At 70.1% G+C, this 54,199-nt stretch carries 53 protein-coding genes, 1 pseudogene and 1 riboswitch (1 of these 55 cut by a window edge); of the genes and pseudogenes, 33 read left to right on the top strand and 21 right to left on the bottom strand.

What is annotated here, in order from left to right; all coding sequences use genetic code 11:
• Window positions 1-286 carry the beginning of an MFS transporter gene (locus AC1DXV_RS00270; protein WP_477865206.1) on the bottom strand. 893 nt of this gene lie to the left of the window's left edge, so the window shows 286 of its 1,179 coding nt (coding positions 1-286); the start codon lies at window positions 284-286; its stop codon lies off the left edge, out of view.
• 98 nt (window positions 287-384) lie between these two features.
• Between AC1DXV_RS00270 and AC1DXV_RS00265 the strand changes: the two genes are divergently transcribed.
• Complete coding sequence (locus AC1DXV_RS00265) at window positions 385-1,155, top strand: DeoR/GlpR family DNA-binding transcription regulator (RefSeq protein WP_477932052.1); 771 nt, start codon at window positions 385-387, stop codon at window positions 1,153-1,155.
• 11 nt (window positions 1,156-1,166) lie between these two features.
• On the opposite strand, the gene AC1DXV_RS00260 is transcribed toward AC1DXV_RS00265, so the two are convergent.
• Window positions 1,167-2,132, bottom strand: coding sequence for an MBL fold metallo-hydrolase (locus AC1DXV_RS00260; protein WP_477865208.1), 966 nt, complete (start codon window positions 2,130-2,132; stop codon window positions 1,167-1,169).
• A gap of 81 nt (window positions 2,133-2,213) precedes the next feature.
• The gene (locus AC1DXV_RS00255; protein ID WP_477865209.1) at window positions 2,214-2,819 is read right to left on the bottom strand and encodes a helix-turn-helix domain-containing protein; all 606 of its coding nucleotides are present in this window, start codon (window positions 2,817-2,819) and stop codon (window positions 2,214-2,216) included.
• 110 nt (window positions 2,820-2,929) lie between these two features.
• On the opposite strand from AC1DXV_RS00255, the gene AC1DXV_RS00250 reads away from it, so the two are divergent.
• Genes AC1DXV_RS00250 through AC1DXV_RS00240 form a run of 3 tightly spaced genes read left to right on the top strand, consistent with a single transcriptional unit; the run spans window position 2,930 to window position 5,398 of the window.
• Window positions 2,930-3,643 (top strand): SDR family NAD(P)-dependent oxidoreductase, encoded by a 714-nt coding sequence (locus AC1DXV_RS00250; protein WP_477865210.1) that lies wholly within the window; start codon window positions 2,930-2,932, stop codon window positions 3,641-3,643.
• Window positions 3,640-4,761, top strand: coding sequence for an S-adenosylmethionine:tRNA ribosyltransferase-isomerase (locus AC1DXV_RS00245; RefSeq protein ID WP_477932050.1), 1,122 nt, complete (start codon window positions 3,640-3,642; stop codon window positions 4,759-4,761). The genes AC1DXV_RS00250 and AC1DXV_RS00245 overlap by 4 nt, the downstream gene beginning before the upstream one ends.
• 49 nt (window positions 4,762-4,810) lie before the next feature.
• The gene (locus AC1DXV_RS00240) at window positions 4,811-5,398 is read left to right on the top strand and encodes a chalcone isomerase family protein (protein WP_477865212.1); all 588 of its coding nucleotides are present in this window, start codon (window positions 4,811-4,813) and stop codon (window positions 5,396-5,398) included.
• A gap of 12 nt (window positions 5,399-5,410) precedes the next feature.
• Here the strand turns inward: AC1DXV_RS00240 and metW are convergent, their stop codons facing one another.
• Together metW and metX are read right to left on the bottom strand one after the other, a co-directional pair.
• Window positions 5,411-5,995: a methionine biosynthesis protein MetW gene (gene metW / locus AC1DXV_RS00235; protein ID WP_465111383.1), complete on the bottom strand. Its 585-nt coding sequence runs from the start codon at window positions 5,993-5,995 to the stop codon at window positions 5,411-5,413.
• Entirely contained in the window at window positions 5,992-7,140 is a 1,149-nt protein-coding gene (metX, locus tag AC1DXV_RS00230; RefSeq protein ID WP_477865213.1) for a homoserine O-succinyltransferase MetX, read from the bottom strand. Before metX ends, metW begins: the two co-directional genes overlap by 4 nt.
• 53 nt (window positions 7,141-7,193) lie before the next feature.
• Window positions 7,194-7,265: riboswitch (SAM riboswitch) on the bottom strand.
• A 205-nt stretch (window positions 7,266-7,470) separates the two neighbouring features.
• On the opposite strand from metX, the gene AC1DXV_RS00225 reads away from it, so the two are divergent.
• Window positions 7,471-9,255, top strand: a complete 1,785-nt coding sequence (locus tag AC1DXV_RS00225) for a pectate lyase (RefSeq protein ID WP_477865214.1) — start codon at window positions 7,471-7,473, stop codon at window positions 9,253-9,255.
• A 39-nt stretch (window positions 9,256-9,294) separates the two neighbouring features.
• On the opposite strand, the gene AC1DXV_RS00220 is transcribed toward AC1DXV_RS00225, so the two are convergent.
• Window positions 9,295-9,501: a hypothetical protein gene (locus tag AC1DXV_RS00220; RefSeq protein WP_169670350.1), complete on the bottom strand. Its 207-nt coding sequence runs from the start codon at window positions 9,499-9,501 to the stop codon at window positions 9,295-9,297.
• 104 nt (window positions 9,502-9,605) lie between these two features.
• Between AC1DXV_RS00220 and AC1DXV_RS00215 the strand changes: the two genes are divergently transcribed.
• Window positions 9,606-9,956, top strand: coding sequence for a hypothetical protein (locus AC1DXV_RS00215; protein WP_477865216.1), 351 nt, complete (start codon window positions 9,606-9,608; stop codon window positions 9,954-9,956).
• 28 nt (window positions 9,957-9,984) lie between these two features.
• Here AC1DXV_RS00215 and AC1DXV_RS00210 read toward each other — a convergent pair whose 3' ends face one another.
• Complete coding sequence (locus tag AC1DXV_RS00210; protein ID WP_082004143.1) at window positions 9,985-10,140, bottom strand: DUF3096 domain-containing protein; 156 nt, start codon at window positions 10,138-10,140, stop codon at window positions 9,985-9,987.
• A gap of 116 nt (window positions 10,141-10,256) precedes the next feature.
• Here AC1DXV_RS00210 and AC1DXV_RS00205 point away from each other — a divergent pair, with 116 nt between their 5' ends.
• The 8 genes from AC1DXV_RS00205 to AC1DXV_RS00170 all read left to right on the top strand — a co-directional run bounded on the left by AC1DXV_RS00205 (window position 10,257) and on the right by AC1DXV_RS00170 (window position 19,030).
• A complete protein-coding gene (locus AC1DXV_RS00205; RefSeq protein WP_047501946.1) occupies window positions 10,257-10,562 on the top strand; it encodes a hypothetical protein in 306 nt (101 codons plus the stop codon).
• Window positions 10,563-10,614: 52 nt separating this feature from the next.
• A complete protein-coding gene (locus AC1DXV_RS00200) occupies window positions 10,615-11,847 on the top strand; it encodes a 6-phosphofructokinase (RefSeq protein ID WP_477865217.1) in 1,233 nt (410 codons plus the stop codon).
• 105 nt (window positions 11,848-11,952) lie between these two features.
• Window positions 11,953-12,369 carry a DUF4148 domain-containing protein gene (locus AC1DXV_RS00195; protein ID WP_477871160.1) on the top strand — a complete coding sequence of 139 codons (417 nt, stop codon included), beginning with the start codon at window positions 11,953-11,955 and terminating at the stop codon, window positions 12,367-12,369.
• Between the two features lie 129 nt (window positions 12,370-12,498).
• Window positions 12,499-14,133 (top strand): FMN-binding glutamate synthase family protein, encoded by a 1,635-nt coding sequence (locus AC1DXV_RS00190; protein WP_477871162.1) that lies wholly within the window; start codon window positions 12,499-12,501, stop codon window positions 14,131-14,133.
• Between the two features lie 81 nt (window positions 14,134-14,214).
• On the top strand, window positions 14,215-14,862 hold the full coding sequence (locus AC1DXV_RS00185; protein WP_477932047.1) for a LuxR C-terminal-related transcriptional regulator: 648 nt from the start codon (window positions 14,215-14,217) through the stop codon (window positions 14,860-14,862).
• 108 nt (window positions 14,863-14,970) lie between these two features.
• Window positions 14,971-16,134 carry a benzoate/H(+) symporter BenE family transporter gene (locus tag AC1DXV_RS00180; protein WP_477932045.1) on the top strand — a complete coding sequence of 388 codons (1,164 nt, stop codon included), beginning with the start codon at window positions 14,971-14,973 and terminating at the stop codon, window positions 16,132-16,134.
• A gap of 20 nt (window positions 16,135-16,154) precedes the next feature.
• On the top strand, window positions 16,155-17,099 hold the full coding sequence (gshB, locus tag AC1DXV_RS00175) for a glutathione synthase (protein WP_477932043.1): 945 nt from the start codon (window positions 16,155-16,157) through the stop codon (window positions 17,097-17,099).
• Between the two features lie 44 nt (window positions 17,100-17,143).
• A complete protein-coding gene (locus AC1DXV_RS00170; RefSeq protein WP_477932041.1) occupies window positions 17,144-19,030 on the top strand; it encodes an ATP-binding cassette domain-containing protein in 1,887 nt (628 codons plus the stop codon).
• A 99-nt stretch (window positions 19,031-19,129) separates the two neighbouring features.
• Here the strand turns inward: AC1DXV_RS00170 and AC1DXV_RS00165 are convergent, their stop codons facing one another.
• A complete protein-coding gene (locus tag AC1DXV_RS00165) occupies window positions 19,130-19,888 on the bottom strand; it encodes a hypothetical protein (protein ID WP_477873567.1) in 759 nt (252 codons plus the stop codon).
• 34 nt (window positions 19,889-19,922) lie between these two features.
• Window positions 19,923-21,443, bottom strand: a complete 1,521-nt coding sequence (locus tag AC1DXV_RS00160; protein ID WP_477932039.1) for an aminotransferase-like domain-containing protein — start codon at window positions 21,441-21,443, stop codon at window positions 19,923-19,925.
• Window positions 21,444-21,529: 86 nt separating this feature from the next.
• On the opposite strand from AC1DXV_RS00160, the gene AC1DXV_RS00155 reads away from it, so the two are divergent.
• From AC1DXV_RS00155 to AC1DXV_RS00145, 3 genes are read left to right on the top strand one after another with little or no spacing between them, the layout of a single operon-like run.
• Complete coding sequence (locus AC1DXV_RS00155) at window positions 21,530-22,462, top strand: DMT family transporter (RefSeq protein WP_477932037.1); 933 nt, start codon at window positions 21,530-21,532, stop codon at window positions 22,460-22,462.
• Complete coding sequence (locus AC1DXV_RS00150; RefSeq protein ID WP_477932035.1) at window positions 22,459-23,637, top strand: aminotransferase-like domain-containing protein; 1,179 nt, start codon at window positions 22,459-22,461, stop codon at window positions 23,635-23,637. Before AC1DXV_RS00155 ends, AC1DXV_RS00150 begins: the two co-directional genes overlap by 4 nt.
• Complete coding sequence (locus AC1DXV_RS00145) at window positions 23,634-24,470, top strand: PhzF family phenazine biosynthesis protein (protein WP_477932033.1); 837 nt, start codon at window positions 23,634-23,636, stop codon at window positions 24,468-24,470. Before AC1DXV_RS00150 ends, AC1DXV_RS00145 begins: the two co-directional genes overlap by 4 nt.
• A 9-nt stretch (window positions 24,471-24,479) precedes the next feature.
• Here AC1DXV_RS00145 and AC1DXV_RS00140 read toward each other — a convergent pair whose 3' ends face one another.
• The 3 genes from AC1DXV_RS00140 to AC1DXV_RS00130 form a co-directional block, all read right to left on the bottom strand.
• The gene (locus AC1DXV_RS00140) at window positions 24,480-25,718 is read right to left on the bottom strand and encodes a Wzz/FepE/Etk N-terminal domain-containing protein (protein WP_477866689.1); all 1,239 of its coding nucleotides are present in this window, start codon (window positions 25,716-25,718) and stop codon (window positions 24,480-24,482) included.
• A gap of 3 nt (window positions 25,719-25,721) precedes the next feature.
• The gene (locus tag AC1DXV_RS00135; RefSeq protein WP_477866691.1) at window positions 25,722-28,235 is read right to left on the bottom strand and encodes a polysaccharide biosynthesis/export family protein; all 2,514 of its coding nucleotides are present in this window, start codon (window positions 28,233-28,235) and stop codon (window positions 25,722-25,724) included.
• Between the two features lie 91 nt (window positions 28,236-28,326).
• The gene (locus AC1DXV_RS00130) at window positions 28,327-28,779 is read right to left on the bottom strand and encodes a c-type cytochrome (protein WP_465111405.1); all 453 of its coding nucleotides are present in this window, start codon (window positions 28,777-28,779) and stop codon (window positions 28,327-28,329) included.
• Between the two features lie 148 nt (window positions 28,780-28,927).
• Here AC1DXV_RS00130 and AC1DXV_RS00125 point away from each other — a divergent pair, with 148 nt between their 5' ends.
• A complete protein-coding gene (locus AC1DXV_RS00125; protein ID WP_477866693.1) occupies window positions 28,928-29,740 on the top strand; it encodes a response regulator in 813 nt (270 codons plus the stop codon).
• 74 nt (window positions 29,741-29,814) lie between these two features.
• A complete protein-coding gene (locus AC1DXV_RS00120) occupies window positions 29,815-30,153 on the top strand; it encodes a hypothetical protein (protein ID WP_477932031.1) in 339 nt (112 codons plus the stop codon).
• On the opposite strand, the gene AC1DXV_RS00115 is transcribed toward AC1DXV_RS00120, so the two are convergent.
• The 3 genes from AC1DXV_RS00115 to AC1DXV_RS00105 form a co-directional block, all read right to left on the bottom strand.
• Window positions 30,154-31,056, bottom strand: a complete 903-nt coding sequence (locus AC1DXV_RS00115) for a DMT family transporter (RefSeq protein WP_477932029.1) — start codon at window positions 31,054-31,056, stop codon at window positions 30,154-30,156.
• Between the two features lie 4 nt (window positions 31,057-31,060).
• Complete coding sequence (gene lplT / locus AC1DXV_RS00110) at window positions 31,061-32,338, bottom strand: lysophospholipid transporter LplT (RefSeq protein ID WP_477932027.1); 1,278 nt, start codon at window positions 32,336-32,338, stop codon at window positions 31,061-31,063.
• Between the two features lie 136 nt (window positions 32,339-32,474).
• Window positions 32,475-32,891, bottom strand: a complete 417-nt coding sequence (locus tag AC1DXV_RS00105) for an LIC_13387 family protein (RefSeq protein ID WP_477871023.1) — start codon at window positions 32,889-32,891, stop codon at window positions 32,475-32,477.
• Between the two features lie 113 nt (window positions 32,892-33,004).
• Here AC1DXV_RS00105 and AC1DXV_RS00100 point away from each other — a divergent pair, with 113 nt between their 5' ends.
• Both AC1DXV_RS00100 and AC1DXV_RS00095 read left to right on the top strand, forming a co-directional pair.
• A complete protein-coding gene (locus tag AC1DXV_RS00100; RefSeq protein WP_477871025.1) occupies window positions 33,005-33,235 on the top strand; it encodes an addiction module protein in 231 nt (76 codons plus the stop codon).
• Window positions 33,232-33,528: a type II toxin-antitoxin system RelE/ParE family toxin gene (locus AC1DXV_RS00095; protein WP_477871027.1), complete on the top strand. Its 297-nt coding sequence runs from the start codon at window positions 33,232-33,234 to the stop codon at window positions 33,526-33,528. Before AC1DXV_RS00100 ends, AC1DXV_RS00095 begins: the two co-directional genes overlap by 4 nt.
• Before the next feature lie 11 nt (window positions 33,529-33,539).
• Here the strand turns inward: AC1DXV_RS00095 and AC1DXV_RS00090 are convergent, their stop codons facing one another.
• The 3 genes from AC1DXV_RS00090 to AC1DXV_RS00080 are packed head-to-tail and all read right to left on the bottom strand — an operon-like array spanning window position 33,540 to window position 37,380.
• Window positions 33,540-35,009, bottom strand: a complete 1,470-nt coding sequence (locus tag AC1DXV_RS00090) for a sensor domain-containing diguanylate cyclase (protein WP_477871029.1) — start codon at window positions 35,007-35,009, stop codon at window positions 33,540-33,542.
• Window positions 35,010-35,026: 17 nt separating this feature from the next.
• Complete coding sequence (locus AC1DXV_RS00085) at window positions 35,027-36,415, bottom strand: aminopeptidase P N-terminal domain-containing protein (RefSeq protein ID WP_477932025.1); 1,389 nt, start codon at window positions 36,413-36,415, stop codon at window positions 35,027-35,029.
• Window positions 36,416-36,441: 26 nt separating this feature from the next.
• Window positions 36,442-37,380 (bottom strand): hypothetical protein, encoded by a 939-nt coding sequence (locus tag AC1DXV_RS00080; protein WP_477932023.1) that lies wholly within the window; start codon window positions 37,378-37,380, stop codon window positions 36,442-36,444.
• Window positions 37,381-37,523: 143 nt separating this feature from the next.
• Between AC1DXV_RS00080 and AC1DXV_RS00075 the strand changes: the two genes are divergently transcribed.
• From AC1DXV_RS00075 to AC1DXV_RS00050, 6 genes are all read left to right on the top strand, one after another.
• Complete coding sequence (locus tag AC1DXV_RS00075; protein WP_477932021.1) at window positions 37,524-38,504, top strand: potassium channel beta subunit family protein; 981 nt, start codon at window positions 37,524-37,526, stop codon at window positions 38,502-38,504.
• Window positions 38,505-38,600: 96 nt separating this feature from the next.
• A complete protein-coding gene (locus AC1DXV_RS00070) occupies window positions 38,601-39,239 on the top strand; it encodes a TetR/AcrR family transcriptional regulator (RefSeq protein WP_477870003.1) in 639 nt (212 codons plus the stop codon).
• Complete coding sequence (locus AC1DXV_RS00065) at window positions 39,236-40,192, top strand: HlyD family secretion protein (protein ID WP_477870005.1); 957 nt, start codon at window positions 39,236-39,238, stop codon at window positions 40,190-40,192. Before AC1DXV_RS00070 ends, AC1DXV_RS00065 begins: the two co-directional genes overlap by 4 nt.
• A complete protein-coding gene (locus tag AC1DXV_RS00060; RefSeq protein WP_477870007.1) occupies window positions 40,189-41,121 on the top strand; it encodes an ABC transporter ATP-binding protein in 933 nt (310 codons plus the stop codon). Before AC1DXV_RS00065 ends, AC1DXV_RS00060 begins: the two co-directional genes overlap by 4 nt.
• Complete coding sequence (locus tag AC1DXV_RS00055; protein ID WP_477932019.1) at window positions 41,118-42,242, top strand: ABC transporter permease; 1,125 nt, start codon at window positions 41,118-41,120, stop codon at window positions 42,240-42,242. The genes AC1DXV_RS00060 and AC1DXV_RS00055 overlap by 4 nt, the downstream gene beginning before the upstream one ends.
• Window positions 42,243-42,279: 37 nt before the next feature.
• Window positions 42,280-43,599: an NAD(P)/FAD-dependent oxidoreductase gene (locus AC1DXV_RS00050; protein WP_477932017.1), complete on the top strand. Its 1,320-nt coding sequence runs from the start codon at window positions 42,280-42,282 to the stop codon at window positions 43,597-43,599.
• Window positions 43,600-43,665: 66 nt separating this feature from the next.
• Here the strand turns inward: AC1DXV_RS00050 and murU are convergent, their stop codons facing one another.
• On the bottom strand, window positions 43,666-44,382 hold the full coding sequence (gene murU, locus AC1DXV_RS00045; protein ID WP_477932015.1) for an N-acetylmuramate alpha-1-phosphate uridylyltransferase MurU: 717 nt from the start codon (window positions 44,380-44,382) through the stop codon (window positions 43,666-43,668).
• Window positions 44,383-44,390: 8 nt separating this feature from the next.
• Window positions 44,391-44,753, bottom strand: coding sequence for an adenosylmethionine decarboxylase (gene speD, locus AC1DXV_RS00040; protein WP_477866004.1), 363 nt, complete (start codon window positions 44,751-44,753; stop codon window positions 44,391-44,393).
• A gap of 91 nt (window positions 44,754-44,844) precedes the next feature.
• On the opposite strand from speD, the gene tkt reads away from it, so the two are divergent.
• From tkt to AC1DXV_RS00010, 6 genes are all read left to right on the top strand, one after another.
• Complete coding sequence (tkt, locus tag AC1DXV_RS00035) at window positions 44,845-46,902, top strand: transketolase (protein WP_477932013.1); 2,058 nt, start codon at window positions 44,845-44,847, stop codon at window positions 46,900-46,902.
• The gene (locus tag AC1DXV_RS00030) at window positions 46,902-47,903 is read left to right on the top strand and encodes an energy transducer TonB (RefSeq protein WP_477866002.1); all 1,002 of its coding nucleotides are present in this window, start codon (window positions 46,902-46,904) and stop codon (window positions 47,901-47,903) included. The genes tkt and AC1DXV_RS00030 overlap by 1 nt, the downstream gene beginning before the upstream one ends.
• 63 nt (window positions 47,904-47,966) lie before the next feature.
• The gene (gene gap / locus AC1DXV_RS00025) at window positions 47,967-48,965 is read left to right on the top strand and encodes a type I glyceraldehyde-3-phosphate dehydrogenase (RefSeq protein ID WP_477866001.1); all 999 of its coding nucleotides are present in this window, start codon (window positions 47,967-47,969) and stop codon (window positions 48,963-48,965) included.
• 45 nt (window positions 48,966-49,010) lie between these two features.
• Window positions 49,011-49,622, top strand: coding sequence for a P-loop NTPase family protein (locus AC1DXV_RS00020; RefSeq protein WP_477866000.1), 612 nt, complete (start codon window positions 49,011-49,013; stop codon window positions 49,620-49,622).
• A gap of 153 nt (window positions 49,623-49,775) precedes the next feature.
• Window positions 49,776-51,746: a S8 family peptidase gene (locus tag AC1DXV_RS00015; protein WP_477865999.1), complete on the top strand. Its 1,971-nt coding sequence runs from the start codon at window positions 49,776-49,778 to the stop codon at window positions 51,744-51,746.
• A gap of 65 nt (window positions 51,747-51,811) precedes the next feature.
• Entirely contained in the window at window positions 51,812-53,584 is a 1,773-nt protein-coding gene (locus AC1DXV_RS00010; RefSeq protein WP_477932011.1) for a S8 family peptidase, read from the top strand.
• Window positions 53,585-53,709: 125 nt separating this feature from the next.
• On the opposite strand, the pseudogene AC1DXV_RS00005 reads toward AC1DXV_RS00010, so the two are convergent.
• Window positions 53,710-54,199, bottom strand: a pseudogene (locus AC1DXV_RS00005) (SPOR domain-containing protein); the annotation flags it as partial.

The following is a 54,199-nucleotide window of genomic DNA, read 5'->3' as shown; positions in this document are numbered from 1 at the left end:
CGACCAGCACCGGGTGCGGCAGCAGGAAGCAGTAGACGAAGCCGGTGGCGAGCGTCAGCCCGCGCGCGCCGAGCTGGCCGATGCCGCGGCCCGCGAGCTGGAACGACGCCAGCGCGCCGGCCCCCATCGCCAGCAGCGCCATGCCGAGCTGGCCTTCGCTCAGGCTCAGCGCGTCGCGCACCGCGGGGATGCGCGAGACCCAGCTCGCGAAGCCGGCGCCGTTGGCGAAGAACACGGCGGCCATCGCGATGTGCTCGGCGCGCGAGGCGGAGGGGGAGGAAGACATGGCGGCTCCGAAGGCGTGGGCATGCTTGAGCGAAATCGATCAAGTTCGAGCATATTAGAGCAATCAGCGAGGCCGGGCAAGCTAGAATTCGCGCCACGATGGTCCGCAAGACACCTGCCCCTCCCTGGTTCGGCGAAGAACGCCGGGCGCGCACGCTGAAGCTGCTGCAGGAGAAGGGGCGCGTCGAGGTGCTCGACCTTGCTCGGATGATGGGCGTCTCCGAGCACACGATCCGCCGCGACCTGCTCGACCTGCAGGCGCAGGGCGCGCTGCACAAGACGCATGGCGGCGCGGTGTCGCTCGACACGGCGCGGCTCGATTTCGCGGGGCGTGCCGACGTGATGGCGGATGCGAAGCAGGCGATCGGCCGGGCCGGTGCCGCGCTGATCGAGCCGGGCCAGACGGTGATCATCGATGCCGGYTCGACCTCGCTGAGCCTGGCGCGCGCGCTGACGGTGCGGCCGGTCACGGTGATCACGAACTCGCTCGACGTGGCGGCGCTGTTCGACCGCGACCCCGGCGTGCAGCTGGTACTGACCGGCGGCACCTGGCACACGCAGGCGCGCGCGCTGTGGGGGCCGGCGGCGCGCGAGATGCTGCAGCAGTGCCGGGCCGACTGGGCGGTGCCGGGGGCCTGCTCGGTCGACCTCGCGATGGGCATCACCGTCACCGACGAGGCCGACGCGGCGACCAAGCGCGCGATGATCGGCGCCGCGGCCCGCACGATGGTGCTGGCCGATCATTCGAAGCAGAACAACGTGTCGCCGTTCGCCGTCGGGCAGTGGCGCGAGGTGCACACGCTGGTCAGCGACCGCGCCTGGCCCGAGGTCCAGGCGCTGGGGGTGCGGGTGCACGTGGCACCCGACTGATCAGCGGGTCTTCAACGAATTTGCTGGTAGTCCACCGGCACCCACACATACCCACGCCCTTCGGCGCGGATGTGCCCGATGCCCGGGAACGGCAGGTGGGCACCCGCCACCAGGAAGCCGCCCTTGGCCGCATCGGCATACGCCTTCTTGCGCTGGATCGCGGCCGGCTTCGAATCGTTGTCGAACGAGATCGTGACCTGCGGCTGCGGGAACTGCACCGCGGCCACGTGCATCAGGTCGCCCCACAGCACCAGCTTCTGGCCCTTCGACTCGACCGCGTAGATCGAGTGGCCCGGCGTGTGGCCGCGCGCGGCGAACGAGCGCACGCCCGGCACCAGCTCGGCCTCGCCGTCGAACGGCTTGAACTTGCCGGCGGCGACGTACGGGTTCAGCGAGGCCATCGCGCCCTGGAAGAAGCCTTGCACCTCCTTCGGGGCCTTCTCCATTGTGGCCTGGCTCAGCCAGAAGTCGGCGTCATGCTGGTCGGCACGCACGATGGCGTTCGGGAACGCCGGCTTGCCATCGGCCAGCAGGCCGCCGACGTGGTCGGGGTGCATGTGGGTGACGTAGATCTCGTCGACCTGCTCGGGCTGGTAGCCGGAGGCCTTCAGGTTGGCCAGCAGGTTGCCGGCCGTCGGGCCGAACAGGCCGGCGGCACCGGTGTCGACCAGCACCAGCTTGCTGCCGGTGTTGATCAGGTAGCCGTTGACCGAGGTCTGCACGGTATCCTTCTGGAACGACTTGTCGAGCAGCTTGCCGACCTCCTTCTGCGTCGTGTTGGTCAGCAGCTGCTTGGGCTGCAGGTCGAGCGTGCCGTCGAACAGGGCGGTCACCTCGATGTCGCCGAGCATCATCCGGTAGAAGCCGGGGGCTTGCGTCTTGAGCTGCGGCGCGCCGGCGTGCGCAGCGGTGGCGAGGACCAGCGAGCCGACCAGCGCGGCCAGGCCGTTGCGAATCCAGGATGTCTTGGATGTCATTCGATTTCTCCTCTGGGTGCGGAATTGCGGGCGCAAGCATAGGGGCGGGTCGCATTCCCCACAGCGCAGAGGGCCGCCTTCCTACACGCCGGCTTTCGCGAGGACGACCAGCGAGATGCCGCGCGCAGGTTCGAGCGCATCGGCGTTCTGGTACGAGTGCGGCAGGTTGCCGGGGAAGGCCAGCACCTCGCCCTCGACCAGCGTGTAGCGCTCGCCGGCCACCATCAGGTTCACGCGCCCGTCCAGGCAGGTGAAGAACTCGCGCGTGCCCGGCAGGTGCGGCGTGCCGCCCATCACCGCGCCGGGTTCGAAGTCCATCACCTCCATCATCTCGTCGGGCACCGATTCGGGCACCAGCACGCGCAGCGTGACGCCGCGCCCCTTGCCGGCCGGGCGGCTGCGCAGCGCGATCTCGTTGGCCGGCCAGTGGCGCACCATCGCGCGCGGCGATGCGAGCAGCTCGTCGATCGGCACGCCGAGCGCGCCGGCCACCTTCACCAGCACCGACAGCGACGGGTTGCCGTCGCCGGACTCGAGCGTCGCGATCGTCGAGCGCGGCAGCGCGGCCGATTTCGCGAGGGCGTCCTGCGTCAGCCCGCGCGCATGGCGCAGGCTCAGCAGGTTGCGGGCCAGGTGGCTGGCGGTGGCGCTGGGGGGAGCGCTGGAGGGGGCGGCGGGCTCGCTCATCAGGCGCGCATTGTCGACGGAACGGACGCTTCGCCAACACAGCGGACCGCGTGCTGGGCGGCGCGCCGGGCGATCCCTATCGTGGCTCCATCACTTCAAGGAGCTTCCTGATGAACACCCTTCGAGACGATCCGCTGGCCGGCCTGCGCGTGGCGATCACCGGCGGCACCTCGGGCCTCGGCCTCGCGCTGGTGCAGGCGCTGTCGGCGCGCGGCGCGCGCGTCGCCTTCATCGCCCGCGATGCGGCCCGCGTGCGCCGGCTCGCGCAGGACCTGCCCGGCACGCACGGCATCGTCGGCGACATCGCGCGCCGCGACGACATCCATCCGATCGCGCTGCAGGTCGGTGCCGCGCTCGGCGGGCTGGACGTGCTGGTCAACAACGCGTCGAGCCTCGGCCCGGTGCCGCTCGCGCTGCTGGCCGACACCGAGTGCGAGGACCTGGAGGCTGCGCTCGCCACCAACCTGCTCGGCCCGTTCCGTCTCGGCAAGGCGCTGCTTGGGGCACTGGCGGCGTCGGCGCGCACCGGAGCGCCCTCGCTGGTGATCAACATCAGCAGTGACGCTGCTGTCACGCCCTATCCCGGCTGGGGCGCCTACGGGGCCAGCAAGGCGGCGCTGCACCACCTGAGCCGCATCTGGGATGCCGAGCTGCGCGAGCACGGCGTGCGCGTGTTCTCGGTCGACCCCGGCGACATGGACACGCCGCTGCATGCGCTGGCCGTGCCCGATGCCGACCCGGCGACGCTGCAGCGGCCGGCCGATGCCGCGCGGACCATCGTCGCGCTGATCGCCAACACCGTCGCCCACGCGGAGGCCGCATGAAGGCCGCCCACCTCCCGACCCAGCGCCCGCGCGGCGCGCGCCTGCTGGTGATCGACCGCCACGGCGAGTTGCACCATGCCGAGCGCACGCGGCTCGCCCAGTGGCTGCGCCCCGGCGACCTGCTGGTGGCCAACGATGCGGCGACGCTGCCGGCCAGCCTGCACGGCACGCACGGGCCCACCGGCGAGCCGATCGAGGTGCGGCTGGCGGGGCGCGCTTCGCTGCGGGTCGACGCGGTGCAGTCCTTCACCGCGGTCGTCTTCGGTGCGGGCGACTTCCGCACGCGCACCGAAGACCGCCCTGCGCCGCCGGCCCTGCACCCCGGTGACAGGCTGCAGCTCGGCCCGCTGCAGGCCAAGGTCGTGCGCCTGCTCGGCCATGCGCGGCTCATCGAGTTGCGTTTCGATGGCGACGCCGATGCCATCTGGGCCGGCATCGCACGCCACGGCCGGCCGATCCAGTACGCCCACGTGCCGCAGCCGCTCGCGCTGTGGGACGTGTGGACGCGTGTCGCGGCGCTGCCGGTCGCGTTCGAGCCGCCGTCGGCCGGCTTCCTGCTCGACTGGCAGCTGCTGCACGCGCTGCGCGAACGGGCGATCGGCTTCGCGACGCTGACGCACGCAGCCGGCCTCTCGTCGACCGGCGATGCGGCGCTCGATGCGCGGCTGCCGTTCGACGAGCCCTACCACCTGCCGGCCGCGACCGTGCAGGCCATCGCCGACACGCGGCGCTGCGGCGGGCGCGTCGTCGCGCTCGGCACCACCGTCACGCGGGCGCTGGAGCACGCCGCGCAGGCCGGGCCGCTGCGCGCCGGCGAGGGCCTGGCGAACCAGCGGCTCGGGCCGGCCAGCCGGTTGCAGGTGGTTGATGCGATCGTCAGCGGCACGCACGAGCCGGGCAGCAGCCACCATGCGCTGTTGCAGGCCTTCGTCGATGCGTCGGTGCTGCGCCGTGCCGATGCGGCGCTGGCGGCGCACGGCTACCGCACGCACGAGTTCGGCGATTCGGTGCTGATCGAAAACGCCCGCCGCCCCCAAAGATCACCGCGCCAGGGTTCACGAACGATCGTGCGATCCATCGAACGGTCCGGGTTCGCCGGCTTGTTGCGGCCGGCATAAGCCCGAATAATCGGCGCCACCCAACAAACAGATGGTTCCGAGGAGACGCATGACCGCGATTCGCACTACCGCTGCCGCCCTGACGCTCGGGCTGGCCTTGATCGCCGGGGCCGCCCAGGCCGCTTCGACGACGACCAAGTTCGAGCCGATGCTGCAGGTGCAGGGCACGCCGCTGCTGCTGAACGGCGCGGGCACGCGCTTCAAGGCGATCTTCAAGGTCTACGACCTGGGGCTGTACACCAGCAGGAAGGTTGGCACGCCTGAAGAACTGCTGGCGCTGGCCGGCCCGAAGCGGCTGCAGTTCACCGCGCTGCGCGACCTGCCGGGCACCGACCTGGGCCGGCTGTTCATCAAGGGCATGTCGGAGAACTCGCCGAAGGAGCTGGTGCAGAAGCACACGCTGTCGGCGACGCGGCTGATCGAGATCTTCTCCGGCCGCTCGAAGATGGCCGCCGGCGAGACTTTCGCGATGGAGTTCGTGCCCGGCAAGGGCACCACCTTCTACATCATGGGCCAGCCGCAGGGCGAGCCAGTGGGCGACGCCGAGTTCTTCGCGATGGTGCTGAAGATCTGGGTCGGCGACGCGCCGGCCGACCACCTGCTGAAGGCGGCGCTGCTGGGGCGCGACAAGGAATAAGGCTGGCGCTCTTCAGGTCTTCTCGAACTTGAACACCGCGACGCTCGCGGTCAGGTTCGGCCGGCGCCGGCGCACCGCGCCGTTCTGGATGCCGAACGAATCGAGGATCTGCAGCCCGCTCTTGCGCGCCAGCACCTCGAAATCCGCGTACGTGCCGACCCGGATGTTCGGCGTGTCGTACCACTCGTAGGGCAGCGCCTTCGTGACCGGCATGCGCCCGCTCGCGATGCGCAGCCGGTTCGCCCAGTGCGCGAAATTCGGGAAGCTGACGATGCCCACGCGGCCGACGCGCGCCGTCTCGAGCAGCATGCGCTCGGTGTTGCGCAGGTGCTGCAGCGTGTCGAGCTGCAGCACGACGTCGAAGCTGCGGTCCTCGAACATCGAGAGGCCCTCCTCGAGGTTCAGCTGGATCACGTTGACGCCGCGCTGCGTGCACGACAGCACGTTGGCGTCCGAGATCTCGATGCCGTAGCCGCTGCACTGGCGGTGATCGCGCAGGTGGGCGAGCAGCTCGCCGTTGCCGCAGCCGAGGTCGAGCACGCGCGAGCCCTTCGGCACCATCTCGGCGATGAGTTCGATGTCCTTCCTGTCGCTCATGCCACGGCTCCCACGGCGGTGAATTCCTTGGCGATGTTGTCGAAGCGCGCCCGCAGCACGCCGTGGTACCGCGCGTCGTCGAGCAGGAACGCGTCGTGCCCGTGCGGCGCGTCGATCTCGGCGTAGCTCACGTCCAGGCGGTTGTCGAGCAGCGCGCGCACGATCTCGCGCGAGCGCTCCGGCGAGAAGCGCCAGTCGGTCGTGAAGCTCACCAGCTGGAACTTGCAGCGCGCGCCGGCGAAGGCCGCCGCCAGGTCGCCGGCGTGCTCGCGCGCCGGGTCGAAGTAGTCGAGTGCGCGCGTGATCAGCAGGTAGGTGTTGGCATCGAAGTACTCGCTGAACTTGTCGCCCTGGTGGCGCAGGTAGCTCTCGATCTCGAACTCGATGTCCTGCGTGCTGTAGCCGGGCGCGCCGCTCTTCAGGCCGCGGCCGAACTTGGCCTCCATCGCGTCGTCGCTCAGGTAGGTGATGTGGCCGATCATCCGCGCCACGCGCAGCCCGCGCTTGGGCACCACGCGGTAGCCGTAGTAGTGGCCGCCGTGGAACTCGGGGTCGGTGACGATCGCGCGCCGCGCGACCTCGTTGAACGCGATGTTCTGCGCCGACAGGTTCGGCGCGGTGGCCACCGCGATGCAGTGGCGCAGCCGATCCGGGTGGCGCAGCGACCAGCTCAGCGCCTGCATGCCGCCCAGGCTGCCGCCGAGCACCGCGGCCAGCTGGGCGATGCCCAGGCGGTCGAGCAGCCGGGCCTGCGCATCGACCCAGTCTTCCACCGTGACGACCGGGAAATCGGCGCCATAGACGCGGCCGGTCGCCGGGTCGACGTGCATCGGGCCGGTCGAGCCGAAGCAGGAGCCGGGGTTGTTGATGCCGATCACGAAGAAGCGGTCGGTGTCGAGCGGCTTGCCCGGGCCGATCAGGTTGTCCCACCAGCCCTCGCTGCGCGGCTCGCCCGCATGCGTGCCGGCGACGTGGTGCGAGGCGTTCAGCGCGTGGCACACCAGCACCGCATTGCTGCGCTCGGCGTTCAGCGTGCCGTAGGTCTCGTAGACGAGCGTGTAGTCGCTCAGCCTGGCGCCGCTGCGCAGCGGCAAGGGCTCGGTGAATTGCATCACCTGCGGTTGGACATCACCCAGCGAACTCATGTGGACACGCACCCAGAAAAAGAAAAACCGGCGCCGCCAAGATGGGGACACCGGTGGGTGCGTCCATTCTTTAGCTGGTTTTTTAAAGCGCCCGCAAGCCGGAACAAATCAGCGCTGGCGGCAAGTATAGGCCGCCGGTCCCCGCCGCCCCCAGTGCGATGCCACTGGCTACGTCGTCGTATCTCTTGAGGGTGAGGCGAGCAATTTGCATCAATTTGTGTGCAATCTGACAGGGATACCTCCATTAAATCGTTGATTTGCCAGTTGTACGATGACTGATGACATTCGATGAAACCGATTGTCATCCCACAACATCAGGAGGCAGACAACATGCAACGACGTACCTTTCTCGGGGCCACGCTGAGCCCCGTCGCGCTGGCCGCTTGCGGTGGCGGAGACGACAACCCGCCCGCGCCGCCCCCGCCGCCGACCGCCCAGGGAATCGCCATCGACGCGCTGAAACGCGCCGTGACTTACATGGATGAAGAGGTGTCCTACCGCGGCGGCTATGTCTGGTCGTACTCGCCGGACCTGACGCAGACCTTCGGCGAGATGGAGGCCAAGCGCACGATGTGCTGGATCCAGCCGCCCGGCACGCCGTCGGTGGGCAACGCGTTCCTCGACGCGTACCACGCCACCGGCGACGAGCGCTTCTACCAGGCGGCCGAGCGCACCGCGCTCGCGGTGGTCGCGGCCCAGCATGCCTCGGGCGGCTGGAACTACATCCACGATTTCGCCGGTGAAGAATCGCTGAAGCACTGGTACGAGACCATCGGCAAGAACGGCTGGCGCCTCGAGGAATTCCAGAACTACTACGGCAACGCCACCTTCGACGACGCCGGCACCGCCGTCGCGTCGCAGCTGATGCTGCGCATGTGGCTCGAGAAGAAGGACGCGCGCTTCGAAGCGCCGCTGAATCGTGCAATCGATTTCATAAGACAGGCGCAGTTCGGTGCCGAGCTCGGCATCGCCAATGGCGGCTGGCCGCAGCGCTTCCCGCACTACGCGGGATCGAAGGTGAGCATGCCGCAGCCGAACCCCGAGCAGATCCCGGCCGGTGTGCACGCCGGCATGGAGGATGGCGACTACACGCTGCACGTCACCTTCAACGACGACGTGATGGGCGAGAACATCAAGTTCCTGACGATGTGCGTGCTGGCGCTGGGCCGCACCGACCTGCTGGACAACATCACGCGCGCGATGGAGTGCATGCGCGCGATGCAGCAGCCCGGGCCGCAGGCCGGCTGGAGCCTGCAGCACCTGTCGCGCGAGACGAACGGCCGCCCGGCCGGCGCCGCCGCCGGGGCGCGCACCTACGAGCCGCGCTCGCTGGCCACGCACACCACGCAGACCAACATCCAGCAGCTGTTCCACTACTTCACGCTGACCGGCGACCGCAAGTTCCTCGCGCGCATCCCCGAAGCCATCGCGTGGCTGAAGACGGTGCCGCTGCCGGCCGACGCGATCCAGCGCAACGCGCTGCTGAACGGCCGCACGCACGCCACCTTCATCGAGCTCGACAGCAACGAGTCGCTGTACGTGCACCGCTACGGCTCGAACATCCACAACGGCGCCTACTTCGCCGACAAGGACCTGACGAACACGCTGAGCCACTACTCGGCGGGCCGCTCGATCGACATCGCCGGGCTGCAGAAGCGCTACGACGACCTGAGCGGCCTGAGCGACGCGGCGGTGGCCGAGCTGGTGGCGCGCTCGCCGCTGAAGGCGACGCAGCCGACGGCGCTGCCGAAGTTCTTCGGCATCCGCGAGGTCGATTTCCCCGACCTGTTCACCGGCGCGAAGATGACGACGCCGGTGGTGCCGCAGACCGAGGTCGACACGCTGGTGGCCGACCTGGGCACGAAGAACTACTGGACGGCGCCGGTGCCCGAGGTGGTGAACCCGTACCGCGGCGACGGGCCGGCGGCGCCGTACACCGGCACCGCCTACCGCAGCAAGCACGTGGGCGACATCTACGACACCTCGCCATACCCGGCCGACAACCCGCCGGACATCGCGCCCTACGTGAAGCGCGACAAGCCGCAGTTCATCGTGACGGCGGACGTGATCCGGCGCATCGGGCGGCTGATCGCGTTCGTGTCACCGGTGGTCTGAGGCGACGGATCCGGACGGGCGACGTGAGCGCCCGTTGCGTCACATCTGCTTGGCCAGCTCCGCCGTCCGGCAGATCTCGTTGTTGTCGACGGTGACCCACTCGCCGCCCTTCTGCAGGCAGACTGCACGCGCGGTCTGGTGGCGTTCACGGATGCGGTCGGGGGCGGTGGAGACCCGGAACACCGCGCCGGCGATGGCGACGATGCTGATCAGCGCGAAAGCGGTGCGTGCGAAACGGGTGCCCATGGCGCTCTCCGGTGGATCGGCGAATTCTCGGGCATTTGGCCCGACTTTGCATGCTCGCTAGCATCCCCACCTTTGCGCATGCGAGACAGTCGATGAAGCCTTTCGTGTCAGATGTTGCCGAGCACTGGGTCGAGGATGCCGGCGACGGCGATGCCGCCCACCTGGACATCCCGCCGCACGCAACGCGCGAGCGCCGTTTCGAGATCTTCTGCAGCTTCGAGGTGGCCAACCCGCTGGGCGGCGACGACGCGGCCCACGGGTTGCGCGTGCTGGTCAACGGAGCCCAGGAATGGGCGCGCCGGGTGGCGACGCACGCCGGCAGCGATTCGCTGGACGTGCGGCTGCGCAAGACCGTGCCGGTCGGCGAGCCGCTGCGCTTGACCGCCCGCACCGAGGTGCAGGGGGTGCGCCGGGTGGGGCTGAAGATCACGGCCGACGAGGACCTGGACGGCTGAGCCCCCGCGCGCGCCAGTTCGATTCAGGTCAGTGCAACCGCAGCGACGACATCCCGAACAGGCCGATCAGCCCGATCGCGATCAGGTAGATCGCGACGATGAAGTTCAGCAGCTTCGGCATGACCAGCACCAGGATGCCGGCGATCAGCGAAATCAGGGGGGTGAGGCTCAGGTGGATGTTCAATTGAAGCTTCCGTTGGGTCGTTGAAACGTGGATCGTGGGTGGACCTCGGGCAGGTCCCTAGAATGTCGGCCCGCGCATCGAAGACGATGACGCACCGATTCTCCCTGGAGCCCGCCGTGGACCTGAAACTTCCGATTGTCATCTTCGACGAGCTCACCGAGTCCGTCATCCGTTCCACCGGCATGCTCGACCTGGCCAGCGGCGAGATCCGCAACGTGCAGTACGAGGATTACGACGTGAAGGCCGAGGGCATGCCGATCGAGGACGAGAGCTACGAGTTCACCTCCGGGCTGCTGACCAACGGCAAGCGCGACGTGGAGTTCCGCATCGAGGTGGACATCATGTCGGGCGCCTATTCGGTGACGCCGAGCGAGCTGCTGGAGCTGAAAGGCCGCGCCGCCAAGCTGTTCTCCACGAAATAGAACGGCTACCCTTGGCGCCTCCCGCCACGACACCGGAGCCGCCATGCCGACGATGCCCGAAGCCCGAATCCTGATCGCCCAGGGCGGCGGCCCGACCGCCGTGATCAACCAGTCGCTGGTCGGCGCGGTGCTCGCGGCGCAGCGCTTTCCCGAGGTGACGGCGGTCTACGGCGCCCGCCACGGCGTGCGCGGCATCCTCGACGAGGATTTCATCGACCTGGCGCGCGAGACGCCGCAGCACCTCGAGGCGGTCGCCGCCACGCCGGCCTCTGCCCTCGGCAGCACCCGCGACAAGCCCGACCTCGCCTACTGCCGCGCCATCCTGGCGGTGCTGCAGGCGCATGGCATCAGCCATTTCCTGTACATCGGCGGCAACGACTCGTCGGACACCGTGCGCATCGTCAGCGAGGAAGCCCGCCAGGCCGGCCACGCGCTGCGCTGCATCCACGTGCCGAAGACCATCGACAACGACCTGGTGGGCAACGACCACACGCCGGGCTACGCCTCGGCGGCGCGCTTCGTCGCGCAGGCCTTCGCCGGGGCCAACCTCGACAACGCGGCGCTGCCGGGCGTCTACCTCGGCGTCGTGATGGGCCGGCATGCCGGCTTCCTGACGGCGGCCGCGGCGCTCGGCGCCCGCTACCCGGAGGACGGCCCGCACCTCGTCTACCTGCCCGAGCGGGTGTTCGAGCGCGAGCGCTTCCTGGCCGACGTGCGCGCCACGCACCAGCGCCTGGGCCGCTGCGTGATCGCCGTCTCCGAGGGCATCCACGATGCGTCGGGCGAGCCGATCGCGGTGCAGCTCGCGTCGGGGGCCGTCGAGCGCGACGCCCATGGCAACGTGCAGCTGTCGGGCACCGGCGCCCTGGCCGACCTGCTGTGCGACCTCGTCAAGGACCAGCTGAAGATCAAGCGCGTGCGCGGCGACACCTTCGGCTACCTGCAGCGCTCGTTCCTCGGCTGCGTGTCGGATGTCGACCAGCGCGAAGCCCGCGAGGTCGGCGAGACGGCGCTGCAGTTCGCGCTGCGCGGCGACCGCGACGGCTCGGTCGCGATCCAGCGCTGCGGCGACTACGCGGTGCGCTACGAGCTGCTGCCGCTGGCGGCGGTGGCCGGCAAGACGCGGGTGATGGAAGACGTGTTCATCGCAGACAGCGGCAATGCCGTCACCGACGCGTTCCGCCAGTACCTGCGCCCGCTGCTCGGCAGCGACATGCCGCAGGCGCACCGGCTGCGCGGGCATCCGGTCGCCAAGCGACTGGGCGGATCGACGGTAGGACGCTGACGCCCGGTCGGGCATTTCCTACCGCAGCTCCCGTTGCCGGCTGATGGGCCGGGCGGCCGCATCCGGGTCTGATGGGATCCCTCCACCCACTGGAAAGGGATCACCATGAACCACAAGATGCTTTTGTTGTCCGCGCTGCTGGCCGGCGCCTTCGGCTCGCAGACCGTGCTGGCCCAGACGACGACCGACGACCCGTCCGCGCCGAAGACGCGCGAGCAGGTGAAGGCGGAAACCCGCGATGCCGCGGCCACCGGCAAGAAGGTGCCGATCGGCGAGCAGCGCAACAACAAGCGCAAGGCGCTCACGTCGGAAACGACGCGCGATCAGGTCAAGGCGGACACCAAGGCCGCAAAGGCCATGGGCGAGATGAAGACGAGCGAGGGCGACCTGAACAAGCTGCCGCCCCCAGCCGCCGGTTCGCCGCCCCCGGCCGACCGCGCCGACGTGAAGGCCGAGACGCGGCGTGCGATGAAGAACGGCGAGATCGAGCGCAGCGAAGAATCGGGCAAGCCGAAGAAGTGACGACGGCCGGTGGCGCTCAGCGCGCCGCCGGCTTCTCTGCGAGGTCCACTGGCAGCGCCCCCTGAGGGGGGGAAGCGCGAAGCGCACCGGGGGCGTCATCTACCATCGCGGCAGCACGAGGAGGCTGCGATGCAAGAGTGGATGCTCAGGCTCAACCGGTATTTCCCGATCCGCTACAGCGCCTGGCTGCTGAGCGGCGTCGGGCTGCTGCTCAGCGCGTTCACCGTGGTGGCGTTCCATGTCGGATGGCCCTGGCTGCTGCTGTTCGCGCTGTTGGTGGGCGTCGGCGTGCACGACGTGCTGCAGGCGCGGCATTCGGTGCTGCGCAACTACCCGGTGATCGGGCACCTGCGCTTCCTGCTGGAATTCATCCGGCCCGAGATGCGCCAGTACTTCATCGAGGGCGACAACGAGGCGGCGCCGTTCTCGCGCCAGCAGCGCTCGCTGGTCTACCAGCGGGCGAAGAACGATCCCGACAAGCGGCCGTTCGGCACGCAGATGGATGTCGGCGCGCTCGGCTACGAATGGATCAACCACTCGATCGCGCCGACCGAGCTGCCGACGCACGACTTCCGCGTGATGATCGGCGCGAACCGCGCACAGCCGTATTCGGCGAGCGTCTTCAACATCTCGGCGATGAGTTTCGGTGCGCTGTCGGCGAACGCGATCCTCGCGCTGAATGCCGGCGCGAAGCGCGGCGGCTTCGCGCACGACACCGGCGAGGGCAGCATCAGCCGCCATCACCGCGAGAACGGCGGCGACCTGATCTGGGAGATCGGCTCCGGCTACTTCGGTTGCCGCCACGAAGACGGCAGCTTCGACGAGCAGCGCTTCGCCGACAACGCGACGCAGCCGCAGGTGCGGATGATCGAGCTGAAGCTGAGCCAGGGGGCCAAGCCCGGCCATGGCGGCGTGCTGCCCGGGCCGAAGGTCACGCCCGAGATCGCCGAGGCCCGGGGCGTGGCGAGCTGGGTCGACTGCATCTCGCCGGCGCGCCACAGCGCCTTCGACACGCCGGTCGAGATGATGCAGTTCATCGAGCGGTTGCGCGTGCTGTCCGGCGGCAAGCCGACCGGTTTCAAGCTGTGCATCGGCCACCCGTGGGAGTGGTTCGCGATCGCGAAGGCGATGCTCGTCACCGGCATCACGCCGGATTTCATCGTCGTCGACGGTGCCGAGGGCGGCACCGGCGCGGCGCCGCTGGAGTTCACCGACCACGTCGGCGCGCCGCTGCAGGAGGGCTTGCTGCTGGTGCACAACACGCTGGTCGGGCTGAACCTGCGCGACCAGGTGAAACTCGGCTGTGCCGGCAAGGTGGTCAGCGCGTTCGACATCGCGCGGATGATGGCCCTGGGGGCGGACTGGTGCAACGCGGCGCGCGGCTTCATGTTCGCGCTCGGCTGCATCCAGGCCCAGGCCTGCCACACCGGCGCGTGCCCGACGGGTGTCAGCACGCAGGATGCGCAGCGCCAGCGCGCGCTGGTGGTGCCGACCAAGGCCGAGCGCGTCTTCCATTACCACCAGAACACCTTGCGCGCGCTGAAGGAGCTGGTGCAGGCGGCGGGGCTGACGCACCCGGGCGGCATCACGGCGTCGCACATCGTGCGCCGCTCGGCCGATCATGAGGTGAAGCTGCTCGCGAACCTGCTGCCGTTCCTGAAGCCGGGTTCGCTGCTGGATGGCAGCGAGCCGGCGCACAACGTGTTCCGGCTGTACTGGCCGATGGCGCAGGCGCACAGTTTTGCGATGACCCCCCCGGCTTGAGGGGGTGGCACCCGGTCATGGGGATGCACCGGATGGAGGCGCGGCGAAGAATGGCCGATCTGCGTGCTTGTCCGTTTTTCCATGCCGTCCCTCGTCCTTCTGCAGCGTGACCATGAGGCCAGCCCTCATCTGGCGGCCTTGATCGCGGCCACCCCGGGTTTCCGGGTGGTCGGCACGGTCCACACGATCGAGGAGGCGCGGCCGCTGATCGCGCGCGCCGACCCCGACATCCTGGTGACCGACCTGCGCGTGCAGGACGGCCCGGTCGACGGCCTGCTGGGCGATCTGCGCCAGGGCGGCCGTGCGACGCGCCCGCAGGTGCTGGTGACGCTGATGTCGCACGACGACATGGTGCTGCTGGAGGCCTTGCGTGCCGGGGCCGACGGGTATTGGGTGCATGCCAACTCTCCCGAGGCGCTGATCAGCGGACTGCAGGAGGTGGCCCGGGGTGAATCGCCGATGACGCCGACCATTGCGCGCCAGGTGCTGTCGCACTTCGAGGCCTCGCCGCGGCATGCGCTGGCCGACACGATGACCGAGGCGCTGAACCCGCTGGTGCTGACCGGCATGGAGCGGCAGATCCTGCAGTGGCTGGCGCAGGGTTACCTGATCGACGAGATCGCGCAGCAGTGGCATGCGAGCGTGCACACGGTGGCTTGCGGGATTCGGCGGGTTTATCAGAAGCTGCAGTTTGATATTCGGGCGAATGGGCTTTCGCTCACTGCGTGAGGCTGCTCTTCACTGCGTGAGGTTGGTGCCGGGTCTCGCCCCGGCACTGCCACGCAGTGAACCAAGTACGCGGTAGGCTCCTGGGCCATGCGCATCCGCCCCTCTGACATGTCCCTCTCGGCCTTCGTGGCCGGCTTTGTCGCCGTCCTCGTCGGCTTCACCAGCTCCGTCGCCATCGTCTTCTCCGCCGCGCAAGCCCTCGGCGCCGGGCCGGCCGAGATCAGCTCGTGGATGTGGGCGCTCGGCCTTGGCATGGGACTGTGCTCCATCGTGCCATCGCTGTGGCTGCGCCAGCCGGTGATGATCGCGTGGTCGACACCTGGAGCCGCGGTGCTCGCGACTGCGGCTGCCGCCGGCGGCTTTCACTTGCCCGAGGCTGTCGGCGCTTTTCTCGTCAGCGCCGCACTCATCACGCTCTTCGGCGTCACCGGCTGGTTCGAACGGCTGATGGGGCGCATCCCGATGCCGATCGCCAGCGCGCTGCTCGCCGGCGTGCTCGCCCGCTTCGGGCTCGATGCCTTCGTCGCACTCAAATCCTCGTTCGCACTCGTGCTGCTGATGCTGGCCGCCTACCTCGTCGGGCGGCGCTTCTGGCCGCGCTATGCAGTGCCGGGCGTGCTCGCAGTCGGTACCGCGTTCGCCGTGGCGCAGGGGCAGCTGCACCTCGGGGCCGTCTCGTTCGCGCTGACGATCCCCGTGTTCACGATGCCGGTGTTCACGCTGCCCGCCGTCATCAGCCTCGCGCTGCCACTCTTCATCGTCACGATGGCCTCGCAGAACCTGCCCGGCGTCGCTGCGATCCGCGCGGCTGGCTACGACATGCCGATCTCGAAACTCATCACGATCTCCGGCCTCGCCACGCTGCTGCTCGCGCCGTTCGGTGCGTTCGCCATGAACCTGTCCGCCATCACCGCCGCCATCTGCATGGGCCGTGAAGCGCATGAAGACAAGAACCGCCGCTACATGGCCGCCGTCAGTTGCGGGCTGATCTACTGCGTGATCGGGCTGTTCGGCGCAGCGGTCACCGGCGTGCTGACGGCCTTTCCCCGCGATCTCGTGGTCGCGATCGCAGGCCTCGCGCTGCTCGGCACCATCGGCAACGGCCTGGCCTCCGCACTGAAGGAAGACGCGCACCGCGAGGCCGCACTGATCACCTTCCTCGTCACGCTGAGCGGCCTCAGCCTCTGGGGCATCGGCTCGGCCTTCTGGGGCGTGGTCGCCGGCGCGCTCGCGCTTTTTGTGCAACAGTGGCGGCCCCGCATCGCCGCCTGACCGAAAGAGAGCGCCCCGCCATGACGCTGCTGTTCGTTGCCGACCCGCTGGAAGGCTTCAAGACCTACAAGGACTCCACCTTCGCGATGATGCGCGAAGCCGCACGCCGCGGCCACGCACTCGCCGCCTGCGAACCGCGCGACCTGGTCTGGGAACGCGGCGGCCGCGTGCACGCCAAGCTGCGACCCTTCACCGTCACCACCGACCCCCACGCCTGGTTCGCCGAACAGCCCGCGCAGACGCTCGCACTCGCCGACCTCACCGCGGTGCTGATGCGCAAGGACCCGCCCTTCGACAGCGAGTACTTCTACGCCACCCACCTGCTGCAACAGGCCGAGCGCGAAGGCGCCCGCGTCTTCAACAAGCCGGCCTCGCTGCGCGACCACCCGGAAAAGCTCGCGATCCTCGAGTTCCCCGACTTCATCGGCCCGACACTCGTCACGCGCGACGAGGCCGAGATCAAGCGCTTCCATGCGGTGCACCACGACATCATCCTGAAGCCGCTCGACGGCATGGGCGGCATGGGCATCTTCCGCGTCGGCCCCGACGGGCTCAACCTCGGCAGCATCACCGAGACGCTGAACAAGGGCGGCACGCAAACGGTGATGGTGCAGCGCTACCTGCCCGAGATCGTCAAGGGCGACAAGCGCGTGCTGGTGATCGGCGGCGTGCCGGTGCCGTTCTCGCTGGCGCGCATCCCGCAAGGCAGCGAGATCCGCGGCAACCTGGCCGCCGGCGGCAAGGGCGTCGCACAGCCGCTGTCGCCCCGCGACCGCGAGATCGCCGAGGCGCTCGGCCCGGTGCTCGCCGCGCGCGGGCTGCTGCTGGTCGGGCTCGACATCATCGGCGACAGCCTGACCGAGATCAACGTGACCAGCCCGACCTGCTTCCAGGAAATCACGCAGCAGGCGGGCTTCGACGTGGCAGAGATGTTCGTCGACGCGCTGGAGGCCCAGCTCCCCTGAAGCCCGGGCACGGGATAATCACGGTTTCCTCCGTTGGTTTCCCCATGGCCGTCCTCTCGCTTTCCAATGCCCACCTGGCCTTCGGCCACGTGGCCCTGCTCGACAACGCGGCGTTCTCGCTCGAAACCGGTGAGCGCCTCGGGTTGATCGGGCGCAACGGCGCCGGCAAGTCCTCGATGCTGAAGATCATCGCCGGGCTGGAAAAGCTCGACGACGGCCTGCTGCAGATGACGCAGGGCGTGCGCATCTGCTACGTGCCGCAGGAGCCCGTGTTCGAACCCGGCCACTCGGTGTTCGAAGCCGTCAGCGAAGGCGTGGCCGAAGCCCGTGCCGTGCGTCAGGCCTATGAAGAACACGCCGACGGCGTCGACCTCGACGCCCTGCAGACACGCATCGAGGCGCTCGACGCCTGGAACTGGGAGCAGCGCGTGGACACCACGCTCGCGCAGCTCCACCTCGACGGCACGCGCGAGATCGGCCAGCTCTCCGGCGGCATGAAGAAGCGCGTCGCGCTGGCGCAAGCCCTGGTCGCGGTGCCCGACGTGCTGCTGCTCGACGAGCCCACCAACCACCTCGACCTCGATTCGATCGCCTGGCTCGAGGAGCTGCTGCGCAGCTTCAAGGGCAGCGTGATGCTGATCACCCACGACCGCGCCTTCCTCGACGGCGTGGCCACCCGCATCGTCGAACTCGATCGCGGCATCATCCGCAGCTACCCCGGCAACTTCACGGCCTACGAGCGCATGAAGGAAGAGCAGCTCGCGTCCGACGCGCTCGCCAACGCGCGCGCCGACAAGCTGCTGGCCCAGGAAGAGGTGTGGATCCGCAAGGGCGTCGAAGCCCGCCGCACGCGCAGCGTGGCGCGCATCCAGCGGCTCGAAGTGCTGCGCGACCAGCGCCAGAAGCGCCGCGATTCGCTCGGCCAGGTGCGCCTGGAAGTCGATTCCGGCGCACCCAGCGGCAAGATCGTCGCCGAGCTGCGCGACGTGAACCTGCGCTTCGGCGAGAAGGTGATCGTGACGGACTTCACCGCCACCATCCTGCGCGGCGACAAGGTCGGCCTGATCGGGCCGAACGGCGCCGGCAAGACGACGCTGCTGAAGCTGATCCTCGGCGAGCTGAAGCCCGACTCCGGCCACGTGCGCCAGGGCAGCAAGCTCGAGGTCGCCTACTTCGACCAGATGCGCAGCACGCTGAAGCTCGACGCGACGCTCGCCGACACCATCAGCCCGGGCAGCGAATGGGTGGAGTTCAACGGCCAGCGCAAGCACGTGATGAGCTACCTGAACGACTTCCTGTTCTCGCCCGAACGCGCCAACTCGCCGGTGCGCACGCTGAGCGGCGGCGAGCGCAACCGCGTGCTGCTGGCGCGCCTGTTCGCGCTGCCGGCCAACGTGCTGGTGCTCGACGAACCCACCAACGACCTCGACATCGACACGCTCGAACTGCTCGAGGAGCTGCTGCAGGGCTACCCGGGCACCGTGTTCCTGGTGAGCCACGACCGGCGCTTCCTCGACAACGTGGTCACCAGCACGATCGCCTGGGAGGGCGACGAGAGCCCGGGCTTCTGGCGCGAGTACGAAGGCGGCTACGAGGACTGGAAGCTGCAGCGCGACCGCGCACGCGCGATGCGCGACAAGGCGGCCAAGGCGGCGCCCGCGCCGACGCCCGCTGCGCCGCCGCCGCCCGCGGCCGCGCCGGTCGCGAAGAGGGCCAAGCTCAGCTACAAGGAACAGCGCGAGCTCGACAGCCTGCCGGCGCGCATCGAGGCGCTGGAGACCGAGCAGAAGACGCTCTCGGCGCTGCTCGCCGGCACCGAGATCTACGCCGGCGACGCGACGAAGCTCGCGGCCGCGCAGGCACGCTTCGCGGCGCTCGACGACGAGCTTCTGACGGCGCTGACACGCTGGGAAGAGCTCGGCGCCCGCTGAGCGCGTCGAGCGGCGGGCCGAGCGCCGGGCCGCCCCAAGCCGGCCCGCATCCCCTCGGGGGATCGGTCGATGTACCCATCGACCGAGGGGTCGTCATCCCTAGCGCCCGAGCGCGCCGAACCACGACTCGGCGAGCGCGCTGCGGCGCGTGCGGCTGATGATCAGCCCCGACTGCAGGTACAGCGCGTTCAGCAGCCGCGCGGCGCGCGAGGTGTCGAAACCTGGCCAGTCGGCCATCTCGCGCAGCGACGAGCGGTCGCCCTGCAGCCGCTGCACCGCGGTGCGCACCAGGCCGCCGGCGCGCAGGCCGCCCAGGTTGAAGCCCGGCGCGACGCGGTAGGCCACCGGCCCGGCGATCTCCGGCAGCAACGCGTTGCGCGAGCCGCGCAGCGCCAGCTCCCACAGCACCGGCCCGAGCGAGTGGTAGTGCTGCTCGTCGGCCACCAGCGACAGCTCCGAGTCGCCCGGCGTGCGCAGCACCGCCGGCTCGACGTGCAGCACCCGCAGTTCGGTGGGCCGCTCGCGCAGCAGCGCATCCAGGCTGATCGGGCAGTGCACCAGGCGCTCGCGCGCGAACACGGTGAGCGGCACCACCGCCGGGCCCATCTGCAGGTGGATGACGACCTGCTGCGAATGCCGCACGCAGGCGGCCAGCACGTCCAGCACCTCGGACGCATGGCCGGCCCGCTCGAAACGGCTCAGGTCGGCCAGCAGCGACGGGCTGAGCGTCGCGCCGCGCAGGCTGCTGTCGGCGACTTCGCCGAGCGCGCGCGGGCCCCCCGGTTCATGCAGGTAGCGCTCGAAGGCGCTGACGCGCATCAACTCGGGCTCGCCGAAGGGAATGGTGGGCTCGAACATGGACTCGGGAGTTGCAAGAAGTTGTGACTGTAGGTCAGCGGGCTGCCGGTGCAAAGCCCGGATTCCGGGGTGTTGCCATGCCGGGGGTGTCGCGGGCGCGCTGCAGCGCCTGCCAGAACTGCGCATCCTGCGTGGTCGCGAAGTTGATGCGCATCAGCGTGCCGGGGCGCCGGGTGGCGTGGAAGATCGAGCCCGGCGCCAGCAGCCAGCCGTCGTCCAGCATCACCTGCGACAGCCGCTCGGTGTCGACGCCGGTGTCGACCCAGCCGAACAGGCCGCGCGGCGTGGCCGCGAAGCGGCAGCCCGCCGCCTCGGCCAGCTGCACCGAGCGCGCCCGGGCCGCGTCCAGCCGGGCCATCACCCGCTCGGCATGGCGGCGCAGCAGGCCGTGCTCCAGGCAGTGGGCGAGCGCCTGCTCGGTCAGGCTGGTGGTGGACAGGCTGCCGAGCAGCTTGGTGTCGATGAAGCGGTCGACCAGCGCCGGCGGTGCTGCCAGATAGCCGACCCGCCAGTTCGGCACCAGGATCTTCGAGAAGCCGGAGATGTAGATGGTGCGCTCCAGCGCGTCCAGCGCCGCGAGCCGCGGCAGGTGCGGCGGTGCCAGGTGGGCGTAGGTGTCGTCCTCGACGATGTGCAGGTCGTGCGCCTGCGCGAGCTTCAGCAGCCGGTGCGCATGGCCGAGCGCGAGCGTCGCACCGGTCGGGTTGTGCAGCACCGAGACGGTGATGTACAGCCGCGGGCGCTCGTGCGCTTTCTGGGCCTCGATCAGGCGTTCCATCACCGCGAGGTCGGGGCCGTCCTCGCCGCGCGGCACCGGCAGCACGCGCAGGCCGAGGGCGGCCAGCCGCGCGAACTCGACCGACCAGCCGGGCTCGTCGACCAGCACGCTGTCGCCGGCGCGGGCCAGGCTGCGGGTGACGATGTCCAGCGCATGGGTGGCGCCGAAGGTCGTGACGATCTGCTCCGGCGCCGCCTTCACGCCGAAGTCGACCAGCCGCTGCGACAGCGCCCGGCGCAGCCGCAGGTCGCCGGCCGGCTCGCCGTACTGCAAGGCCAGCGGCCCGAGCAGCGCGCCGCTGCTGACGCGGCGCAGCGCGGTGCTGAGCATCGGCAGGTCCAGCCACTCCGAGGGCAGCGTGCCCAGCCCCGGCATCGGCCGCGTGCCCGGCGGCTGGAACATGCTGCGCATCAGCGCGATCGCGCTGAGCGGAGCGCGGGGAAAGGCGGTCGGGGCCGCGGCGGCAGCGGGCAGGGCGGCCGAGGCCGGCGAGCGCGCGGCCTCGCGACCCGCCTCGCGCGGCTGTTGCTCGCGCACGAAGAAGCCGCGCTGCTTGCGAGCCTCCACCAGGCCCTGCGCCAGCAGCTGGTCGTAGGCCGCCACTACCGTGTAGGCGCTGACCCCGTGCCGGCGCGCGCACTCTCGCACCGACGGCAGCCGCGAGCCCGGTGCGAGCAGCCGCTGCCGGATGCGCTCGGCGAAGCGGCCCGACAACTGCTCGGTCAGCGTGGCATCGGCACGGCGGGACAAGGGATCCAGGGGTGAAAGAAGATTCATGTGCTGGCGAGGCGACCAATACAGCGTGCGAGCTGAGGTGGTCTAGTGTACTGGCTCTGTGTTGGTTGCCGCCGCTAGACTGCCGCATGGACCAAGAACGCAAAGGGTTGTGGCTGGGCTTCCTCGGGGTCGCGATCTTCGCGCTGACGACGCCGATGACGCGGCTGGCCGTCGGGCCGGCAGCCGACCCGCAGCTGTCGCCGCTGTTCGTCGTGGCCGGGCGCGCCGCGCTGGCCGGCGTGCTGAGCCTGGTCTATCTGGTGCTCACGCAGGCACCGCGGCCGCGCGGCGCGCAGTGGTCGGCGCTCGCCGTCAGCGCCGCCGGCACGGTGGTCGGCTTCCCGCTGTTCCTCGGCCTCGCGCTGCGCGAGGTCGACGCGATGCACGCGGCGGTGATCACCGGCGTGCTGCCGCTGGGCACCGCGATTGCGGCGGCGGTGTTCTTCCGGCAGCGCCCGTCGATCGGGTTCTGGGCCTGTGCCGCGGTCGGCTGCGCGCTGGTGCTGGCGTTCGCGGTCCAGTCCGGCGGTGGCCTGCAATGGGCCGACGGCGTGCTGCTGCTGGCGGTGGTCAGCGGGTCGATCGGCTACGTGGCCGGCGCCCACCTGTCGCGGCAACTGCAGGCCGAGCACGTGATCTGCTGGGTGCTGGTGATCAGCATGCCGTTCACGCTGCCGCTGATGGCCTGGACCTGGCCGGCGCAGCCGGTGCACGGCGGCGCCTGGGTCGGCTTCGGCTATGTCACGCTGTTCTCGATGTGGCTCGGCTTCTTCGCGTGGTACCGCGGGCTCGCGCTTGGCGGTACGCTGCGCGTCAGCCAGGTGCAGCTGGTGCAGCCCTTCCTGACGCTGTTGTTCGCGGTGCCGGTGCTCGGCGAGCACTTGTCCGCGACGACCGTGCTGTTCTCGCTCGCGGTGATCGCCACCGTGTTCATCGGGCGCAAGATGCCGACACACTCGGCTTCGACCGGCCCGTCTCCCGTCCCCCCTTCCGCCACGTCCTCAAGGAACTCCGCATGACCTCGCGCACCCCCTGGCAGCTCGCGCAGCGCGCCCACCGCATGAACCCGTCGATCATCCGCGAGATCCTGAAGGTGACCGAGCAGCCCGGCATCATCTCGCTGGCCGGCGGGCTGCCGTCGCCCGACGGCTTCCCGGTCGAGGCGATGCGCGAGGCCACCACCCGCGTGCTGCGCGACACCCCGCGCGAGGCGCTGCAGTACGCCTCCAGCGAAGGCCTGCCGGCGCTGCGCGAGTGGGTCGCCGCGATGCTGCGCGGCCACGGCCAGCAGGTCGACGCGACGCAGGTGCTGATCACCACCGGCTCGCAACAGGGGCTCGACCTGGTCGGCAAGGTGCTGGTCGACCCGGGCAGCCGCGTCGCCGTCGAATCGCCGACCTACCTCGGCGCGCTGCAGGCGTTCGCGCCCTACGAGCCGGTCTTCACGGCCGTCGATTGCGATGACGACGGCCCGCTGCCCGAGGCGCTGCACACGGCCGAAGGCGCGCGCTTCCTGTACCTGCTGCCGAACTTCCAGAACCCGAGCGGCCGCTGCATGAGCGAGGCGCGCCGGGCCGCGGTCGTCGCGCGGGCGCAGGCGCTGAACCTGCCGCTGGTCGAGGACAACCCGTACGGCGACCTGTGGTTCGACACCCCGCCGCCGCCGCCGCTGGCCGCGCGCTGGCCCGACGGCACGGTCTACCTCGGCTCGTTCTCGAAGGTGCTGGCCCCGGGCCTGCGCCTGGGCTACGTGGTGGCGCCCGCGCCGCTGGTGCCGAAGCTGCTGCAGGCCAAGCAGGCCGCCGACCTGCACACGCCGGGCTTCAACCAGCGCATCGTGCACGAGGTGATCCGCGACGGCTTCCTCGACACCCACGTGCCGACCATCCGTGCGCGCTACAAGGCGCAGCGCGATGCGATGCGCGCCGCGCTCGAGGCCCACATGCCCGCCGGCTGCCGCTGGACGGTGCCGAGCGGCGGCATGTTCTTCTGGGTCGAGCTGCCGGCCGGCACCGATGCGATCGCGCTGCTGCCGAAGGCCGTCGCCAAGGGCGTGGCCTTCGTGCCGGGCGCGGCCTTCTTCGCCGAGCACGCGCAGGCGAACACGATGCGGCTGTCGTTCGTCACCGTGTCGCCCGAGCAGATCGAGCGCGGCATCCGCGCGCTGGCCGAGGCGCTGAAGGAGGCGGCATGACGCGCTTCGCATTCGCGCAGGTCGACGTCTTCACCGATGTCGCGCTGAAGGGCAATCCGCTCGCCGTCGTGCACGGCGCCGATGCGCTGGACGACGCGCAGATGCAGGCCTTCGCGCGCTGGACCAACCTGTCGGAGACGACCTTCCTGCTGCAACCGACCGACCCGCTGGCCGACTACCGGGTGCGCATCTTCACGCCGGGCGGCGAGCTGCCGTTCGCCGGTCACCCGACGCTCGGCAGCTGCCACGCCTGGCTCGAGGCCGGCGGCGTGCCGCAGACGCCCGGTGCGGTCGTGCAGCAGTGCGGCGTCGGCCGGGTCGACATCCGGCTCGACGGCGAGCGCGCGGCCTTTGCGGCGCCGCCGCTGCGCCGCGAGCCGATCGCCGAGGCCGAATTGCTGCCGGTGCTGGCTGCACTCGGCCTGCGCCGCGAGCAGGTGCTGCAGGCGCAATGGCTCGACAACGGCCCGCGCTGGCTGGGCCTGCTGCTCGATGCCGCCGGCACGGTGCTCGCGCTGGAGCCGGACCATGCGGCGCTGAAGTCGCTGGCCAAGGTCGGCGTGATCGGGCCGCATGCGGCCGGCGGGCCGTGCCAGTTCGAGGTGCGCGGCTTCGCCGCCCCGATCGGCATCCCGGAAGACCCGGTCACCGGCAGCCTGAACGCGAGCCTCGCGCAGTGGCTGATCGGAGCCGGCGTCGCACCGGCCCGCTATGTCGCTGCACAAGGCACCCGGCTCGGCCGCGCCGGGCGGGTGCACATCGCGCAGGTCGACGGCCAGGTGTGGGTCGGCGGGCACAGCGTCAGCTGCATCCGCGGCGAGCTGGCGCTCTGAGGAGACCTCTCAGGCGCGGCGCCAGCGCCATGCCTGCCGGATGGCCTGCCAGGCCACGGCGCGCGACGGATCGTGCGCATGCATCAGCGCGCCGTAGCGGCGCCAGATGACGAACAGCGAAGAACCGAGGAAGGTCAGCAGTACCGTCGTCAGCACGATGATCGCGCGCGCCGGTTTCGATTTCCGATCCGGCGGCTGCGCGACGTCCACCTGCTGCAGCGCCGGACCTTCCTTCGCCTCGTCCAGTTTGGCGATCTCGAACTGCCGGAGCATGCTCTCGAGCAAGGTCTCCTGGAACTTCACCTCGCGCCGGGCGCGGATGTAGTCGACCGCCGCACCCGGCAGCTTGCCGACCGGGATGTCGATGCTGCCGCTCGGTGGGCCTGTCGGCGCCGACTCCATGCGCGCGAGTTCGGCCCGCAGGCCGGCCAGTTCGGAGTTCAGGCGCTGCACCTCCGGGTTCTCGGAGGTCGCGCCGGTTCGCATCACGCGCAAGCGCACTTCGCGTTCGGCGATCTGCGCCTTCAGCTGGGCGACGCCGGCGATGATGGCCTCGGCCTGCTTGTCCAGCACGACCATCCCCGACTTCTCCTGCACCGAGCGCAACGATTGCTCGGCCTGGACGAGGTTCTCCTTCGTGTCCTTCAGCTGCTGCTCGAAGAACACCCGCCGCTGCTGCGCTTCGGACACCGCGAGGCGGCCGAGCAGCTTGGTCACTTCGGCTGCATGCGCGTTGGCCAGGTCGGCAGCGAACTGCGCCTCCTTGTCGTCGACTTCCACCGTCAGCACGCCGGACTTCTTGTCCGAACTGATCCGGATGTTGGCGGCCATCGCCTTGCGCAGGCCGTCGTAGGTCTTGGCTTCGTAGCGCTGCATCAGGTTGAAGCGGCTCGCCAGCGCGCGCTGGACGCTGTCGCTCTTGAGCAGGCTCACGTAGAGCTCGTCGGGGGTCTTCGCGGCGAGGCCTCCGGCCAGGCCGCCCAGCGAGCCGAGGGCTGCCAGGGCGGCGGCCGAGCCGCTCTGCTGCTGCGAGCCCGGTGCCAGCAACGTGGTCCGGGCGGTGTAGATGTTGGTCATCAGCAGCGACGCGACGATGGCGCCCACGGCAGCGGCCGCGGTCGCGCCGGCGACCCAGCGCTTGCCGTCGCCGAGCCACACCAGCAGGTCCATCAGGCCGATCGAAGGCCCGTCGTCCTCCGGCTCGTCGAGGGTGGGGGAAAGAACCTCGGGGTTGTCGATGGCGCTCATCGCTCAGTCTCCCCGCAGCGTCTTGATGGCCGCCGCACCGAGGCCGAACTGGTAGAAGATCTGCGAGAAGTCCTTCAGGTTGCGCATCGCGGCCCGGCCCCAGCTTTCGTAGTCGAGCTGGTTCGGCACCACCACCGCATCGCCCGGCTGCAGCGCCTGCGACTCCAGGCTGCCGAACCAGCCGCGGCGTTCGTTCGCATGGCTGACGGTGCCGTCGGCACGCAGCACGAACATGTTGGACGGCTCGGCAGCCTCGTCCAGGCCGGCCAGCTTCACGTAGTCGCCCACCGTGCGGTTGGGCTTCCACAGGAAAGCGTTGTTGTTGACGACGGCGCCGGCCACCGTGACGAAGCCGGGTCGGCTGGGCACCACGATGCGATCGGCGTTCTCGAGCGGCACGTCCGGCAACTGGCTCACCGAGTTCGTGTCGGGCGTGAGTTCGAGCGCGACGCGGCCATTCGGCTGCACGCGGCTGAGGCGGGCCATCTGCGCCTGCGTCGCCGCCGAGCTGATCGCCGTTGCGCCGGCCTGCTCGTCGCGCCGGTTGGCCGCCTCGCGCGCGGCCTGCTGCGCCGACAGCACTTCCAGGCGCGCGATGGCGGCCTGCAGGTTCTCGCGCTGGCGCTTGCGGGTCTCCTCGCGGCTGAATTCCAGGCCGTACACGTAGGCCTGCGGCGTGAAGCCGCCGGCCCGCGTGATCAGCTGGCCCAGGGTTTCGCCGGGCAGCAGCTGGTACACGCCGGGTGCGCCGACCTCGCCCTCCACCGAGACCAGCCGGGTCTGCTTGGCCACCGGCACGCGGATGTCCTTCTGGCTGTAGACGGTGACGACATCGCCGGCCTTCAGCTCGACGTTGTTGTCCGTGTCGCCCTGCAGCACGGCCTTGCCGAGGTTGAACGGAATCACCTGCGTGCTCAGGTCCTTGTCGCTGAGCCGTTCGATGACGGCGTAGTCCCAGTTCAGCTCGTCGAACAGCGTGGCCGGCGTGCGCTTCGATTCGGCGGCCGCGAGGCGGTCCATGCGGCGGCGCGCGCGATCGCCTTCGGTGAGCGGGAAGCGATTCGGATCGCGCGCGGCATTGGGATCGTTGGCGGCCGTGACGACCGGCAGCGTGTCCGTGCCGGTGCCCGTGCCACCGTTCGTGTCGGCGGCATTGCCCGTCGCACCGGGGCGAGGGATGCCGACGGCATTGACCGCGCTGCGGGCCGATCGCTGCTGGGCCTCTTCGAGCAGCAGGTCATCGTCATCGGGGAGGACCTGCACCAGCAGGTTCTTGCGCCGGTAGAAATCCGGCGAGATCAGCGCTTCCTTGTCCGGGATCAGGTCGCGGATGCGCATGCCCGGCGTGAACGCATAGCGCAGCGGCTGCGCCACGTGGCCCTTCAGCGTGACCGCGTTCGCGAACTTCGGCGAGATCGTCAGCAGCGTCACGATGTCGCCGTCGCGCAGCGGCCGCTGCAAGCCGGTGGTGTCGAGCTTGAAGTCCTCGACGTAGCGCGCGGCCGATCCCTGCGCCGCGTCGATGCGCTCGAGCTGCACGCGGTTCGGGTTGGTCAGCACCGGTGAGCCGCCTGCATAGCGCAGCAGCTCGCTGACAGGCTCCTGCGTGCCCTTCAGTTCGTAGATGGCGGCGTTGTCGAGGGCACCGCTCAGCGCGACGCGCGGCCCGACCGGCAGGAACACCAGCACGTCGCCGGCCAGCAGTTGCAGGTCCTTGGACTTGTCGCCCTGCACCAGGAAATCGTAGATGTCGAGTTCGGACACCAGCTGGTTGTCGCGGCGCAGCTGCACGCGGCGCATCGAACCGTTCGGGCCCGGGCCGCCGGCGGCCACCACTGCCGACAGCATCGTGGCCTGGCTCGGCACCGTGTAGACGCCCGGCAGGCGGGCCGGACCGACGACGAACACCTTCAGGCCGCGCAGCTTGCCCAGCGACACGCTGAGGTTGAAGTTGCGGTAGAGCCGGCCGATCTGCGCACGCAGCTGGCCCTCGAGCTCCGAGGCCTTGATGCCCGAGACCGTGAAGCTGCCGACCTTCGGCAGGTTCAGCTGGCCGTTGCGGTCGACGGTGCTGCGGTAGTCGACGTCGATCGAGCCCCAGGCCCGCACCAGCACCTCGTCGCCGGGACCGACGGTGTAGTCCGCCGCGACCGGGACGTTGTCGACCGGTTGCGACGCGCGCGAGGCCTCGGCGAAGAAGTTGCTGCCGAAGGGCTGCAGCTGGCGACCGGTGGCGGCCTCGACGAACTTCTGGAACTCGCTCGGCTTCGGCGGCGGCAGGTTGCGCAGCCGGGCCGCGGCATCGTCTTCGTCGCGCGCTGCGCGCTGTCCTGGCTGCCCGGCCGCCGGGACATTGCGCAGCGCATTGCCGGTCGCGGGGGCGCTGGCGGCGGCTGCATAGGCCGGGGTGGTGAACGAGCCGCCGGGCGGCAGTTCGTCGGCGGCCACGGCCAGCCCGGCATGCAGCGGAAGCAGGAGGACGAGGACGCGCGCGGCGCGGGAACGAGGCGCAGTCATTCGGGGCACAGTCATTCGAAGCAGGCTCGTGAAGGCAACCCCGAATGGTAGCGGATGGCCTCCCGCGCCCGCCGGCCGCACGGCCGCGCACTCACTCCTTGCGGTACGTGTCGTGGCAGCCCTTGCAGGCCTGGCCGACGGTGCCGGCCGCCGCCTTCAGCGTGTCGACGTTGCCGGACTTGGCCGCGACGTTCAGCTTCTCCATCGCGTCCTGCATCTTCGTCGCGGCGGCCTTGAACTTGTCCTGCTCGGTCCAGATCTCCGGCTTGGCCCGGGTCTCGCCCTTGTCGGTGCCGTCGATGAAGCCGGCGAACGGCAGCTTGGACACCATCGTCGCGATCTCGGCGTTCTCGGCCGCCGCCTTGGCGTCGAACGGGATGCGCCCGTTGGCCATCGCGGCCACGCGGCCGAAGTGCGCCGCCATCACGGTGAAGGCGCCCTTGCGGTACTTGACGGCGTCTTCGGGCTTGGCGAACTGGGCGGCCGCGGGAAACGCGGCGGCGAGGCCGGCCACGGTGGCGAGGACGAGGATCGATCGATTCATGCGGGATCTCCTGGCTGGGGCTGGGGTGGGGGGCAGGGCAGTGTACGCAGCAGCACGGCATTCCATTCCCGGCGCGCTCGACGCGCACCTTGACGCGTCAGGCAGGCGCGCCGAACATCCCCGCCATACCAACACCAGGGAGCACACGATGACCGAGCGCATCCGCATGCGTTATTCGGTGGCGTTGCAGGGATTCAGCGATTTCGAGCGCGAGGGCGTGCAGTCGTTCCTGCGCCTTGCCGAGCAGCGCGCACCGGCCTACGAGCGCGCAGCCGACCTGGCCGAAGCCGATTTCGTGATCGCCGACGCCGACCAGCCGGCCGCGGTCGCCGCGGTGAGCGCGGCCGGGCGGCTGGCCGACACGGTCTTCGTCGGTGCCCGGGCGCCCACCGGCGCGGCAGCGCACCTGCCGCGCCCGATCGAGCCGACCCGCATCGTGCGCGAACTCGACCTGCTGCTCGAACACCGCCTCGCGTTGCTCGACGAACCGCCGCAGGCCGACTGGGTCGCCTCCGACGTCGCCGCATTCGATGAAGCCGCGGTCGCCGGCGGACGCGTCGCGAAGGACGTGCTGGTCGTCGACGACAGCCGCATCGCGCTCAAGTTCCTGCAGGTGCGGCTGATGCGCCTGGGCTACCGGGTGCACCTGGCGCGCAACAGCACGCAGGCCCTCGACCGCATGACGACGCACAGCTTCGCGCTGGCCTTCATCGACATCGCGCTCGGCGCGGACAGCCCGATGGACGGCCTGCAGCTGTGCCAGTTCATGAAGCAGACCGCCCGCCAGTCGGCCGGCGGGCCGCGCATCGTGCTGATCACCGGGCAGGCCGCGGCGTCCGAACGGGTGCGCACCTCGCTGGCCGGCAGCGACGCCTACCTGGCCAAGCCGCTGATGGACCCCGAGTTCCTGCAGACGCTGCGCGAGCTCGATCCCGATTTCGTCACCCCCGCCGCAGGGTGATCGACCCGCTCCATTTGAGAATCATTCGCATCTGGAGTAGCATCGATCCATTGCCACTGTCGAGGAAGCGTCGCATGGACCTGCTCGTCGAAGAACACCACATGCCCGGCGTCGAGGCGATGCTGGCGGGAACGCTCGCGCTGATGACCGGCTACAGCCAGTACCTGCAGGCGGCCAGCGACCCGGCGCACCGGGCGGGGATGGGCGAGAAGATCGCGCACAACCTCGCGCTGCTGGCCGGGCACCCGCAGTTGTCGGGCGATTGCCGCTGCGTGCTGTGGCACCTGCATGAACGCTGGGCCGTGATGGCCGGTTGCACGCGAGATGCCGGCGCGGCCTGCCACGCGCCGCAATCGTCGGCAGGCGTGGCGGCCGAGGTGTTCAGCATGCCGGGAACGCGCACGCTGCAGTGATCAGCGTTCGAAGGCCGACAGCAGCGCGGCCGCCAGGATCAGCGCGCCGCCCATCAGCACGGTCGGCGTCAGCGTGCCGGCGCCGAGCGCGACGGCCGACAGCGTCGCGAACACCACCTCGCACAGCATCACGACCGACGTGACGTTGGCCGGCAGCCGCGACGCGCCGTACTGCAGCGCGAGGTTGCTCATCAGGAACGCGAGGCTCAGCGCGCCGACCGCCAGCAGCCAGCCGGTGTGCGGCACCGGCAGCCACGGCATCAGCGCCTGCGACGCGAGCGTGGTCGCCAGCGTGCCGGCCACCAGCACGCCGCCGATGAACATCGCGAGCGCGCGCGCTTCTTCCGGCCGATGCGCCTGGTGGCGCAGCATCACGTTGTTGAGCGCGAACGAGAAGCCGCCGAGCAGGGCCAGCCAGTCCGGCAGCGATTGCGGCAACGGCAACGCGACGCCCGCACCGGCCGGCGTCAGCACGATGAAGGCACCGGCCAGGGCCAGCGCAATGCGCAGCGCCGCGGTCGGCGTGAAGGCTTCCTTCAGCACCAGCCGCGACAGCAGCACCGTCCACAGCGGCATCAGGTAGAACAGCAGCACGACGCGCACCACGTCGCCGATCACCATCGCCCAGTTGAAGGCCGCATTGGTGGTGCCCGATGCCAGCATCAGCAGCCACAGGCTCGGCGTGTTCAGCAGCGTGCCGAGGGCGCGGCGGCGCGTGACCAGGATCAGCAGCACCGCGACCGCGTAGACCAGCACGGTGGCCCACAGCGGGTGCAGGCCGAGCGCCTGCAGCTCGCGGAACGGCCACCACGAGACGCCCCACACCAGCGCGTTGAAGCTGAGGGCGAGCGCGGGGAGAAGTCCGGGGGAGGTTCGCGCGTCGCGGCCGGCGGCTGCGGGCACCACGTCAGTGCTTGTCGCTGCGGGCGAGGGCGAGCAGGTGATCGACCTCGTCGCGGTAGACGACCAGGTTGCGCGCATGCCAGCGGCGGATCAGCCACATCGTGCCGGCGACGACCAGGCCGAACACCGTGATCGACGCGAAGGCCGACATGCCGAACTTCGTCATGCCGGTGTAGAACGCGCCGAGCCCGAGGATGCAGGCCTGCTCGTTGAAATTCTGCACCGCGATCGAGCGGCCGGCGCCCATCAGGTTGTGCCCGCGGTGCTGCAGCAGCGCGTTCATCGGCACCACCAGGTAGCCGCCGATCGCGCCGAGGATCACGAGGAAGGGGGCGGCCATCCAGACGTTGTGGATGAAATTCAGGCCGATCACCAGCACGCCCATCATGATGCCGAGCGGGATCACGTTGGTCGCCTGGTCGAGCCGCACCCGCACCGATGCCGCGATCGCGCCGACCGCGGTGCCGAGCGCCACCACGCCGGCCAGCGTCGAGGCCTGCGTGGTCGTGTAGCCGAGCGCCGCGGCGGCCCAGGCGAACACGATCACGCGCAGGTTGCCCGAGACGCCCCAGAACAGCGTGGTCGTCGACAGCGAGATCTGGCCGAGCTTGTCGCTCCACAGGCGGGCATTGCAGCTGGAGAAGTCGCGCACCAGCTCGACCACGCTGTGCGACAGCGGCTGCAGCGGCGCCTCGGTGCGCGGGATGCGCAGGTTGAACAGCGCGGCGATGACATACAGGAAAACGATGATCGAAATCGCCGCTTCGGGAGGGGTGTTGACGCCGGTGTCGACCAGCGGCAGGTCGAAGGCGAGCAGGTGCGCCGAGATCGCATGGCCGACGAGCTGGCCGCCGAGCAGCAGGCCCAGGATGATCGACAGGATGGTCAGCCCCTCGATCCAGCCGTTGGCCTTGACCAGCTGCGAGTTCGGCAGCAGCTCGGTCAGGATGCCGTACTTGGCTGGCGAGTAGGCGGCCGCACCCAGGCCGACGATCGCGTAGGAGACCAGCGGATGGCTGCCGAACAGCATCATCAGGCAGCCGATCACCTTGATCGCGTTCGACGCGAACATCACCCGCCCCTTGGGCACGGCGTCGGCGAACGCGCCGAGGAAGGGCGCGAGGATCACGTAGAAGAGCGCGAAGATCGGACTCAGCGCCGGCACCTGCCAGGTCGGCGCGTGAGAGGTCTTCAACAGTTCGATGGCGCTCACCAGCAACGCGTTGTCAGCCAGCGAGCTGAAGAACTGCGCCGACATGATGGTGTAGAAACCTTTTTTCATTCGCTGAGAGCGTGCTGCCTGTCGCATGCCGGGTGGGCCCGGTCATCAATCGATGCAGCGCTCGACGCGGCCGCTGCTGGTTCCCCGCGGCGGCGGTTATAGCACGGGGCATGGTGCCCCGGTCGCGTCGACCGGCTCAGTACCCCAGCGACATCGTGACGGCCCCGGCGACGAAGCAGCTGGTCGCGATGGCCGTCGCGGCCAGCGGAATCCGGAACCAGTAGCGCAGCGCGAGCACGACGTAGGCGGCGCTCGCGATGCCGGCCAGCCACACGAAGGTGGGCGAGCGGTGCAGCACGTCCATGTGCATCGCGGCGAGCATCAGGTAGACCAGCGAGAACAGGATGGCGCCCAGGCTGTGGCTCGCGTTGAAGCCGATCCAGGCCTTCCACATCGTCGTGTCGCGGGTCAGGCGCGGCGAGCTCGAGCGCATCGCGCGCGCGACATTGGCATCGCGCGGATCGAAGTTCGTGCCGAAGAACGTATAGGCCAGGTGCAGCAGCCCGAGCAGGCCGTAGATCGCTGCGCCGGCCAGGATCAGGATTTGGGACATGCGGGATTGTGTGGGTCGAAAGCGCAAGCATCGTTACGAGGCGCAACCCCGAGCGCTGCAGGGTGAGGCAATGCTCCAGCGCTAGACTCCGGTCCTGCCATCAGGAGCCGACCATGTCCGATCCCGTCTCCCACATCCTCAGCCTCGGCCGGGCATTGCCGCCGGAGGACCGTGAACGGCTCGTCGAGCAACTGATGGAATCGCTCAACGAGCCCGCTGCCGCCGAGCTCGACACGGCGTGGGAAAACGAGATCCAACGCAGGTTGGCCGAGTTCGAGCGGGGTGAAGTCCTGCCGATTGATGCAGAAGATGTTTTCGCCAAGGCTCGCCGAATAGCGCGGTGATCAAGGTCTTCTTCCTTCCAGCAGCAGAGATTGAACTGCTCAAGGAAGTCACGTACTACTCCAAGGCCGCCACGGGAGCCGGCCTGCGCTTCCAGGCCGCGGTCGAAGCGGCAGTTTCTCGCGTCAGGACACATCCGTTGGGTGGTGCGCCGAGCTTCAAGGAGACCCGCAGCGTCCTGGTCAAAGGGTTTCCGTTCAGCATCGTCTACCGGGCTTGGCAAGACAGGCTGCTCATCGTGGCCATCGCCCCCCATAGGAAGCGCCCGCACTACTGGGCTTCGCGTGTCGACTGAGCGCAACCCGCTCACCCCGCCTTGCGCCGATCCATCTGCGCGCCTTCGTAGAACGCCTTCTTCGATGCATACATCGCGTGGTCGGCCTCGTTGACCGCGGCCTCGATGCGCCCGCCGGCCTCGCAGGTGGCGATGCCGAGCGCGAAGCTCAGCGTCGTCGTGCCGTGGAACTGGTTGTTCAGCTCCGTCAGCGAGGCCAGCCGGTCCAGCAGCAGCTGCGCGGCGCGTGCATCCATCCCCGGCAGCAGCAGCGCGAACTCGTCGCCGCCGATGCGCGCGGCGCACATCGGCTTGTCGATCGCCTTCGTCAGCACCTCGCCGGCGCGCCGCAGCAGCGCGTCGCCGGCCGCATGGCCCTGCGTGTCGTTGATGGTCTTCAGCCCGTTCAGGTCGGCCACCACCACCGTCACCGGCCACGGGCCCTTGCGCTCCAGCCGGTTGATCTCGTCGACGAAGAAGGCCCGGTTGCGCAGCTTGGTCAGCGGGTCGTGCTTGCCGAGGAACTCGAGGTAGGCCTCGGCCTGCTTGCGCGCGGTGATGTCGGTCAGCGAGATCAGCACCAGGTCCCAGTCGGCCTCGTGGCCGGGCAGCACCGAGAACTGCAGGTACACGTGCAGCTTGTCGCCGGCCAGGTTGTAGTTGACGACCTCGCGCTGGTGCGTGGTCTTGCCGTTCCACAGATCGTGCAGCTGGTCGGCGAAATGCGAGGCCATGTCGTCGCGGAACACGTCGTCCAGCCGCCGCAGCAGCGTGTCGCGGTCGGGCGCGCCGAACATGCGCAGCGTCTGCTGGTTCACGTCGATCACGCGGATCTCCTGCAGGCAGCGGCTCACGAACTCCGGGTGCACGTCGGTGAACACCCGGAAGTCGCTGATGCCCTGCGCGCGCGCCTCGTCGAGCAGCCGCTTCACGCTGCTGAAATCCTCCACCCACAGCGACACCGGCGAATGCTCGAACAGCCCGCGCGCATACAGCTCGCTCAGCCGCAGCGCCTCGGCCGCTGCGCTGCGCTCGGTCACGTCCTCGATCGCGAGCAGCACGCGGTCCCAGCCGGCCTCGTGGCCCGGCAGCACGGTGGCGTTCAGCACGATGTCGAGTCGCCGGCCGTCCAGCGCGTAGTTGACCGTCTGGCTCGTGAAGCGGGTGCGGCCCTCCCACAGCGCGGCCAGCTCCTCGACGAGCTGCTCGAACATGTCGTCGCGGAACACGCGCGACAGGTTCTCGACCAGGTGCGCCAGGTCGCGCGCGCCGTACAGCTCCAGCGTGCGCCGGTTCACCTGCAGCACGTGCAGGCAGGCCGAGCATTCGGCGACGCGGCGCGGGTCGGCCCGCAGGTGCGCGCGCAGGTCGGTCACGCCGGCGGCGCGCCAGCGCGAGAACAGGGCCTGCAGCGCGCTGTAGTCCTCCAGCCACAGCGACACCGGTGCAAGCTCGAACAGGCTGGCCAGTTCGGCGGGGGGCAGGGCTTCAGTGACGTTCATCGCTTGACGTTCATCGCTCAGTGCGCATTCATCCACGCTTCGATGGCATCGGGCTCCACCGGCGCCGCGCGGCTGATCAGCTCGCATCCGCCGGGGGTCACGACCGCATCGTCCTCGATGCGGATGCCGATGTTCCAGTAGACCTCGGGCACGTCGGGCGCCGGCTGCACGTACAGGCCGGGCTCGAGCGTGACGACCATGCCGCATTCGAGCTTGCGCGATGGCGCGCGCACGACCCGCCCGCCGCGAAAATCCGGCTGGTCGACGGCCGGCTCCTGCAGCGACAGGTACTCGCCGACATCGTGCACGTCGCGCCCCAGCCAGTGGCCGGTGTCGTGCATGTAGAAGCGCCGGTAGGCGCCGCTCGCCATCACCGCGTCGACATCGCCGTGCCGGTCGTGTGACAGCAGCCCGTGGTCGAGCAGGCCCTGCGACAGCACGCGCACCGCGGCCTCATGGGCGTCGCGCTGGCGGCGGCCGGGCCGCGTCGCGGCCACCGCCACCTGCTGCGCCGCCAGCACCACGTCGTACAGCGCGCGCTGCGGCGCGGTGAAGCGGCCATCGGCGGGAAAGGTGCGGCTGATGTCGCTCGCATACCCGTCGAGCTCGCAGCCGGCGTCGACCAGGCACAGCTGGCCGGCGCGCAGCTCGCCGGGGCCGGCCGCGTGGTGCAGCACGCAGGCATTGCCGCCGGCCGCGACGATGCTGCCGTAGGCCGGCCCGCTCGCGCCATGGCGGCGGAACTCATGCAGCAGCTCGGCCTCGATCTCGTACTCGCGCACGGCAGCCGCCGGGTCGGCGCGGAAGCGCTGCCCGCACCAGTGCATCGCGCGCGCATGGGCGCCGGCGGAGATCGCCGCGGCACGGCGCATCGTCTCGATCTCGTCGCTGTCCTTGATCAGCCGCATCTCATCGACCAGCGGGCCGAGGTCGCGATGCACCGGCCCCTCGGCGCCGAGGCCGGCGCGGGTGCGTGCGCGCGCCAGCCAGCCGGGCAGGCGCTGGTCGATCGCGCTCGGCACGGTGAACAGCGTCCAGACATTGCGCACGCGGCCCATCAGCTCGGGCAGCAGCTCGTCGAGCCGCTCGATCGGCCAGGCCAGGTCGACGCCGAGCGCCTGCGGTGCGGCCTCGGGCCCGAGCATCGGCCCTTCCCACACCGAGCGCTCGGCACTGGCGCCGTGGCAGAACAGCTCGCTGCGGCCGTCGGCGTGCAGCACCAGGCAGCTGTGCGGCTCGTCGAAGCCGCTCAGGTAGTGGAAGTGGCTGCCGTGGCGGAACGGGTGCTCGTTGTCGCCGTTGCGCAGCTGCATGGCCGCGGTCGGCACGATCGCGATGCCGCCGCCGGCCGCCGCGAGACGACGGGCCAGCTCGGCGCGGCGCTGGCGGAAGGGGTGGGTGCGCATCGGGAGGAGGGCGCTGCGCCGCTGCGTCAGAACTCGCTGTCCGCGCGGGCTTTCGGCGGGTCGCCGGCGGYGGCCGCCGCCTCGGCGCGCTGCTTGCGCAGGCGGCGCAGCTCGCGCAGCATTTCCTTGTCGCCGGCCGTCGGGATGCGGCCGCCGTCGGGGTCGGGCGGTGGGCGGGAGGCCGCCGGTGCGGCCGCTGCGGCCAGCGGGCCCGGCCGGGTCGTCGCGCCGCCCGCCTGGCTGCCTTGGCGCTTGTCGTTCTGCTTGTCCTGCAGCGCCTGCAGGCGCCAGCGCACCTGGTTGGCGGCGTTTTCCACCGCGTCGAGCTGCGTCTCGGCGTCGGTCTTGGGCAGCGCCACCGCTCGTTTGTCGGTCATGCGCATCAGCAGGCGGCAGACCCGGTTGCCGCGGTTCAGGTGGCGCAGCGTCGGAAGCAGGCCGTCTTCCTCGACGACGCTCACGTCGCGGATGTTCTCGATCGCCACCTGGTGCACCTTGCCGGCGAAACCGCGCTGGAACCAGACGTAGCTCGCGCTGACGCTGACGCGCTCCCAGCGCGCCATGTCGAACACGACCGCGCCGAGCACGCCGAAGACGCCCAGCGTGATCAGCCAGCCGAACGAGAGCCCCACGCCCAGCCAGATCACGAGGCCCGCGACGATGGGCACGGCCACCACCTCGAGCATCGCGCGGTCGGAGGTGCCGTAGACGTTGCGCTCGTAGCCGGCGAGTTCGAGCTCGCCGCTCGCCAGCGGCTGGAACGAGGCGGCCAGCGCTTTCGCGCCGCGGCCGATGAAGATGTGGCCGGCGACCGCGAACGCGACGAGGAAGGGCAGCATCAGCCAGGTGCTGAACGAGGCGAAGCCGCTGGTGCTGCGGGTGGCGGCCTGGGCCGCGGACGGGCCGCCGAGCGCGCACAGCGCCAGCGGCAGCAGGAGGGAGCAGTGTCTGAGCATCTTGGTCACGGTCGCGACGGTAACGCGAAGCGCTCCGCCCGCAAAGAGGACCCACGAGAGTACCCGCACTCGGCCGTGGGGGCTCGCGGACGGTAGGCGAATCGACCGCGGGGCTGTGGCTAAGATGCCGCACTTCTTAACGAGGTGTAGCGATGAAATACCGTCGATTGGGCCGCAGCGGCCTGCAAGTCAGCGAGCTGTCGCTGGGCTCGTGGGTCACATACCACAACCAGGTGGACACCGGTTCGGCCAAGGAAATGCTCGCCGCGGCCTTCGATGCCGGCGTCAATTTCTTCGACAACGCCGAGGCTTACGCCGCCGGCCAGAGCGAGGTGGTGATGGGCGAGGCGTTCCGGCAGCTGAAGTGGCCGCGCCTGAACTTCGTCGTGTCGACCAAGTTCTTCTGGGGCCTGGACCGCGAGGGCAACACCGTCAACCGGCGCGACACGCTGAACCGCAAGTACCTGACGCAGGCGATCGACGGCTCGCTCAAGCGCATGCAGCTGGAGCACATCGACCTGGTGTACTGCCACCGCCCCGACCCGCACACGCCGATCGAGGAGACGGTCTGGGCGATGAGCGACATGATCACCCGCGGCAAGGCCTTGTACTGGGGCACCAGCGAGTGGAGCGCCGCCGAGATCCGCGCGGCTTACGACATCGCCGAGCGCCACCACCTGCACAAGCCGGTGATGGAGCAGCCGCAGTACCACCTGTTCCACCGCCAGCGCGTCGAGCAGGAGTACGCGCGGTTGTATGACGACATCGGCCTCGGCCTGACGACCTGGAGCCCGCTGGCCAGCGGCCTGCTGACCGGCAAGTACCGCAGCGGCGTGCCGCAGGGCAGCCGCGGCGCGCTGGAGGGCATGGGCTTCCTGCTGAAGGGGCTGACCGATGCGGACAAGAACGCGGCGGTGGCGAAGCTGGAGCCGATCGCCCGCGACCTGGGCGGCAACGTCGCGCAGCTGGCTGTCGCCTGGGTGAACCGCAATCCGCGCGTCAGCACGGTGATCCTCGGCGCGTCGAAGCTGTCGCAGCTGCAGGACAACCTGGGCGCGCTGGCGTTGACGCCTAAGCTGACGCCGGAGGTGCTGGCGAAGATCGACGAGATCACGCTGCCATTGGCAGGTTGAGGCAACCGTGGCTTGAATATGGAAGGGCCCTGCGGGGCCCTTTTTCTTTTGTTTCAGCATCTCCCGGGAGTTATTGGACGTTCGTATAGTTACGCCATGCCCCGCCCCTCCCAGAACGTCGACCAGCGCCTGCTCGATGCCGGCCTCGAACTGCTGCCGCTGACCGGCTGCGCCGGGCTGTCGGTGCGCCGGCTCACCGAGCATGCGGGCGTCAACCTGGGCATGTTTCACTACCACTTCAAGAGCAAGGACAACTTCATCCGTGCGGTGCTGCAACGCACCTACGAGGCGATGTTCTCCGCGCTGACGCTCGAGGTCGATGCCGCCGCCACGCCGCTGCACAACCTGCGTGGCGCGGTGCGCGTGCTGGCGCATTTCGGGCGCGCGCACCGGCACCTGCTGGTGCGCATCCTGGCCGACGCGATGGCCGGCGAGGCGGCCGCGCGCGAGTTCCTGCTGGCCAACCTGCCGCGCCACATCGGCATCGTCGGCGCGCTGATTGCCCAGGCCCAGCAGCGCGGCGAGTTCCGCGCCGCACCGCCGCCGCAGGTGCTGGCCTTCATCGCGGCGGGTGTCGCGTCGCCGATCCTGATCGGCACCGCGATGCAGGGCGCGGGCGGTCCACCCGGGGCCGGCGCGCTGATCGACGAGCACCTGCTGTCCGACGAAGCGATCGAGGCGCGCATCGATGCCGCACTGCGCGCCTGGCAGCCCTCACCTGGAGACGCCCCATGATGCGAACCGCCCTGCCGATCCTGCTCACCGCGCTGTTGTCGGCCTGCAGCCAGCCCGCCCCCGAAGGCTATGCCGGCTATGCGGAAGGCGACTACGTGCGGCTGTCGGCGCCGGTCGCCGGCACGCTGGCCAAGCTGCACCTGCAGCGCGGCGACCAGGCCGCCGCCGCCGCCCCGGCCTTCGTGCTGGAGCAGGAGAGCGAACGCGCCGCGCGCGAGGAGGCCGAGTCCCGCCTGCGCGCCGCGCAGCAGCAGCTCGCCAACCTGCGCACCGGCAAGCGCCCCGACGAGCTCGCCGCAGTGCGCGCCCAGCTCGCGCAGGCGCAGGCGGCGCTCGCGCTGTCGAATGCCGAGCTCGCGCGCACCATGAAGCTGGTGGCCGAGCAGTTCAACTCGCCGGCCACGCTGGACCAGGCGCGCAGCAAGGTGGCGAGCGACCAGGCGCACGTCAACGAACTGGCGGCGCAGCTGCGCGTCGCGAACCTCGGCGCGCGCAGCGCCGAGATCGCCGCCGCCGAGCAGGAGGCGAAGGCCGCGCAGGCGCTGCTCGCGCAGGCCGAATGGCGCGTCGCGCAGAAGACCCAGCGCGTGCCGGCTGCCGCCGACGTGATCGACGTGCTGTACCGCGAAGGCGAGTACGTGCCGCTCGGCGGCCCGGTGCTGACGCTGCTGCCGCCCGGCAACATCAAGGCGCGCTTCTTCGTGCCCGAGGCGGTGCTGGGCAGCCTGGCCCTCGGCCAGCCGGTCAGCCTGGGCTGCGACGGCTGCGGCGCGCCGATTCCCGCCCGGCTGAGCTTCATCGCGCGCGAGGCGGAGTTCACGTCGCCGCTGATCTACAGCCGCGAGAACCGCGCGGCGCTGGTGTTCATGGTCGAGGCCCGGCCCGAGCCCGCCGAGGCGCGCCGCCTGCGTCCCGGCCAGCCGCTGCAGGTGCGGCTCGGCGCGAAATCATGAGCACCGCCCTCATCGACGTGCACGGCCTGACCAAGCGCTACGGCGGCCGCACCGTCGTCGACCACGTCGACCTGCGGGTCGAGAAGGGCCGCATCCACGGCTTCCTCGGTCCGAACGGCAGCGGCAAGACAACAACGATTCGCATGCTGTGCGGCCTGCTGACGCCGGACGACGGCGGCGGCACCTGCATGGGCCACGACATCCGCACGCAGGCGCGCCAGATCAAGCGGCAGGTCGGCTACATGACGCAGCGCTTCGGGCTCTACGAAGACCTGAGCATCGAGGAGAACCTCGATTTCATCGCCCGCGTGTATGCCGTGCCTGACCGGCGCGCCAAGGTCACCGCGACGCTCGGCCAGCTCGGGCTGCAGACGCGCCGCACGCAGCTCGCCGGCTCGCTGTCGGGCGGCTGGAAGCAGCGCCTGGCACTTGCCGCCTGCCTGATCCACGCGCCGCAGCTGCTGCTGCTCGACGAACCGACCGCCGGCGTCGACCCGGCGGCGCGGCGCGACTTCTGGGACCAGATCCACGACCTGGCCGCGGCCGGGCTGACGGTGCTGGTGTCGACCCACTACATGGACGAGGCCGAGCGCTGCCACGAGCTCGCGTACATCGCCTACGGCAAGCTGCTGACGCAGGGCACGGTGCAGCAGGTGATCGCGAGCGCGAAGCTCGTGACCTGGGCGGTGGCCGGCCCGGACCTGGTGGCGGTCGGCCACCGGCTGCGCGACGCGCCCGGCATCCGCACGGTGGCGCCGTTCGGCACCACGCTGCACGTCAGCGGCGACAGCGAGCAGGCGATCCGCGACGCGCTCGGCACGCTCGGCCGCTCCGACCTGAAGGCGAGCGCGATCGAGCCCAGCCTCGAGGATGTCTTCATCGCGCTGATGCAGGACGCGAAGGACAACTTCGCGGCCGACAAGCCATGAGCTGGCATCGCTTCATCGCCATCCTGGTGAAGGAGTTGCGCCAGGTGCGCCGCGACCGGCTGACCTTCGGGATGATGGTGATCGTGCCGATCATGCAGCTCGTGCTGTTCGGCTTCGCGATCAACAACGACCCGAAGCAGCTGCCGGCGGCCCTCGTCGTGCAGGACCACAGCGAGTTCACGCGCAGCCTGGTCGCGGGGCTCGAGAACTCGCAGTACTTCCGCATCACCGAGCGCCCGGCCGGCGTGGCCGAGGCCGACGCCCTGCTGGCTGCCGGCCGCGTGCAGTTCGCGCTCGTCGTGCCACCGGACTTCTCGCGCCGGCTGCAGCGCGGCGAACGCCCGGCGCTGCTGCTGGCGGCCGACGCCACCGACCCGGCGGCCACCGGCAACGCGGTCGCGGCGGTGAACAGCATCGCGCAGCGCGCGATCGGCCGCGAGCTGGATGGCGCGCTCGCCACGCTGCGGCCGGCCGAGCCGCCGTGGGAAATCCGCATCCAGCGCCGCTACAACCCCGAAGGCCTGACCAGCTACAACGTGATCCCCGGGCTGATCGGCGTGATCCTGACGATGACGATGGTGATGATGACCTCGCTCGCGATGACGCGCGAACGCGAGCGCGGCACGATGGAGAACCTGCTCGCGACGCCGGCCCGCCCGGTCGAGGTGATGCTCGGCAAGATCGTCCCCTACATCCTGATCGGCTATGTGCAGGTGGTCGTGATCCTCGGCGCCGCGCGGCTGCTGTTCAGCGTGCCGATGGAAGGCAGCGTGCTGCTGCTGTCGGCGGTGCTGGTGCTGTTCATCGCGGCGAACCTGGCGGTCGGCTTCACGTTCTCGACGATCGCGCGCAACCAGCTGCAGGCGATGCAGCTGACGTTCTTCTTCTTCCTGCCGTCGATGCTGCTGACCGGCTTCATGTTCCCGTTCCGCGGCATGCCGGGCTGGGCGCAGGCGATCGGCGAGGCGCTGCCGCTGACGCATTTCCTGCGCATCGTGCGCGGCATCCTGTTGAAGGGCAACGGGCTGGCCGAGGTGGCGCCGCACCTGTGGCCGATTGCGCTGTTCATGCTGGTGGCCGGCACGATCGCGCTCACGCGCTACCGGCAGACCGTCGACTGATACCCTCCACCCGACAACAACGACGAAAGGCGCTCGCATGCAACGGATCGTGATCGTGGGAGGTGGGGCCGGCGGCCTCGCGCTGGCCACCCAGCTCGGCAAGACGCTCGGGCGCAAGGGCGCGGCCGAGATCACGCTGGTCGATGCCGCCCGCACGCACGTCTGGAAGCCGCTGCTGCACCAGCTCGCGGCCGGCAGCTTCGACACCCATGCCGAGGAGATCGAGTTCCTCGCGCAGGCGCGCGGCCATCACTTCAAGTTCCGGCTCGGCCGGCTATCGGGCATCGACCGTGCCGCGAAGACGGTGCAGCTGGACGCGAGCTACGACGAGGCCGGCCGCGAGATCACGCCGGCGCAGACGCTGGCCTACGACACGCTGGTGATCGCGGTGGGCAGCCAGACCAACGATTTCGGCACCGCAGGCGCGGCCGAGCACACCATCAAGCTCGACAGCCCGCAGGCCGCCAAGCGCTTCAACGACCGGCTGATCAACGCCTGCATCCGTGCGCAGAGCGTGCCGCGCGCGGCCGGCAGCGGCCGCCTCACGGTGGCGATCGTCGGCGGCGGCGCCACCGGCGTCGAGCTGGCGGCCGAGCTGCATGCTGCGGCGCGCGTGCTCGCGAACTACGGCTTCGACCACATCCACCCCGAGAAGGACCTGCAGATCGTGCTGGTCGAGGCGGCGCCGCGGCTGCTCTCGCAGTTGCCCGAGCGCCTGAGCGAGGCGGCGGTGCGCGAGCTGCGCAAGCTGGCGATCGAGGTGCACACGAACGAGCGCGTCGTCGAGGTGACCGGCAGCAGCCTGAAGATGGCCAGCGGCAAGGTGATCGGCTCCGACCTCACGGTGTGGGCGGCGGGCGTGAAGGCGGCGGATTTCCTGCGCACGCTGGGTGGTGGCGAGGGCCGCGATCCGCTGGAGACCAACAAGCTGAACCAGCTGATGGTCAACGGCAACCTGCAGACCACGCGCGACCCGGCGATCTTCGCGTTCGGCGATTGCGCGGCCTGCCAGCAACCCGACGGCGCCTGGGTGCCGCCGCGCGCGCAGGCGGCCTACCAGGAGGCGATGTACCTGGTGAAGGCGATCCCGAAGCTGCTGGCGGGCCAGCCGGTGAAGCCGTTCGTGTTCAGCGACAAGGGCTCGCTGGTGTCGCTGTCGGAGTACTCGTCGGTCGGCAGCCTGATGGGCAGCCTGACGCGCGGCAGCCTGTTCATCGAAGGGCGCCTCGCGCAGTTCATGTACTGGGCGCTGCACAAGCAGCACCAGATGGCGCTGGGCGGCTTCTGGCGGATGGTGCTGGTGACCTTGTCAGAGTTCCTCGACCGGACCTACCGGCCGAAGATCAAGCTGCATTGATCCCCACTCCGTTCGGGCTGAGCCTGTCGAAGCCTTGGTGCCGTGCCAGCAGGCCCTTCGACAAGCTCAGTGCGAACGGGGTGCGGCATTGAGTGCGGCGAGCTGCGCCGGCGTGCCGACGTTCTCCCAGGCGCCGCGCCACACCTCGGCGCTGATGTGCCGCTCGCGCATGCCGGCGAACAGCAGCGGGCCGAGCGCTGCCTTCGCGCCCGGCGCGATGCCGGCGCACAGCGAGGCGCGGCACAGCGCGAGGTTGGCGTAGGTCCAGCGCAAGCCATCGGGCCCGGCCGAATCGGCCAGCCCGAAGCCGTCGGCGTCGAGCCCGAAATCGCCCTTCGCGTGGAACGCCGGGTTCGGCACCAGCCACAGGTGTGCCAGCAGCGAGCCGGCGGCGAAGCGCTCGCCTTGGGCGGTGTCGAAGCGGAAGCCCGGCGCGTGGATGTCGCCCGAGACGACCCAGAAGCACTCGTCCGGGCCATCGACCAGCAGCGGCAGCGCCTTCGCGATGCCGCCGGCCGTCTCGAGCGCGCCACCGTGGTCGCGGCCCTCCATCGAGTAGCGGATGCGCAGGCCCCAGCGGCTGCCGTCGCCGAGCGCGCCCGGGATCAGATCCTCCAGCCACGCGGTATTGATCACCACGTCGCGCACGCCATCGCGCGCCAGCGCTTCCAGGTGCCATTCGATCAGCGGCTTGCCGTGCACCGGCAACAGGGGTTTCGGCGTCGCATCGGTCAGCGGCCGCATGCGTTCGCCGCGGCCGGCGGCCAGGATGATGGCTTTCATTCCGCGTTTCATTCGGTACCCCGCAGCAGCGATTGGCGCTCGATCCGGGCTGGCTCGAACACGCCGAGCAGCGCATCGAGCAGCGCCTGCGCCTTGGCCGAGTTGTCGGCGCCGAGGTTGCAGACGTAGACGTCCAGCGTCACCGCCGCCAGTTCGGGCCAGGTGTGCACCGCGAGGTGCGATTCGGCCAGCAGCACGACGCCGGTGACCCCGCCCGGCGCCGGGAAGCGATGGAACAGTTCGCCGACCGGCTGCAGCGCCGCGGCCGCGACGGCCGCGAGGCAGCGCCGCCGCAACGCGTCGGGCTCGGTCATCGCGGGGTTGCCGGGGGCGCAGCCGCGCAGGTCGGCGGTGAGGTGCAGGCCTTGCATCGGCGGGATTATCGGCGGCGCCTAAAATGCGCCGCTTCCGCCCCCGCGCCCTCACGCGACCTTCCCGAACCCAACCCAGGAGCCGCCCGGCATGACTGCCCCCGCCCACGACACCACCTTGATGGCGAACGCCATCCGCGCCTTGGCGATGGACGCCGTCCAGCAGGCCAATTCCGGCCACCCGGGCGCCCCGATGGGCATGGCCGACATGGCGGTCGCACTGTGGGGCCGCCACCTGCGCCACAACCCGGCCAACCCGCACTGGGCCAACCGCGACCGCTTCGTGCTGAGCAACGGCCACGCGTCGATGATCCTGTACGCGCTGCTGCACCTGACCGGCTACGACCTGCCGATGAGCGAGCTGCGCAACTTCCGCCAGCTGCACAGCAAGACCCCCGGCCACCCCGAAGTGGGCTACACGCCGGGCGTCGAGACCACCACCGGCCCGCTCGGCCAGGGCGTCACCAACGCGGTCGGCATGGCGCTGGCCGAGAAGCTGCTCGCGAAGGAATTCAACCGCGACGGCCACGCCATCGTCGACCACCACACCTACGTGTTCCTCGGCGACGGCTGCCTGATGGAAGGCATCAGCCACGAGGCCGCCGCGCTGGCCGGCGCCTGGCGCCTGAACAAGCTGATCGCGCTGTACGACGACAACGGCATCTCGATCGACGGCAAGGTCGCACCGTGGTTCATCGACGACACCCCGAAGCGCTTCGAGGCCTACGGCTGGAACGTGATCGCCGCGGTCGACGGCCAGGACGTGAGCGCGGTCGATGCCGCGATCAAGGCGGCCAAGCAGGCGGACAAGCCGACGCTGATCTGCTGCAAGACCACCATCGGCAAGGGCTCGCCGAACCGCGGCGGCACCGCGAAGGCGCACGGCGAGGCGCTGGGCGCCGACGAGATCAAGCTGACCCGCGAAGCCCTCGGCTGGAGCTACGAGCCGTTCGTGATCCCCGAGCAGGCCTACGAGCAGTGGGACAGCCGCCCGGCCGGCCTCGCTGACGAGACGGCGTGGGTCGACGCCTTCGAGGCCTACTCGAAGGCCTACCCGGAACTGGCGGTCGAGTTCATCCGCCGCATGGACCACGAGCTGCCGAAGAACTTCGCGCAGACGCTGCTCGACGCCGCGGTCGCCGCGAACGCGAAGGCCGAGAACGTGGCCAGCCGCAAGGCCAGCCAGATCGCGCTGGAGTCGTTCACGAAGGCCTTGCCCGAACTGCTCGGCGGCAGCGCCGACCTGACCGGCTCGAACCTGACCAACACCAGCAGCACGCCGCCGCTGCGCATGGAAGCCGACGGCTCGCCGAACGGCGGGCGCCACATCAACTACGGCGTGCGCGAGTTCGGCATGGCCGCGATCATGAACGGCATCGCGCTGCATGGCGGCTTCATCCCGTACGGCGGCACCTTCCTGACCTTCAGCGACTACAGCCGCAATGCGATCCGCATGGCCGCGCTGATGAAGATCCGCGTGATCCACGTGTTCACGCACGACAGCATCGGCCTCGGCGAGGACGGCCCGACCCACCAGTCGGTCGAGCATGCCGCGGCGCTGCGCCTGATCCCGGGGCTGGATGTCTGGCGCCCGGCCGACACCGCCGAAACCGCGGTGGCGTGGGGCGCCGCGATCGGCAACCCGGGCCGCCCGAGCGCGCTGCTGCTGTCGCGCCAGAACCTGCCGTATGCGCCGAAGGCCGAGTTCGGGGCCGGCCAGCCGCAGGCCGCGGTCGACACCATCGCCAAGGGCGGCTACGTGCTGGCCGAGCCGGGCGAGGTGGGCCTGAAGAAGAAGGCGCAGGCGGTGATCATCGCCACCGGCTCCGAGGTGCAGCTCGCGCTGCATGCGCAGCAGCTGCTCGCGAAGCCCGAGAACGGCGCGATCGCGGTGCGCGTGGTCAGCATGCCCAGCACCTCGGTGTTCGACCGCCAGAGCGCCGCCTACAAGACCAGCGTGCTGCCGCAGGGCCTGCCGCGCATCGCGGTCGAGATGGGCGTGAGCGACGGCTGGTGGAAGTACGGCTGCGCCGCGGTGGTCGGCATCGACACCTACGGCGAGTCGGCACCGGCGCCGGTGCTGTTCAAGCACTTCCACTTCACGCCGGAGAACGTGGCCGACACCGTGCGTGTCGTGCTCGGCCGCTGATGAAGCGGGCGCTGGCCGGGCTGCTGCTCGGCCTGTCGGCGGCATGGGCGGCGCAGGCCGCCCCGGCCCTGCCCGAGCCGGGGCTCACGCTGCTGGAGCCGGCGGAGTTCGCGTGCCTGACGCCCGCCGCAGCGGATCGCAAGCCGATCGAATATCCGGAAGCGGCACGGCGTGCCCGGCTGTCGGGCGTGGTGCGGGTCAGGCTGGTGTTCCAGCACCCGCAGAAGGCGCCGCGGGTCAGCTTCATCACCTACGCCGACGTTGGCGAATTCAACGACCTGGTCGAAGACTACGTCTCGGCCTACCGGCTGCCGTGCCTGCGGGAAGACGCGGACCCGGTGACGGCCACCCAGGAGTTCGCGTTCAGGCCGGACGACGGGCAACCGGTGGCGTGGCGCCACTTGCGCGGGGAAGACGTCGACCTCGAGTCCGAGGCCTGCCGGCCGCGCTACCCCGCGAAGCCGCTGGAGTTTCCGCGCGAGGCGATGGATCGGGGTGCCGTGTTCGCTGTGCTGCTGGTCAAGATGACCTTCCACGGGCCGACCCGGCCGCCGGAGGTGGAGGTGGTCCACAAGGTGGGCGCGCCCCCTTTCGAGAGGGCCGTCACCCGTTGGGCCTCGCAGGTGAGGCTGCCGTGCCTGCGGGAGGACCAGGCCCTCAGCACCTTGCGGGTAGTCTCGTTCGAGCTCGACAGCCCGGGCCAGATCGTCCTCAAGGACCTCAGCCTGCAGCAGCTCGTGCCGGCCATCGACAAGCTCGACGAGCAGCACGTCCACTTCGACTTCAATGCGATGGGATGCCCGTTCGACGTTCGCCTGCGCCTGTTCCAGCCGATCCTGAAAAACTCGGTCGGCGAAATCGGGGTCGCCGATCCACGCCGCGACGCCTTCCTCGACTGGCTGAGCGGCATCTCGCTGAAGCTGCCGCCCCAGGCCTTCAGCCACGTGCTGGGCTCGACGATGACGGTGTCGGTGCCTTGTACCCAGCTTGATCTCCGCTGAATCCCCCGAGCGGCGACAATGGCACCCACGATTTTCCGCAAGCGCTAACTGGAGAGACATCTCATGACCATCAAGATCGGCATCAACGGCTTCGGCCGCATCGGGCGCATGGTGTTCCGCGCGGCCATCCAGAACTTCAAGGACATCGAGGTCGTCGCGATCAACGACCTGCTCGAGCCTGACTACCTCGCCTACATGCTGCAGTACGACTCGGTGGCCGGCCGCTTCGACGGCACGGTGGCGGTCGACGGCAACACGCTGATCGTCAATGGCAAGAAGATCCGCCTGAGCGCCGTGAAGGACCCGGCCGAGCTGAAGTGGGGCGAGGTCGGCGCCGACATCATCGTCGAGGGCACCGGCATCTTCCTGACCAAGGACACCGCCGCCAAGCACATCGCCGCCGGCGGCAAGAAGGTCGTGATGACCGGCCCGTCGAAGGACGACACGCCGATGTTCGTGTTCGGCGTCAACGACAAGACCTACAAGGGCGAGGACATCATCTCCAACGCCTCGTGCACGACCAACTGCCTGGCGCCGCTGGCCAAGGTGCTGAACGACAAGTGGGGCATCAAGCGCGGCCTGATGACCACCGTGCACGCCACCACCGCGACGCAGAAGACCGTCGACGGCCCGAGCAACAAGGACTGGCGCGGCGGCCGCGGCATCCTCGAGAACATCATCCCGTCGTCGACCGGCGCGGCCAAGGCCGTCGGCATCGTGATCCCCGAGCTGAACAAGAAGATCACCGGCATGTCCTTCCGCGTGCCGACCTCGGTCGTTTCGGTGGTCGACCTGACCGTCGAGCTGAACAAGGAAGCGACGTACAAGGAGATCTGCGCCGAGTTCAAGGCGCAGTCCGAAGGCGCGCTGAAGGGCATCCTCGGCTACACCGAGGACAAGGTCGTCGCGACCGACTTCCGCGGCGACCCGCGCACCTCGATCTTCGACGCCGACGCCGGCATCGCGCTCGACAGCACCTTCGTGAAGCTGGTGTCGTGGTACGACAACGAATGGGGCTACTCGAACAAGGTGCTCGAGATGGTTCGCGTGGTCGCGAAGTAAGCGCAGGTGCACTCGCGCCTCTTCGCGCTGGCCCTGGCGTGCAGCGTGGCCGCGGGCTCGGCGGCGGCAGCTCAGGCCGCTGACGAGTCCGGATGGTGCCCGCCCACCGGCCCGACCATCGGGCACGAGGTGGAGGCCGACAACAGCCTGCTGCTGCGTCCCGGCTGGGTGACGCTGCAGATGCATGTGCGGCCGGGCGCGGTGCCGGTCACCGACGTGCGCGTCGTCAGCGAGGCCGGCGGCCCGGGTCATGCCCGGCTCTGGCTGCCTCTCGTGCGGCAATGGACCGGCTGTGCGGCCAACCAGCGCGAGACGCTGTTCCGGATGCGGCTGAACTTCGGCGTCAAGGGTGCCTACCAGTTGCCCGAGAAGGAAGGCTTCGGCCTCTACGCCTTCAAGACACCGGCTGCGCCGCCGAAACTGGCACCGAACGACTGGGGCACCGGCATCTGCCCGATCCGGGCAACCCTCGTCTTCAGGCAGCCCGCGGCGCCCAACGTCATCACGGCCGTCGAAGGCGCGGGCGGCGAACCGGTCGCGGACTGGTTGCGTACGCTCGTGCCGGACCGCGACTACATGGTGCCGGGCGACGAGGGCAACCGCGTCGAGTTCGATTGCAAGGTCGACAAGGGACAGATCGTCTTTTACGAACGCTGACCCGTGGCCCCGGGGCCGCGATCCGTTGGATATTCACGGCACTTGAAACGCAGTTGTCTCCATGCGTGTCAACCGATGTCCGGTTCACCCCTGGACACAAGGCGGCTGCCTACACTGGCCGCTCCGGGCTGCGCGCCCCTCCCAGGTTGTCCCATGAAGCGACTCATCGTCTCCTGCATCGCCTCGCTGCTGGCCGCGTCACTCGCACCGGCGGCATCGGCGGCCGAGCGTGCACCTGCCGTGCACAAGATTCCCGCCGAGATGCAGGCACGGGTGATCGTCAAGTTCAAGGCGGACTCGAGCGCGATGCGGGCGCTGTCGGTGGCGAGCGGCGGCAGCAGCAGCGCGCAGGCGGCACCGCAGCAGGCGCAGGCGCTGTCGCAGCGGGTCGGCCTCGCGCTCAGCGACGGCCAGGCGCTGTCGGCCCGCAGCCAGCTCGTGAAGGCGAGCGGCCTCAGCTCGGCGGACCTCGCGGCACGCCTGTCGGCCTTGTCCGATGTCGAATACGCCGTGCCGGACGGCCGCCGCCGCGCCTTCGCGGCACCGAACGATCCGCTGTATGCCGGCGGCGCGAGCGTGTCGCCGACCGTCGGCCAGTGGTACCTGCGCGCATCGAGCGGCAGCGTGGTCTCGGCGATCAATGCCGAGACGGCCTGGGCGCTCACGACCGGCAGCAGCAGCGTCGTCGTCGCGGTGCTGGACACCGGCATCCGCACTGACCACCCGGAGCTCGCCAGCAAGCTGCTGCCGGGCTACGACTTCATCAGCGATGCCGCCACCGCGAACGATGGCGGCGGCCGCGACAGCGACCCGAGCGACCCCGGCGACTGGATCACCTCGGCCGAGGACGCGAGCGGCGACTTTGCCGGTTGCGGCGCCGAGGACAGCAGCTGGCACGGCACGCAGACGGCCGGCCTGGTCGGTGCGTCGACCAACAACGGCGTCGGCATGGCCAGCATCGGCCGTGACGTGAAGCTGCTGCCGGTGCGCGTGCTCGGCAAGTGCGGCGGTTCTGACAGCGACATCATCGCAGCGATGCGCTGGGCCGCCGGCTTCACGGTGCCCGGCGTCACCACCAACCCGAACCCGGCCAAGGTGCTGAGCCTGAGCCTCGGCGGCGAGGGCAGCTGCTCGCTGGCCTACAAGGACGCGATCACCGAGCTGACCACCGCCGGCGTCGTCGTCGTCGCGGCCGCCGGCAACGATGGCCTCGCGGTCAACGTGCCGGCCAACTGCCCGGGCGTCGTCGGCGTGGCCGGCGTGCGCCACACCGGCACCAAGGTCGGCTACTCCAGCCTCGGGCCAGAGGTTGCGATCGCCGCGCCGGCGGGCAACTGTGTCAACACCACCGGCGCCTGCCTGTACCCGATCCTGACGACCACCAACACCGGCACCACCGGCCCGGGCACCAGCACCTATTCCGACGGCAGCAACACCTCGCTCGGCACCAGCTTCTCGACACCGCTGGTGGCCGGCACGCTGGGCCTGATGTTCTCGGCCGATCCGGCACTGACGCCGGCGCAGGCGATCAGCGCGCTGAAGAGCACGGCGCGCGCGTTCCCCACCACCGGCGCCGGAACCGGCGTCGCGGCCTGCCATGCGCCGAACGCGACCGCGCAGTCCGGCGAGTGCTACTGCACGACGGCCACCTGCGGTGCCGGCCTGCTGGACGCCGGCGCGGCGGTGGCGGCCGTGGCCCAGGCGGTGGCGCGCATCGATGCCGGCTCCGGCAGCGTCGCCGCCGGTTCGACGATCACGTTGAGCGGCAGCGGCTCGTCGGCGCCGGCCGGCCACGCCATCACCGGCTACCAGTGGACGCTCACCGCCGGCAGCAACATCGCGAGCTTCACCAGTGCCACCAATGCCGCGACCGCGACGGTCGCGACGACGGCGGCCGGCAGTTTCACCGTGAGCCTGACCGTCACCGACGACGCCGCGCACCAGGCGACCAGCACCGCCTCGGTCACCGTGACGGCTGCCTCGACGCCGACCACGCCGACGACCCCGAGCGCCTCCGCCCCCAGCGGCGACAGCGGCGGCGGCGCCCTCGGCTGGCCGTGGCTGGCCGGGCTGCTCGCAGCGGTGCTGGCGCTGCAGCAGCCGTGGCGCACGCGTCGCCGCTGAAGACCCTTGCACACAACTTGAGGCCCCGCATTGGGGCATGATCTCCGCTCGACGGAGACATCCCCATGCGCCACTTCCTGACCTTCTCCAGCACCCTCGTGGTGCTCGGGACCCTGGCCGCCGGCCATGCCGCTGCGGCAACGCCCCTGCCGGACCGCTTCCTGCCGGCCACCTCGCCGGCGCCCCGCGCGCTCGGTCTGCTGGTGAAGCTGAAGGACGCGCCGTCGCACGAACAGGCCGCGGCGCTCGGCACCACGAAGGCGGGCACCGAGCGGCTGCAGGGCGTGATGCGCGCCTCCGGCCTCGCGCCGCTGAAGATCTCGCCGAACGGGCGCGCGGCGCAGCGGGTCGATTTCGACCACGTGCTGTCGGCCGGTGAAGCCGCGACGATGGCCGCCCAGGTGCGGGCCCAGCCGGAGGTCGAGTGGGTCGTCACCAACGACCTGGAGCGCCGGCTGGCGCTGCCGAACGATCCGCGCTTCCCGAAAACCGTCAGCACCACCGGGCAGTGGTGGTTGCAGCCGGTCAGCGGGTCGAACGCGAACGTAGCGAGCGACCGGATGCGCGGCGTGCCGGGTGTGCAGCTCGCCTGGGACACGACGCAAGGCAATGCCGCGGTCACGATCGCGATCCTCGATTCGGGCGTCACCACGCACCCGGACCTGTCGGCGGCGCGCTACTGGCCGGGCCGCGATTTCGTCTCGGAGATCGAGTACGCGAACGATGGCGACGGCTGGGACACCGATCCGAGCGACCCTGGAGATTGGGTCACGCAAGCCGATCTGAGCAATGCAGCGTTTGCCGGCTGCGGCGTCGAAGACAGCTCGTGGCATGGCACCACGACGGCCGGCATCGCGGCCGCATCCAGCAATGACGGCACCGGCGTGGCCGGCGTCAACTGGACCAGCCGGGTGCTGCCGGTGCGCATCTCCGGCAAGTGCGGTGCGACGGTCGGCGACATCGTCGACGGCATGCGCTGGGCGGCAGGGCTGCAGGTGAGCGGCGCGCCGCTCAACCCGCACCCCGCGCGCGTGATCAACCTGAGCTTCGGCGGCAGCAACGACTGCAATGCCGCCTACCAGAGCGCGATCAACGACCTGGCCACGGTGAACGCCGTCGTCGTCGCCCCCGCCGGCAACGAGAGCGGCAAGGTGACGCGCCCGGCCAACTGCAGCGGCGTGGTCGGCGTCGCCGCGGTGAACCGCGACGGCTTCAAGGCCAGCTACTCGAACCTTGGTCCCAGCATCCAGATCGCCACGGTCGGTGGCGACACCTCGCAGATCGGCGCGTGGGGCAACACGATCAACGACGACGGCCTGCTGACGATCAGCAACGGCGGATTCAGCACCCCCGGCACGCCGATCTACGCCAACGAGTTCGGCACCAGCTTCGCGACGCCGCTGGTGTCCGGCGTGCTGAGCCTGATGGTCAGCGTGAATCCGAACCTGACGACTGCGCAGATGATCGACGGGCTCAAGCGCAGCGCGCGGCCACACGTCACGTCGCCGGTGATCGGCGCGTGTTCGAACTCGAACCCGGGCCGCTGCCTCTGCACCACGAGCACCTGCGGTGCCGGGCTGATGGATGCGGCGCAGGCCCTGGCGTACGCGGCGAACCCGACCGGCTACACCGCGCCGAACTGGCCATCGGTCGTGATCGACACCCCGGCGCTGCGCGCCGCCGCGGCCCAGGGCCAGGACCTGCCGTCGAACGGGCTGGGCAACGATCCGCCGATCAACCCGCCGGGCGACGATGGCGGCGGCGCACTCGGCTTCGGCTGGCTGTTCGGGCTGCTGGCGGCGGTGGCCGCGCTGCGGCGCAAACACCATTCGGCCTGAGTCAAGAATCCGTTCGGGCTGAGCCTGTCGAAGCCGGCGCATTGCCGGAGCGTTTCGACGAGCTCAACGCGAACGGGCCGCGAACGCTCTCATCGCAGGCTTCGACAGGCTCAGCCCGAACGGATCTACTTCGAACAGCTGCCGAACGGCCGGCCCAGCAACGCGTCGGATTTCAGCGCCATCACCTGCGCCCACAGCGCGTCGTCGGCGCGCGGGATGCGCAGCGTGTGGCTCACGCCCGGTGCCGACAACTGCGCGACCCGCGCGGTGCGCACGCCGCGCTGCGTCAGCTCGGCCAGCGCCTTGTCGGCCGTGTCCTTGTTGTCGAAGCGGCCGAGCGACAAGCCGACCTCGAACTCCGGTGCGTTGCGCAGCTCCTCGTACGGCACCTTCATCCGCTTGAGCTCGTCTTCCTTCTTCTGCAGGCCTTCGCGGTTCGGGTACCTGCCCATGTAGACCATCCAGACCGCCGGCAGCTCGTTGCGCACACTGCTCCAGCTGCCGGGCGGCAAGGCGCCCTGCAACGCGGACTCGGCGCTCGCGATCTGCGCCGGCGTGTACGGACCTGCCTCCAGGCAGGCCAGCGCCGGCTCGCCCGGGCCGCCGCCCGGGGCC

It is taken from the genome of Rhizobacter sp. P3_C12, from assembly GCF_056402735.1.
The sequence above is the reverse complement of the archived record's forward strand: the minus strand, read 5'-3'. Positions and strand labels throughout refer to the sequence as shown.

What these genes read in the sequence shown, in the direction of transcription:
- AC1DXV_RS00260 (WP_477865208.1), bottom strand. Translation starts at nt 2,132, where the DNA reads ATGACATCCAAGACATCCTGGATTCGCAACGGCCTGGCCGCGCTGGTC.
- AC1DXV_RS00255 (WP_477865209.1), bottom strand. Translation starts at nt 2,819, where the DNA reads ATGAGCGAGCCCGCCGCCCCCTCCAGCGCTCCCCCCAGCGCCACCGCC.
- AC1DXV_RS00250 (WP_477865210.1), top strand. Translation starts at nt 2,930, where the DNA reads ATGAACACCCTTCGAGACGATCCGCTGGCCGGCCTGCGCGTGGCGATC.
- AC1DXV_RS00245 (WP_477932050.1), top strand. Translation starts at nt 3,640, where the DNA reads ATGAAGGCCGCCCACCTCCCGACCCAGCGCCCGCGCGGCGCGCGCCTG.
- AC1DXV_RS00240 (WP_477865212.1), top strand. Translation starts at nt 4,811, where the DNA reads ATGACCGCGATTCGCACTACCGCTGCCGCCCTGACGCTCGGGCTGGCC.
- metW (WP_465111383.1), bottom strand. Translation starts at nt 5,995, where the DNA reads ATGAGCGACAGGAAGGACATCGAACTCATCGCCGAGATGGTGCCGAAG.
- metX (WP_477865213.1), bottom strand. Translation starts at nt 7,140, where the DNA reads ATGAGTTCGCTGGGTGATGTCCAACCGCAGGTGATGCAATTCACCGAG.
- AC1DXV_RS00225 (WP_477865214.1), top strand. Translation starts at nt 7,471, where the DNA reads ATGCAACGACGTACCTTTCTCGGGGCCACGCTGAGCCCCGTCGCGCTG.
- AC1DXV_RS00220 (WP_169670350.1), bottom strand. Translation starts at nt 9,501, where the DNA reads ATGGGCACCCGTTTCGCACGCACCGCTTTCGCGCTGATCAGCATCGTC.
- AC1DXV_RS00200 (WP_477865217.1), top strand. Translation starts at nt 10,615, where the DNA reads ATGCCCGAAGCCCGAATCCTGATCGCCCAGGGCGGCGGCCCGACCGCC.
- AC1DXV_RS00195 (WP_477871160.1), top strand. Translation starts at nt 11,953, where the DNA reads ATGAACCACAAGATGCTTTTGTTGTCCGCGCTGCTGGCCGGCGCCTTC.
- AC1DXV_RS00190 (WP_477871162.1), top strand. Translation starts at nt 12,499, where the DNA reads ATGCAAGAGTGGATGCTCAGGCTCAACCGGTATTTCCCGATCCGCTAC.
- AC1DXV_RS00185 (WP_477932047.1), top strand. Translation starts at nt 14,215, where the DNA reads ATGCCGTCCCTCGTCCTTCTGCAGCGTGACCATGAGGCCAGCCCTCAT.
- AC1DXV_RS00180 (WP_477932045.1), top strand. Translation starts at nt 14,971, where the DNA reads ATGTCCCTCTCGGCCTTCGTGGCCGGCTTTGTCGCCGTCCTCGTCGGC.
- gshB (WP_477932043.1), top strand. Translation starts at nt 16,155, where the DNA reads ATGACGCTGCTGTTCGTTGCCGACCCGCTGGAAGGCTTCAAGACCTAC.
- AC1DXV_RS00170 (WP_477932041.1), top strand. Translation starts at nt 17,144, where the DNA reads ATGGCCGTCCTCTCGCTTTCCAATGCCCACCTGGCCTTCGGCCACGTG.
- AC1DXV_RS00165 (WP_477873567.1), bottom strand. Translation starts at nt 19,888, where the DNA reads ATGTTCGAGCCCACCATTCCCTTCGGCGAGCCCGAGTTGATGCGCGTC.
- AC1DXV_RS00160 (WP_477932039.1), bottom strand. Translation starts at nt 21,443, where the DNA reads ATGAATCTTCTTTCACCCCTGGATCCCTTGTCCCGCCGTGCCGATGCC.
- AC1DXV_RS00155 (WP_477932037.1), top strand. Translation starts at nt 21,530, where the DNA reads ATGGACCAAGAACGCAAAGGGTTGTGGCTGGGCTTCCTCGGGGTCGCG.
- AC1DXV_RS00150 (WP_477932035.1), top strand. Translation starts at nt 22,459, where the DNA reads ATGACCTCGCGCACCCCCTGGCAGCTCGCGCAGCGCGCCCACCGCATG.
- AC1DXV_RS00145 (WP_477932033.1), top strand. Translation starts at nt 23,634, where the DNA reads ATGACGCGCTTCGCATTCGCGCAGGTCGACGTCTTCACCGATGTCGCG.
- AC1DXV_RS00140 (WP_477866689.1), bottom strand. Translation starts at nt 25,718, where the DNA reads ATGAGCGCCATCGACAACCCCGAGGTTCTTTCCCCCACCCTCGACGAG.
- AC1DXV_RS00135 (WP_477866691.1), bottom strand. Translation starts at nt 28,235, where the DNA reads ATGACTGCGCCTCGTTCCCGCGCCGCGCGCGTCCTCGTCCTCCTGCTT.
- AC1DXV_RS00130 (WP_465111405.1), bottom strand. Translation starts at nt 28,779, where the DNA reads ATGAATCGATCGATCCTCGTCCTCGCCACCGTGGCCGGCCTCGCCGCC.
- AC1DXV_RS00125 (WP_477866693.1), top strand. Translation starts at nt 28,928, where the DNA reads ATGACCGAGCGCATCCGCATGCGTTATTCGGTGGCGTTGCAGGGATTC.
- AC1DXV_RS00120 (WP_477932031.1), top strand. Translation starts at nt 29,815, where the DNA reads ATGGACCTGCTCGTCGAAGAACACCACATGCCCGGCGTCGAGGCGATG.
- lplT (WP_477932027.1), bottom strand. Translation starts at nt 32,338, where the DNA reads ATGAAAAAAGGTTTCTACACCATCATGTCGGCGCAGTTCTTCAGCTCG.
- AC1DXV_RS00105 (WP_477871023.1), bottom strand. Translation starts at nt 32,891, where the DNA reads ATGTCCCAAATCCTGATCCTGGCCGGCGCAGCGATCTACGGCCTGCTC.
- AC1DXV_RS00100 (WP_477871025.1), top strand. Translation starts at nt 33,005, where the DNA reads ATGTCCGATCCCGTCTCCCACATCCTCAGCCTCGGCCGGGCATTGCCG.
- AC1DXV_RS00090 (WP_477871029.1), bottom strand. Translation starts at nt 35,009, where the DNA reads ATGAACGTCACTGAAGCCCTGCCCCCCGCCGAACTGGCCAGCCTGTTC.
- AC1DXV_RS00085 (WP_477932025.1), bottom strand. Translation starts at nt 36,415, where the DNA reads ATGCGCACCCACCCCTTCCGCCAGCGCCGCGCCGAGCTGGCCCGTCGT.
- AC1DXV_RS00075 (WP_477932021.1), top strand. Translation starts at nt 37,524, where the DNA reads ATGAAATACCGTCGATTGGGCCGCAGCGGCCTGCAAGTCAGCGAGCTG.
- AC1DXV_RS00070 (WP_477870003.1), top strand. Translation starts at nt 38,601, where the DNA reads ATGCCCCGCCCCTCCCAGAACGTCGACCAGCGCCTGCTCGATGCCGGC.
- AC1DXV_RS00065 (WP_477870005.1), top strand. Translation starts at nt 39,236, where the DNA reads ATGATGCGAACCGCCCTGCCGATCCTGCTCACCGCGCTGTTGTCGGCC.
- AC1DXV_RS00060 (WP_477870007.1), top strand. Translation starts at nt 40,189, where the DNA reads ATGAGCACCGCCCTCATCGACGTGCACGGCCTGACCAAGCGCTACGGC.
- AC1DXV_RS00055 (WP_477932019.1), top strand. Translation starts at nt 41,118, where the DNA reads ATGAGCTGGCATCGCTTCATCGCCATCCTGGTGAAGGAGTTGCGCCAG.
- AC1DXV_RS00050 (WP_477932017.1), top strand. Translation starts at nt 42,280, where the DNA reads ATGCAACGGATCGTGATCGTGGGAGGTGGGGCCGGCGGCCTCGCGCTG.
- murU (WP_477932015.1), bottom strand. Translation starts at nt 44,382, where the DNA reads ATGAAAGCCATCATCCTGGCCGCCGGCCGCGGCGAACGCATGCGGCCG.
- speD (WP_477866004.1), bottom strand. Translation starts at nt 44,753, where the DNA reads ATGCAAGGCCTGCACCTCACCGCCGACCTGCGCGGCTGCGCCCCCGGC.
- tkt (WP_477932013.1), top strand. Translation starts at nt 44,845, where the DNA reads ATGACTGCCCCCGCCCACGACACCACCTTGATGGCGAACGCCATCCGC.
- AC1DXV_RS00030 (WP_477866002.1), top strand. Translation starts at nt 46,902, where the DNA reads ATGAAGCGGGCGCTGGCCGGGCTGCTGCTCGGCCTGTCGGCGGCATGG.
- gap (WP_477866001.1), top strand. Translation starts at nt 47,967, where the DNA reads ATGACCATCAAGATCGGCATCAACGGCTTCGGCCGCATCGGGCGCATG.
- AC1DXV_RS00015 (WP_477865999.1), top strand. Translation starts at nt 49,776, where the DNA reads ATGAAGCGACTCATCGTCTCCTGCATCGCCTCGCTGCTGGCCGCGTCA.
- AC1DXV_RS00010 (WP_477932011.1), top strand. Translation starts at nt 51,812, where the DNA reads ATGCGCCACTTCCTGACCTTCTCCAGCACCCTCGTGGTGCTCGGGACC.